Below are 57671 nucleotides of genomic sequence, written 5' to 3'. Positions count from 1 at the left end.
TGTCTTTGCGACTCTTCTTTTTAAGACCAATGCTAACTTTGTCGATTGCTTCGTTAAAGTCTTCCATTGTTACTTTTTTGCGACCGTTGCGGACTGCCATAAGAGCAGCTTCGTTTACAACGTTTGCAAGGTCTGCACCAGCAAAACCTACAGTTCCGTGTGCAACAGAAACAAAATCAACGTCTTTATCGATTTTTACATTTTTAGAGTGAATTCTCAAAATGTCTTCGCGACCTTTTACGTCCGGTTTTTCAACAGGAACCTGACGGTCAAAGCGGCCTGGACGCAAAAGCGCAGGATCAAGAATATCTGCACGGTTTGTGGCAGCAAGAATAATAAGTCCTTTTTCGTTGTCAAAACCGTCCATTTCTACCAACAACTGGTTCAAAGTCTGTTCACGCTCGTCGTTTCCACCGCCATAACCGTTCATGCGGCTTTTTCCGAGGGCATCGATTTCGTCAATAAAAATAATGCACGGAGCTTTTTCGCGGGCCTGACGGAACAAATCGCGCACACGGCTTGCTCCGACACCGACAAACATTTCTACAAAGTCCGAACCCGAAATACTAAAGAATGGAACTCCCGCTTCGCCGGCAACTGCACGCGCAAGAAGAGTTTTTCCTGTTCCTGGAGGACCAACGAGCAAAACGCCTTTTGGAATTTTACCGCCAATGTCGGTATATTTTTTCGGTTCTTTCAAAAAATCAACAACTTCGACAAGTTCGTCTTTTGCTTCGTCAACACCAGCAACATCAGAAAAGCGTGTTTTTACCTTTCCTTCTTCAACTGTCTTTGCACGGTTTCCGCCTGCGCCAAAAATCGAACCCATTCCACCCATTCCACTACCCATTTTGCGGAAAATAAAGAAATACATTAAAAGAAGAATTCCAATCGGGAATGCAAAATTCAACAAAAGCTGAACAAACCAGTTTGTCTGTTTTATGATAAACTTATATTCAACATGTTTTTCGTTTAAAAGAGAAACAAAATCCTGCATTAAAACGCCAGTTGTCCGGTAAACTTTTCGGTTTTCGCTCTGAACCCTGCGAATTCTGTTCCATGGAAGTTGAGGCGATTTTAAAACAGAATCGGAAGAATCGCTTTGAGCTGAAGTTGTATTCTCGACAACAGGAACTCCATATCCTGTAAATGAGTTTTCGCCCATTTCGACATAGACAATTGTTCCGTCTTCTACAAGATTACGGAATTCCGAAAAAGGAATCGTGTTGTCGGCTTTTGGAAGCAAAAACATATTGATGAATGCAAGCGCAAGAACTGTAACGGCAAGCATTGTAAAAAATGGAAAGCGAGAAGGCTTTTTTCCACCATTTTTGCCGCCATCTTCTGGTTCATCAATTGAAAGTTTAAAAAAACTATACGGATCAAAATCCTGAGGATTCTGCTTGTTTTCATTATTTTTGTCAGCCGGTTTTTTTTCGGAGTTTTTTTTCTGTTTGTTTTCGTCTTTTTTTTCTTTTGGCTCCGGCACAAATGACGGTTTGTCCTGTTCGTTTTTCTGATCGTCGCTCATTTATTCCTCAAAAATTTATAGTGTTGATAAAATCGTTGTATCGTAACGTCTTAAAATTTGCCAGACTTTCTAAAAAATTGCCAGAGGAAAATTTTAGATTGGCACACTATAAATATAATAAAATTTGCATCATTATACAAACAGAAAAACTACGCTTCGGCAACAAAATTTCCAGTTACCGCAGCAGTTGTTGAATAGATTGAACGCTTTCCAAAATATGGATTGGCATTATGAATTTCTGCAAGCTGTTTTTTTACGCTTTCGATGTGTTCTTTTAATAAATTCTGATTGCGTGCATTTTGAGCGAGAACTTTTTTCTGTAAATCTGCAAGTTCCGCCTGCATTTTTTTTACGCTGTTTTTATCTTCTGCGCCAAGTTCTGTTCCGTGCGAAACCGCGTTGTACATGCTTTGCATAGGTTCAATCACTTTCTGCAAATTTGAAATATTTGAAACAATCTGCTGTTCAAGTTCAGCATGAGCTACGAGCGCATCTCCGTCTTCTTCTTCAATCTTATTCTGCTGGCACTCAAGCACATGCAGATATTCTCTAAATTTATTGCGCTGCTGTTCAAGCAAAGTTCTAAAACGTTTTAAAACAGCAATTCTTTCATCAATCTGTGCCTGAGTTAATTCCATAAATTACCCCTCGATATTAAGACCGCCACCAAAACCAGTGTTTACAGCATTTGACTGACTGTTTGCCGCCTGAACCCAAGCAGCAGACAGTTGATTAAGCATATTAAGAACAAATTCAATCTTTTTTTTGTCTTTATTGATATTTGACGACATAAGTTCCCGGTTAAAATAAATGTAAAGCGACATAAGGTTTGAAGCAATTTCTCCGCCAGCCGACATATTAAGGCTTGCTTGAAGTTCGCTGATTATATCCTGAGCCTTCATTATATAATTTCCAAATTTTTCGATATTTTTTGCTTCGATTTTTGAATCTGAATCAAAACACTCCAACGCATTGGTTAAATTTTTTATAGCGCCCTCGTAAAGCAAAACAACAAGCTTTCCCTGACTTGCTGTTTTTATTCCTGTGTTTTGATATGCCGCATAAGCATTGTTGACGAATCCCATTTTTAGCCTCCCACATCTTATAGAAGAGAATCTTTAAAAATGCAGTTTTAGAGATATTCTTCATTATATTCTCGGCAACTGAATTTTTTTGTTTAGCAGGAAAGAAAGAAAAAAGTGTTTTAGAAGAATTTTTAAGATAAATCTTTGGCGATTTTTCTAAAATCAGGCATATAGCGTTCTATATAGGAATAAAAATTTTTGTCGTGATAAATATACAGAAAATGAGTCATTTCGTGAAAAACAACATAATCTATACATTCCTGAGGAAAATTAAAAAGTTCCCAGGACAAGGTAATTGTCTTGTTTTTTGTGTTGCAGTTGCCCCACATTGAGTGCATTGATCGCCCTTTTACAGTGAATTTTGGCAACGCATTTTTTTCAAAAAAAGAAGAAAGCCTGTCGGCGCTCTGCATAAAATTTTTAAGCGCAAATTTTTTCCACAAGGCGGAATACTTGAAATTGCTTCGTCCTCGGATTCTGTCGGAAGACAAAAAACCCGACTTTACCGCAACTCCGTCCGGATTTAATAAAGCGCTGTTTTGCTTTGATTTTTTTACTTTTTGAACGCTTTTTTTAATCCAGTCTTTTTTTTCTTCGATAAATTTTTGAATTTTTTGTTCGCTTTCCAAAAAAGATGCAGTGCAGACAACTTCGCCAAAACGGTTTACGTGAAGACGGATTGAACGCATATTTTTGCGAATTATTTTGACTTTAATGCCACTATTTTCCAAAAATTGCTCCAGCCGCACCAAAAACTCCGCAAGAAGCAAGGGTCATTACAACTGCCGCCAAGAAAACTCCGCTCAAAACTGCAAGGACTGTCTGGCGCGGCTTCATGTCGAGAAGGCTGGCAGCCAAAGTGCCTGTCCAGGCGCCTGTTCCTGGCAATGGAATTCCGACAAACAAAAAAAGCGCAAAAAACAAACCGCTGCCAGCCTTTTGTTCTAGTTTTTCGCCGCCTTTTTTACCTTTTACAAGAAAAAAATTACACATTTTTCCAATGTATTTTTTTGAGCTTCCCCATTCAAGAAATTTTCTGGCAAAAAAATAGATAAACGGAACAGGGAGCATATTTCCGAGCATTGAAAAAAGATTTATTAAAACAATATATTTTACAGAAAGAGATTCTTCGCCAAGACCTAAAAAAGAAGAAGTAAGGGCAACTCCAACAGGAATAGCGCCACGAAGTTCAATTAGAGGAATCATTGAAATAACAAAAACAATAAGAAAGATTTTTAACATTTTCCTAATATACAAGACAATGTTTTTTTATAAAAGTAGTAAATTTTGTATTTTTTTATCTCTATAGTTTTGCGTAACTAAAATTTTGTTTTTTTGTTATATTTTATAGTTTACAAATGCTGACGATGGACTTACGCCGGATGCGAAGGGCGCAGTTGGGGGCGAAGCCACCAATGAGGGTTACCGAACCTGGAGCAGCCGGAATGTCTAGAAAATTCAGCGCCAAGACAGGTAATGTTCGGCTGAAAATTTGAATGCCGTCCAAAAATAAAAAAGGAGCACACAAAAATTAAATGATTGAGGTTTTTAAACTTTCAAAGAATTTTGGAACTTTTAAGGCGGTCGATGAAATCAGTTTTTCGATTCCGACAGGGCAAATTGTTGGACTTTTGGGGCCAAATGGCGCTGGAAAATCGACGACGATGAGAATGATTACCGGTTTTTTGCAGCCGACTTCCGGTTTGATTAAGATTGATGGCAAAAATATTGAAGAAAACGCCGTCGAATGCAAGAAAAAAATCGGCTATATGCCGGAAAGCGCGCCTCTGTACGGCGAAATGATTGTTGACGATTATTTACGCTATGTTGCCCAGATTCAGGGACAGAATCCTGACGAAAAAGTTCCTGTTTTGTGCAGGGAATGCGGACTTAAAGAGGTTATGCACAAAAATATCTCTGATTTGAGCCGCGGTTACAGGCAGAGAGTCGGACTTGCGCATGCCTTGATGAATGATCCGGAAATTTTAATTTTAGACGAACCGACTTCCGGTCTTGACCCGAACCAAATTGGCGAAGTGCGCACCCTGATTAAAGAAATCGGAAAAACAAGGACGGTCATCATTTCGACACATATTCTCGGCGAAGTGGAAATGATTTGCGACAGGGTTATTATTATTTCTGGCGGAAAACTCGTCGCCGACAGTCCGACTGGTGAACTGAGGGAACGATACGGAACTAGCGCAAGTGCCTTTGTTGAAGTTTCTGGTTGCAATTTTGAAAAACTTTCTGAAACATTGAAAAAAATTGACGGTGTTGGCGCCATTACGGCAGAAAAAACGGAAAATGCAGGTCTTTGGCACAAAGAAAAAACTGTCGGAGTTCTTGTTCAGATTAAAGATAATGCGGAAATCAGGCCTCAGATTGCAGCGGCTGTTACCAAAGCTGGTTTTGAACTTTATGAACTTTCGCTCAGAAGAAACAGCCTTGAAGATATTTTCCATACTCTGACGGAAGATTCGCCTGCGGAAAACGCATTAACCGAAAAAAAATAAAGAGGATACAAAAATGACTGATATTTTAGAATCTAACAAGCCGCTCTCTACGGCAAGTTCAATGGCAAAGGCAAAAAATCCGGCTTTTGTAATTATGTGCCGCGAATTAAAATCTTATTTTTCCAGCCCGATTGCTTATATCGTTACTGGACTTTTTACGCTCGCTTCCGGTTTTTTGTTTTTTAATACATTTTTTCTTGCAAACCGCGCAGAATTAAGACAATTTTTTGGACTTTTGCCGGTACTTTTTTCTTTTTTTATTCCAGCTCTTTCTATGAGAAGTTTTGCCGAAGAAAAAAAATCAACTTCCCTCGAAACCTTACTCACTCTTCCAGTAACAGTTTTTGATGTTGTTGCAGGAAAATTTCTGGCTGTCTTTATTTCTGGACTTGTGCTTTTAATTCCTTCGCTTTTTTACGTTTTTACCTGCTTTATTTTTGGCTCTCCTGATGCAGGTCCGATTTTGGGCGGTTATCTCGGTTCAATTTTTTTAACAGCAGGTTTTAGCGCGATTGGAATTTTTGCTTCGAGCACAACGAAAAACCAGATTATTGCTTTTTTTGAGGCTTTTGCAATCTGCATAATTCTGACTCTGCTTTCAAATTTTGCGGTTTTTCTGCCAGCTTTTCTTGTACGAACGGTGACTTACCTTTCTTCGCTAAGCCATTTTGAATCTATTTGCCGCGGAATTATCGACAGTCGCGACATTGTTTATTTTGTTTCGCTTACGGTTATCTTTTTTGCGCTGACTGTCCGCTCTGTAAACAACGGTCAAAAATAAAAATTCTGTAAAACTGGAGTTTAAAACAACAATATGAAAAAATTTATTAAATGGTTAAAAAGTCCAAAAAGCGACATTTTTCTCTTTTTAACTGCAATTATTCTTTTAAATCTTGTATGCTCAAAGGCATTTTTCCGCCTTGACCTTACAGCCCCAAAATCTTATTCGCTTTCGCAGTCGAGCAGGCAGATTGTCAAAAATCTTGAACAACCGCTTTCGATAAAAGTATTTTTTACAAAAAATCTGCCGGCTCCTTACAACACAATCGATCAGTATATCCGCGATCTTCTGGTTGAATACAAAGGCGCTTCAAATTCAAATTTTTCCGCTGAATTTTTTGACATGAACAAAGAAGAAAACCAAAAAATCGCAAGAAATTATGGAATCTCTCAAGTTCAAATTCAAGAATTAAAGAACAACGAAGTCGGCTTTAAGCAGGTCTGGATGGCTTTGGCTGTAAGTTACGCCGACCGCACAGAAATAATCGACGGATTAAGTTCTGCAGACGGTCTTGAATACACACTCACTACCACAATGAGCCGTCTTATAAGCACAACTTCGGCTCTTGCAGGATTGCAGGGAAAAGCGAAACTTACTCTCTATCTGACTAAAAAACTCGAGCAGTTCAACATAAACGGTCTCAAAAATCTTGAAAAAAATGTTTCTGCCGCATATAAATCTGTAAATGCAAAAAACATGGACAGAATCGATTTTGAAACAATAGATCCTTCCGAGCAAGAAATTCCGGAACTTGTCGAAAAATACGGAATTCAAAGCCTGAACTGGCAGGACGACGACGGAGAAAAAACTGGAGTGCTCGGGCTTGTTCTTGAATACGGACAGGAATTTAGACTTTTGAACGTAAAAATGGCACGTTCGTTTTTTGGAAACGTAATTTCCGGTACAGACAGCATTGAAGAAGAATTGAGTGAGAACTTAAAAAGCCTTGTTTCTAAACCCAATATTATAGGCTATGTGACAGGACACCGCGAACTCGACTACAAAAACGCACAGTCGCAGGTAAACGCAACAGTTTTCAATTCAATTATTTCTGACCGCTACGAATTTAAGGATTTAAATTTAAAAGATGATGAAATTCCTTCTGGCATAAAAAGTGTCGTTATAAACGGTGCAAAAGAAAAATTTGAAAAAATTGAACTTTACAAACTCGACCAGTTTTTGCTTCGTGGTGGAAATTTAATTCTTTTTGACGACCAGTTTGAAGAAGTTTATCCGCAGGGACAAAACGCATATTACCAGCTTCCACAGTACAAACCTATAGACAACGGGCTTGAAACAATTCTCTCAAAATACGGAATTTCTGTCGGAAAAGATTACGTCATGGACGAAAACTGCTATGTAAACCAGGATCAGCGTTCAGGTTCAATGCCGCTCTACTTTGCTCCAGTGCTTCAAAAATCAAATCTCGCAAAAAACAGTCCGATTACAAAAAATCTTGGTTACGTGATTATGCTTCAGAACAGTTCTGTCAACGCAGAAGACGCTCAAAAAAATGCAGACGCAAAAGTTACGATTCTTGCTTCATCTTCTAAAAACAGCTGGCTCGTCAAGGACAACGTTACAGCAATTCCTCAGATGATTCGAAAACCGGCCGACAAAAGTGCAATGCAAAGCCAAAACCTTGCAGTCCTCGTAGAAGGGAAATTCAAGAGTGCTTTTGAAAAAAATCCAGCAGAAAATCAAAACGGTGAATTTAATTTTACCGACCATTACACAAAAAGCGTTCAAAACGGCAAAATTTTTGTGACAGGTTCTTCAAAAATCACAACGGGACAAGTTATGGACGAAAGCGGCAGACAACCAGTTGCAATGTTTGTGCGCAACGTCATCGATTATATGAACGGTGAAATTGATCTATGTTCAATGCGGACAAAAGGCTTAAGTCTAAACACTTTAAAAGTTAAAAAAGGCATTTCGGCAGACATTGCAAAATATTTTAACGAATTTGGACTTGTAATTTTGGTTGCGCTGTGCGGTCTTGCAGTTCTTGCAAAAATTACAGCTAAGAAAAAGGCAATCCGCGAAAAATACAATCCAGATGACAGCCGCGAAATTAAGACAGAGGAAACAAAATGAACTTAAAAAATGCAAAAATAAGAAAAATCGTTTTATTGACGGCAATCGCCCTTCTTGCAGCGATTTACGCTGTTCAACTTGTAACAGGCTCGCGTTCTCCTGTAAAAAACTTTATTTTGCGGGAAAAACCGGACACAATTATAATCGAAAACTCTTCGCAAACCGTAAAACTTTTTTATGAAGGCGGATTGTGGTACGCAGGTGAAGAAAAAAACAGCGGCGACGACCAAAAAATCGAAGTTTTGGTAAATGCCCTCAAAAACATAAAAACGCTCGGAACAGTAAGCCGCTCTTCGACCGATTCCGAACTCGACAGATATGGTTTTACAGACTCACAGACACTTACCGTCAAAGCAGAAAAGTCTGGAAAAACAATCCGAACCTTAAAAATCGGCAAAAATTCCGAAACAAATCTTTCTTCTTATATTAAACTCGACGAAAAACCGGAAACTTTGCTTGCAGACAGAAACCTGCGTTCTATTTTTGAAGTAAAAACCGAAGACCTTGAACAAAAAATTGAACAACCACAGTCTGAAGAACAAACGTCTGCAAATTAACGGCATTTAAAACGAAAAAACGCGGACTTCAAAAAGTCCGCGCCTTCGCTTAAAAGCAACAAAAACTAAAGCAAAATTTTTAGCTTTCGCGCCAGACATTCGTAGTGAATTTTATTCACTTTTCCAAAAAGTTCGCCGTCAGTGTGGCTAACGTTTGGTTCAGAGGTGAATACATCGACAGTCCGGGCATCTTTCATAAAAAATCCTTTTATTAAATCCTGCCTTGCCGCAAGCAAAAAAGGAAACGCAATAAAACACTTCCATTTTGGAATTCTTGCCGCAAGAGTAAACGAGAGTTTTCCATCATTTGCATTTGCTTTTGGAGCCATTGGAACTCCTCCGCCCTCGCACGGAAAATTCATTGCAGCAAGAAAAATTGCCCTGTCAAATTCTTGAAGCGCTCCGCCGTCAAAACTCACTTTAAAAGTCGAAGTCTTCATTGTAAAAAGTGTTTTTACCGTCATAACGGCATAACTGAGCGAATTCAAATGCAGTTTATTCATTACATTTTTGATTTTTGAGCGGTTAATTTCCGTTCCGACAAGAGCATTCAGTCCAAGTCCCGATGAAATTCCAAAAATCCGCCTTCTGCCACCAGACTCGACCATTCCAAGGTCAATTGTTTTTATTCCTGTCGAATTCAAAATCATATCGACGACTTTTTCTGTATTTTTTAAAGGCAACCCCAACCCTCGGCTAAAATCGTTGCCAGAACCAGTAGGAATTACCATAAACTTTATTCTCTCAAAACTGCGGATTCCATTCAAAACCTCATTAATCGTTCCGTCACCGCCAACGACAATCAAGCGAATATCATCATCTTCTTTTTCGCTAATCTGTTCCGCCAAAACCGCCGCATAACCTTTCGTTTCTGGCACAAATTTTTGATATTTTACACCGCGTTCATCTAAAATTTTCTGAACCCTGTTCCAAACTCCGACCGCCTGTCCTGAGCCACCGTGCTCGTTCACTATAAAATAAAACATTCTTCGATTTTAAAACACAATCTGGTTCAATTCAAGCAAAACAGCAAAACAAAAAACTGTGTAAAAAACTAATTTGCTCCCTCCGATTTAGTTTTTCCAAATTTTATTTCAGATTTTCAACCTGCTTTAACCAAAGCGCAACCGACGCATCACTCGGCATACGCCAGTCGCCCCTCGGCGACAGGCTCACAGTTCCAACTTTTACACCGTCAGGCATGCAAGACCTCTTAAACTGCTGGGCAAAAAATCTTTTATAAAAAATTTTAAGCGTATTTTTTATCGTTTCGTCGCTAAATGGCTCAAGATTTTTCTGTTTAACCGCAGTTTTCGCCAGAAAATAAATTTTTTCAGGCGAAAAACCGTTTCGCACGCAGTTGTACAGAAAAAAATCATGCAAAATATACGAACCGACAGCATTTTCTGTTTTTTGGGCAATTTTTCCATCTTTGTCGGGCGGCAAAAGTTCAGGACTTACAGGAGTATCGATAATATCATTTAAGATTTCTGCAAGTTTTTCGTTTTCCTTAAAAATAAAATCCGCATAATACTGAACAAGACAGCGCACCAAAGTCTTTGGAATCGAATTATTCACTCCGTAATTGCTCATTTGATCGCCATTGTAAGTGCACCAGCCGAGCGCAAGTTCAGAAAGGTCGCCAGTTCCAATCAAAATTGCGCCGTGCATGTTAGCCCAGTCAAAAAGAACCTGAGTTCTCTCGCGAGCCTGAGCATTTTCGTAAGTAACATCGTAAACATCAAGTGCATGCGACAAATCCTTCAAATGACCGCTGGACGCTTCTTTTATAGAAATTTCTTCAAGAGAAGCCCCGCAACTTTTTACAAGCATCTTTGCATTTTCGTAAGTGCGCCCAGTAGTTCCAAAACCCGGCATCGTAATTCCAACAATATTGCTTCGTTCTTTTTTTAGAATATCAAAAGCCCGGCAGGCAACGAGCAGAGCCAAAGTAGAATCAAGTCCGCCAGAAATTCCCACGACAACTTTTTCAACTCCAGTATGTCTTATCCTCTTTGCAAGCCCCCAGGCCTGCATCTGCGTGATTTCTGCACAACGCGCCCACATTTTCTCCTGAACCTGAGGCACAAAAGGATGTCCATCAATTTTCCGCTCAAGATTTTCATTTTTCAAAAAATCTGTGCTTTTTACAGTTATTTCCTGAAATTTTTCCAACAAAGACTGGTTTGACCTTTGAAAATTTTTAAAAAAACTGCTGTTTTGCGAAAAAGTTTCCATTCTTATGCGTTCGTGATTTATTTTTTCAATATCAATGTCGCTTATAATAAATTTATTTTTTTCGTCAAAAGGCTTTTTTTCTGCGAGGAGGCTTCCGTTTTCGACAATCAATGAATGTCCCGAAAAAACCAAATCCTGTGTCGATTCACCCATTCCTGCATTTGCATAAACATAGGCACAGATATTCTTTGCACTGTTTCCCAAAATCAAGTCTTTTCTGTAAGAAGCCTTTCCAATCACTTCGTTTCCAGCCGAAAGATTGACGATTACATTTGCTCCGTTAAGACAAAAAACTGTCGAAGGAGAAAGAGGAACCCAGGCATCTTCGCAGACTTCTGTCGCCAAAACCGCGCCTGTAAAACCTGAATCGTCATTTATTTTTAAGAGTCCGCCAACTGGCCAATCAAACATTTGCTCATTGCTGCCACAACTTGCTTCAAAAGGCGTAAACCAACGTTTTTCGTAAAATTCGCCGTAATTTGGAATAAAAGTTTTAGGATAAATCAAAATTTTTTCGGCATTGCTCAAAAGAGCCGCAACATTGTAAAGAGAACCAGAAAATGAGCGCAACGGCAAACCGACAAAAACCGCAATTCCCTGAGTATGAGACAAAATCCCGGTCAAAGCGTTTTTTGCACTTTCAAGCAGGAGATTCTGCTCAAAAAGGTCGGCGCAAGTGTAGCCCGTAATACAAAGTTCCGGAAAAACTGCAATCTGAACGCCTTTTTGCTTTAATTCGTCAATGCACTGACAAATATTCAGCACATTCTGCTCAACGTCTCCAACAACAACATCCGGCGAAACGGCCGCAACACGCAAAAACCCAAAATTCTTCATATAATTACTATATCAAAAAAAACATTATTTTTATGCAAGATTTGCACACATCTCAAAAAAAAATTATTATCTTTATTGAAGAAAATTTGCTTAAAAGGTTAAATTTCGGACAAAAAAATAAAACGAAATTCAATCTAAAAACTGAGGATAAAAATAAAATGGAAAATCAAAACAATATAAAAAATCAAGAAAAAACTGAAAAACCAGAACTTACAAAAGACATGCTCGTAAGCACGCTTGTAGCATTTTATCCTGAACTTACCGAACCTCTCATGCTCATGGGAATGCACTGCATAAGCTGTTTTGCTTCTCAAATGGAAACACTCGAAGAAGCGGCAATGGTTCATGGTTTAAGTGCAGACGAAGTTATCGAAGACTTAAAGGATTTTTTACATCAAGCAGAGGTTCAAAACGAAAATAAATAAAAACGCTCCGCACAATTTTTTTTCAAAAAAAATCCGAATTTAAGCGAATAATTTTTTAATTCACTCAAATTCGGAAAAAAATCATACGGGCGTTAACCCAAAAATGCACCGTCTAAGGCACAATTTATTTCATCAACTCGCGGTATTTTTTTGCAAGGCGCGCTGATTTTTTTGCAGCAAGTCCGCAGTAGTTTGCAGGATGTTCAAAGAAATTTGCAGGATTTTCTACGCCAAGTTTTTCAAGTTGGGCTGTAATATCTGCATATTCTTTTTCGTGAGTTTTAAGCACTTCAAAGAAAGTTTTTCCAGACTTTTCTGCCTCAAGCGTAATCTGACGGATAATTTCGTGCCCGTCGTTGTATCCAGCTTCGCCAAGAAGAATATATGCAGGTTCAGCAAGAACACCGCCCTTAACTTTTCCACCAGCACTTTCAAGATTTTTTGCCATGTTGTCGCGGTCAGCCTGCAATCCTTTTACGACAGAATTCATTCTGCTTACTGCCATTGTAAAACCAGCAACATAGTCAGTAATAAATCTCTGGCTTGCAGAATTTGAAAGATCACGCTGATGTTCAGAAATCTGATCCATATAGAAAGTAATTACGCGAGGACACATAGCCTTCCACAAAGATTTTACGTGTTCAGAGTTCCATGGATTGCGTTTCTGAGGCATTGTTGAAGAACCAACTTGAGTTGCAGCAAAATACTCAAAAACCTCGCCAATTTCTGAACGCTGAAGATTGCGGAGGTCGTCCGCCAAATTGGCAATAATACCAAAGGCAACATTCATCTCAAGCAAGAGGCGAAGAACGTGTTCTGCTTCTACAAGCTGGTTTGAATATTCAGAAGGTTTAAGTCCCAAAAATTCAGTATAAATGCGTTCAAGTTCTTCAGGATCTTTTACAATCATCGAAGGTCCATTGTAAGAACCAACAGGACCAGCAAGTTTTCCAACCAGGTCGTCAGAAAGTTCTTCAATTTTTAAGATTGATTTACCAAGACGGGCAACAAATTCTGCAACTTCCCAGCCAAAAGTAATAGGAACAGCGTGCTGACCGTGAGTGCGTCCAACCTGAGGAGTTGCACTTTCGCGTTCTGCAATGTCACAAAGATAATTTTCAAGTTTTTTAAGTTCAGGAAGCACAACATTTTTAGTAACATCGCGCATACGACAAGAAAGAGCCGTATCCAAAATATCAACAGAAGTTGCTCCGAGGTGAATAAGAGGTCCGATTTTAGAATCAACCTTCGTCTTCATCACGTTTACAAGAGCTCGGATATTGTGCTTGGTCTTTTCTTCTTCAGCATAAACTTCTTCCGGGTCAATCGCAGAAGCAACATCGTCAAGTTTTTTAGCAAGTTCGTCAGTAAGCTGACCGCGAACCTTCAAATGCGCCTTTACAAGAGCCGATTCGCATTTAGCGCAAGAACGAATAGAAGCCTGTTCAGAAATATACTGCGACAGTCCGTCAAAAACCGCCTTTTCCGAAAGAGAATAGCGGTGGTCGATACAAGAAAGATTTTCAAAAATGTTACGAGTTTCCATAAGACAAAATTATAATAAATTACGCTCAATTTCTCAATAAGAAGAAAAATTCGGGCGGTCCGGCACAAAGTGCCGTCGGGCTTTGCAGGGTTTCATTGCTCCGCAACGGCTTCGCCGCCCTTCCAATCCCTACCGCAACACACAAAAAACGCAATTTATTTACTTTTGCAAAATTTGTGTTATTATCTATCGTATGTCTAATTCTTTAATTCCTAATCGCAGCGAAATCCCGGCTTCTGACAAATGGGATCTTTCTACTTTGTATAAAACTAACGAGGAGTGGGAGGCTGATCTTGCCAAAACTGCTCCTCTCACACAAAAATTCGCCAGTTTTAAAGGCAAACTCAAAGATTCTTCACAATCGCTTTTGAATGCGCTCAAAGCCTACGAAGAGCTTTTTAAAACTCTCGAAACCGTTTACTGCTACGCAAGCCTTTGCCACACTTCCGACGAAAGCGACAGTTCTTTCCAGGATATGGAAGGCAGAGCGATGATGGCTTATGCAAAAGCCGGCGCAGATGCCTCATTTTTTTCTCCAGAACTAATGTCCATTCCCGACGAAAAACTCAACGAATGGATTAACCTTCCAGAATTTGCCGACTACAAAATTTTTGTTCAAAAAGAATTGCACGAAAAACCTTATGTTTTAAGCGAAAAAGAAGAGAGAATTCTTTCGCTTGCCACAGAAGCCTTACAAACTCCTGACAATGCGTTCAGTTTGCTCGAAAACGTTGACATGGATTTTGAAAGCGTAACTGTAAATGGCAAAGAAGAACCTTTAACACAATCAACTTTTTCTCTTTTAATCAGAAATCCAGACAGAAATGTCCGAAAAGACGCATACAAAAAATTCTATAAATCATTCGTAAAACATCAAAACGTCATTGCTTCACTTTACGCTGGAAACGTCAATTCTGACATTTTTTATGCACGCGCAAGAGGTTTTAATTCCAGCCTCGAAGCAAGCCTTTACTCAAACAAGGTTGAACCAGCTGTTTATAAAAATTTAATCGACACTGTTCACAAAAACCTGCCAGCGCTGCACGATTATTATTCGCTCCGAAAAAAAATGCTCGGTTTGAACGAACTTCGTCATTACGACGTTTATGTTCCGCTCGTAAAAGACGTCGAAACAAAAACTAGTTATGAACAATCCGTAGAAATTTGTCGCAACGCACTCGCTCCGCTCGGAAAAGAATATACCGACATTTTGTGCGACGGTCTTTTAAATGGCTGGGTTGACCGCTACGAAAACAAGGGAAAGCGTTCAGGCGCCTTTAGTTCTGGAGCTTACCGCGGCTATCCGTACATTCTGTTAAATTACAAGGACGATGCAATCCGCGACGTTTTTACAATGGCTCACGAAGGTGGACATTCAATGCATTCTTATTTTTCTAAGACAAACAATCCGTTTATGTGCTACGACTACACGATTTTTGAAGCGGAAGTTGCCTCAACTTTTAACGAAGAACTTGTCTTTGAATATCTTTTAAAGAATGCAAAAACAAGAGAAATGAAAGCCTACCTTCTGGCAATGCGCGCTGACGATATTCTTGCAACCCTGCATCGGCAGACAATGTTTGCAGAATTTGAACTCAAGGCCCATGAACTTGTCGAAAAAGGAACTCCTCTCAACGCCGAAATATTGCGAAAAATCTACCGCGAACTTTTACTTCAATATTTTGGTCCAGAAATGGTTTTTGAAGAAGAAAGCGACATGGAAGGTTTGAGGATTCCTCATTTTTACAATTCTTTCTATGTATATAAATATTCGACAGGAATTTCGGCCGCCCTCGCTCTTGCAAAAAGGGTTACGAATGGTGGCGAAAAAGAAAAAGAAGATTATTTTAAATTCTTAAAGTCTGGCGGAAGCCGTTATCCGCTTGAAAGCCTAAAAATTGCTGGAGTTGATATGTCTTCGACAAAGCCTGTGCAAGACGCATTGGACACTTTTGCACAGATTGTAGATGACTTAAAAAAACTCTAATTTTTCCCGGACTTTGGATTTTATTAAAGAACGGCAGTTTTTCTGCCGATAATCTAGCGGCATTGGTACAGCATTTTTTGCCGTGCCTGCCGGAACGTTTATTGAAAAACATTGATTCAATGGCGTTTTGACAGAAAATTTGCGAGGAACAGAAGTATGGAAAAAACAGAATTCTATTCATTCTACAGAAACATTCCAAAAGCAGAAATTCACATTCACATCGAAGCCGTAATAAGCAAAGAATCGATTAAAAAGCTCTATCTAAAAAAGAACGGAACTGAATTTTCTGACAGTTCGCTGGAAGAATTATTTTCATACTCGGATCTGAACGGATTTATTGCCGCATTTTTGCAGGTTCAGGATTTATTTACGGAAACAAGCGATTTTGACCTTGTTTTTGAAGATTTAAAAAATTATCTTTTGAGAAATGGAATAATCCACTGCGAAGCTTTTTTTGCCCCTTCAGCCTTTATAAAAAAAGGTTTTTCGTATAAAGAAATGACAGAAAATTTCGCCAAAAACATAAAAAAAATCAAAGACGAAACAGGAATTACAGTCTGGTTATCTGGAGATGTAAGCCGAACTTTTGGTCTTGAAAATGCCGAAAACAATTTTAAAATGTTCAGCGAAAATCCATTTGAAGGTTTTATAGGAATCGGACTTGGAGGCGCAGAATCAAAAGGTCCTTCAAGAGATTTCGGTCCTGTTTTTGAAAAAGCCCTTGCCACCGGCTACCATGCAGTTGCACACGCAGGAGAAGACCAGGGGCCGCAGTCAATCTGGGATGCGCTCGAAATCTGCCATGCTCAAAGAATTGGACACGGAATTTCTGCAATTCAGGACGAAAAACTTATGGATTTTTGCGCAGAAAAGCAAATTCCGTTTGAAGTTGCCCCTACAAGCAACGTTTTTACAAAAAAATTTGTAAAATCGCTTTCAGAACATCCATTTCGAGCTTTTTTTGACCGAGGAATGTTAGTAACCCTCAATACTGACGATCCGCTTTTCTTTGGAGTTGAACTTTTGGACGAATATTGGAATGCTTATAGCCAAATGAATTTTTCGCACGAAGAACTCAAACAAATCATTCTAAACAGTTTTAAGGCGTCGTTTTTGAGCCAAACAGAAAAAGAAAAAGCCTTTTCCGAAGTTGAAAAAGCCTGGAAAAACAAAAAATGACGTCAGTTGCAGATTTTATAAAACTTCCAAAAAAAGATTTTCATTCAAGCCTTGATTTAGGAATGCGCTATCCTTCTTTTGTTACCTGGGCAGGATTTTATGTTCCTGACTTCCCAGAAGACGGCTCGCCTGTAAAAATCGAAATGCGAAGACAGGTTCACGAATACACTTCTATGAGAATTGCAACAGAAGACGACATAAAAAAACTTCTGTTTCTTTCAATTTCTGAAAACCTTGCCGACAACATAATTCAAACAAACGCAGCAATCGACAGCAAGCTTTTTCAAAACTGCAAAAAAAACTGTGAATTCTTCCAGTTTTTAAAGACTAAAATTCAAAAATACAGTGACCGCACAAAATCAGAAGCTTTTTTTGCACTCGATGCCGATACAGTTGATTTTAAAGAAAAAAACTTACAGTTCGCAAAATCCTTTTTATTGAACGAAAATTCAAAAGAACTGTTCAAGGGAATTTATTTTTACGGAAAAAACATCCTCGATTTGACAGAAAATTCAAAAGAACTAAAAAAAATGATTCAAACTGCAAAAAAAAACGGTTTAAAAATTCGGGTGAATTTAAGTTCTGTCGATTCGGCAAATGATTTTTTTAAGGTTTTGGATTTTTTTGAACCACAGGTTCTCATCAACGCAGATTGTGCAACAAATTTTGGTGAAATTTTAACTTTTCTCAAAAAAAATTCAATTCAAACGGTTATAACGCCAGAAACTCAATTCAAAGACAAAAAAATAGATTTTTCCGAAAAGGCAAAAAGAATGCGTTCATTTTTAGAAGCAGGAATAGAAACTTTTCTCGGAACACAGAGCATTCTTCTTTTTAATAAATCAATCAGCCAACTTGCAAGCGAACTTTGCAACACTGGACTTTTTACAAAAGAAGAAATGCTCTCTATCCTAAAAATCGCTAAAGATAAACCATCAAAAGCATAATATCCGAATTTCGGATTCCGGAAATTCGGCTTGCCTGGCCGAGCGTCAGCGGACGAATTTTTTCCAGTTTTCCGCGACTTTCGGCGCTCAAAGCAGGAATTGCCCCGTAATCAAAATCTGCTGGAATCTTGCGGTTTTCCATTTTGTGCATTTTTGCAACGCGGGCATCCTGTTTTTCGATGTAATACTTGTATTTAAAATCTTCCTGGGCAACTTTCCAAATTTCTGGCGCATAACCTGGATTTTGAGCGTCTTTTTTCTTTAGCAAAAGCGCCACGGCTTCATCAATCAAAGCATATTTTGCGCGCATAGACTGAATCTGCTTTTCGGTTTTTAAGCCAACAGCAAAGGCTTTTTCGCTAAGTCTGCGGTCTGCTGTATCATGCCGCAGTTTTAGGCGGTACTCGGCGCGAGCGGTAAACATCCGGTAAGGTTCTTTTGTTCCAAGCGTAACCAAATCGTCAATCAAAACGCCGATATAAGCTTCATCTCGTCCCAAAATAAGAGGTTCCCATTCAGGAATCGAATCAAAATTTTCGTAACCGCTGTCGCTCTGCGCTTTCTGCAAGGCCGAATTTATCGCCTTTGTTTCTCTGGCAGAAATTTCTGCAAAAGCCGCAATTTCTTCGTCTGTCATGCCAGGCTTGTTTTGAAAAGCGCCTTTTTCCATACTTGCAGGAGTCTGCCCCATTTCTGAAGATGGAGAACAGAGAGGTCCGCAAAGTTTTTGGTGAGCTCTGGCATAAAGAGCAGCGTTAATTCCTGCAACAAGTCCCTGGCCAGCAGCTTCTTCGTAACCAGAAGTTCCGTTTATCTGACCAGCGTCAAAAAGTCCGGCAACACGTTTTGTTTCCAAGCTCGGATAAAGCTGAGTCGGCTCAACATAATCGTATTCAACGGCATATCCTGGACGGCTTACCGTGCAATTTTCAAAACCAGGAATTGTACGCAAAAAAGCATCCTGAACTTCTTCCGGCAAACTTGAACTCAAACCGTTAAGATAAATTTCATCAGTTTGCAAACTTTCAGGCTCTACAAAAAGCTGATGCCTATCGCGATCTTCAAAACGCATCACCTTGTCTTCGATTGAAGGACAGTACCGAGGTCCAATTCCGCTGATTTTTCCAGAATAAAGAGGAGAACGATTTATATTTTTTCGGATAATTTCGTGAGTTTTTTCATTTGTATAAACCAGATAACATGGAACCATTGGACGGTCAATTTTTTCATCATCAAAACTAAAAGGAATTACCTCTTTATCGCCTTCCTGCAGCTCAGCCTTTGAAAAATCAACTGTATGACGCAAAATTCTCGGAGGCGTTCCCGTTTTTAGACGTCCAGTTGTAAACCCAAGGCGGTTGAGAGAATGAGTAAGTCCAAAAGCACCACCTTCGCCAATTCTTCCACATGGAGCGTCGTATTCACCGATAAAAATACGTCCACCCAAAAATGTTCCAGTAGTAAGAACAACAGAGCGAACAGGAATAATTCTTCCGCGCTCTGTAACAATCGCAGTAACTTTTTGTCTTTTTCCAGAACGAGCCGCTTCCGTCAAACATTCGGATCGAAATTCTCCAGGAATAGAACCTTTTTCGGCGGCAGTGTCGCTGTCTGGAGGCAAAGGAGAAGAAGAAGCCGTTGTCAAAATATCAACAACAGTATCCATCAAAGTGGAAAGTTTTGGCGTTGTTTCGATAGTCTGCCGTGCCAAAGAAGCATAAAGAATTTTATCAGCCTGAGAACGAGGCGACTGAACTGCTGGACCGCGACTTTTATTCAACATACGAAACTGAATCATCGAGTTGTCTATAAGCCTGGCCATTTCGCCACCAAGAGCGTCGATTTCCCGGACAATGTTTCCTTTAGCAACACCACCGATCGAAGGATTACAGCTCAAGCGGGCAATCGAATCAATTGTCTGAGTTACAAGAAGAGTTTTAAGCCCCATCCGGGCACAGGCCAGACAGGCTTCTGTTCCAGCATGTCCGCCGCCAATTACAGCAACATCAAATGAATCATAAAAAGACATACGAAAAATTATAGTGAAATCAAAGTTCTGTATCAAATCCAAAATAAAATTCTAAAAAAAATATTTTTTTTGTAACCTTTTCTTTTTACGGTGTTTTTCTAAGTATAAAGCGACGAAAAACAATCTCTTTATGTTACAAAAAAACTTCCTACTTTGCTTCTTGCACCAGTCTTCCTCCGGGCTGGTGCATTTTTTTTGTTTTTTTTGCGTCTTTTTTATTCAAAATATCAGCAATTTTTACAAATTCTGACCACTGTATATTACAAACTGTTATTACGGTTATTTTTTTCGTAATATTTTTTCTATCTTTTTATAAAATATGCTCAAAATTTCTTTTTATCCAAAAACGATGTCTGTTTTATCCAAAAATATCGCGCAGTTTATAATATATAGTTATTCTACGTGAGGTGACGTTTATTAAAAAAAGTGAGGTGTTATTTATGAAAGTAACCAAATTTTTAATGGCGGCAGCTTTGGTTTCGGCTGCAGCAATGTTCGTATCTTGTTCCGATTTAAGCGAAAATTCAGAATCTGCTTCTGATTCAAGCCGTGCAGCTTCTTCGGGAACAACATATTCTGTAGGAACAGCTTCTGATTTGTACACAGCCGCAAACAAAGTTAATCCCGGCGACACAATCAAACTGACCGCAAACATCAACCTTACAAAACAGCTTCAACTTTTAAGAAGCGGTTCTTCTGGAAAAGTAATCACACTTGACGGAAACGGAAAAACACTCAACTGCTCTGCATTTACAGGCTGGGGCGTAAAAGTAAACGGCTCTTACTGGACAATCAGAAAACTGACAGTTACAAAAGCTTCAGACTGCGGAATGGTTTTCCAGCTCGGCGGAAACAACCGCGCTGAATACTGCAAATTTACCTATAACGGCGACTCAGGGCTTCAGGTTTACAACTCGGCTCACGACGTAACAATCACAAGATGTGAATCTTACTACAACTATGACAAACCGACAAAAGGCGAAAATGCCGATGGGTTTGCAGCAAAACTTTCGGGCGGAAAAAACATCAAATTCAACTATTGCGTTGCAAAATACAATTCTGACGACGGTTGGGATCTTTACAGCCAGGCATATCCGGTAACTCTCAACAATTGCGAAGCTTCTTACAACGGATATATCAATTCTTCGCTCCAGACAACACCTGACGGCGACGGAAACGGATTCAAACTCGGTTCAAAATACAAAAATGTAAGCCACAGAGTTCTTTCATGCAAATCAACATATAACCTCAAGTACGGAATTGATGCTAACGGAAACACCGCAAAGCAGACAATTACAAATTGCACTGTAAAGAACAACAAAGAAGGTCAAATTTCAAGCAGAACAAAATACTAATCTGAATTTCAAATGACTTTCTGTCCGCAAGTGTTTCTCCTCCTGCAGCATTTGCGGACTTTTTTTATTTGAGTTCATTTTTGCCAGCAATGTCAAAAGCAGACAATCCATCGCTGTTTTTTAAAAACGGATCTGCCCCATTTTTTAAAAGCAGTCTTGTGCTTTTTGAAGAATTTGCATAAATCGAAAACGTAAGCGCCGTGTCGCCGTTTGAATTCTGCAAATTGACATCTGCGCCTTTTTTTATAAGAAGTTTTGCAAGTGCAGAAAAATCCTGGGCAGAAGCAGTCATTAAAGGAGTCATGTCGCCTTTGTTAAAGTGATTTATATCTGGATTGAATTTTAGCAAAAACCTTACAAGCGAAAGATTTTTAGAAATGCATGCATATTCAAAAGAAGTTATTCCTTCGCTACTTTCCAAATTTAGATCTGCGCCATATTTTATAAGAAGTTTAGCCTGTTTTAAATTTCCGCAACGACAAGCCCACATTAAAGGCGTTATTCTGCCACTCGAAAAAGCGTCCGGTTTTTGACCGTCTTGTAAAAGCCCCCTTAAAATACCGTAATTTCCAGACTGCACAGCAAGCATAACAGCATTTTCGGTTTGAGAATGAGCAAGAAAGTTTTGCAAATCATTTTTTTTACAACCAAAAAACAACCACAGACAAGCGGCAAAAACCGCAATGCAAAAATATTTATTTTTTAACAACTTTTGCCGCTCCTATTTGATTTAATTTTTTTGGCAAACATACGTACAAATTTTTATCTCTTAATTCTGGAGTATTATAGAAAAGAGTTTTTGTTTCATATTCTGCTTTATATTTACCTTCTAAAGCAGGATCATTTATTACTATGTAATAATCCGTTTTATAATCAAAAATTTTATATAATTCTTCAGTCGAAACCAAAATACAGCCTTTTAATTCTCCATCAGCAAAACGAAATTTTACTTCGCCTCCACGAGAAGATTTACAAATTTCTATTGGCTCTAACGAAATAAGATCATTTCTTAAAGAAGCATAAACACCTTCATCAAAAAGATTTTGCCAATCATTAAAACCCTTAAAAGGTTCTGTTTTATACAAAGTCGGTCCTATAATAACATTATTAGGCACCAAACAACCAGCAGGAATAATATCGCACCCTATAAACAACCACAGACAAACGGCAAAAACCGCAATGCAAAAATATTTATTTTTTAACAACTTTTGCCGCTCCTATTTGATTTAATTTTTTTGAATTTTCGTAAAAATTTGTGCCATCTGCGCCGTTGTCTTGCATATAATAAAAATGGTCGTGCCAAGAAAACAATGTTTTTTTAATACGCCCTATTTTTATTCTGGTTCTTACTTTTTCTAAATTTTATAACAAATTGTTTTATTTGTCAATTTTTGTTTTGAAAGCGAAGCTTACGCCGGATGCGGCGGGCGGAGTTGGCGCAAAAAAACGGGTTGGTTTCTAAACTAACCTGTTTTTTTTGTGCCAATGAGGGTTACCGAACCCAAAGCAGCCGGTTTTTAGGTAATTTGCTGCGCAAAGTCTGGCTTATTTCCGTTTTTAAATGGAATGTCGTCCTGTTTTTTTTTGCTTAAAATTGCGCAATAATTGAAAAATCCGCGTGTTTTTTGTAAGATGTGGGAATGGATTTATTAAAGAAACTTGATGAACTGGATAAACGTTTTGCAGAAATTAACGAAATGGTTCAAGATCCAGACCTTGTTAAAGACCAGAAAAAATACAAGGATGTTATGCGTGAACATGGGCATTTGACTGACGTGCTCGAAGTTGGAAACGAATACAGAAAATGTCTGTCTGGCATTGAAGATGCTAAAATGATGATTACGGCCGAAGATGATCCTGATATGAAGGAAATGGCTCGTGAAGAAATGAAAGAACTTGAAGAAAAAGTTCCGCTTCTTGAAGAACAAATTAAACTCAAACTGATTCCGCCTGATCCTCTCGACGAAAAAAATATTATTTTGGAAATCCGCTCCGCTGCTGGTGGCGACGAAGCTTCGCTTTTTGTGCGCGATATGTGGGAAATGTACTGCCATCTTTGCGAAAGAAAGGGTTGGAAATACGAAAATCTTGAAGCGCAGGAAACTGAAGTCGGCGGTTTTAACAAAATCGTAACTCAAATTCAGGGAAAATTTGTTTTTGGAACACTGCGCTGGGAATCTGGAGTTCACCGTGTTCAGCGTGTTCCGCAGACTGAATCTCAAGGGCGATTGCAGACTTCGACCGTTACGGTTGCGGTTTTGCCAGAAGCCGAAGAAGCTGACGTAAAAATCAATCCAGGTGATGTTCGTGTTGACGTTATGCGTGCTGGCGGTCCTGGAGGTCAGTGTGTAAATACTACGGACTCTGCTGTTCGGCTTACCCATATTCCGACTGGAATTGTTGTAATTCAACAGGATCAAAAATCGCAAATTAAAAACAAAGAAAAAGCGTGGGAAGTTTTGCGCGCGCGTCTTTTTGATTTTCAGCAGTCAAAACTCGATGCAGAACGCTCTGCTGCCCGCAAAAGCATGGTTGGAAACGGAGACCGCTCTGAAAAAATCAGAACGTACAATTATCCTCAGGATCGCGTAACTGACCACAGAATCAACTTGACTTTGCACAACCTGCCTTCATTTATGATGGGAAACATGGACGAAATGCTCGATGCTCTGAACGTTTACGCAAAAGAAGAACAGTTCAAAGAACTTGACGCATAAAATGGAATACAACCTTGAATATTCTTGAGGCAAAAAAATACGGAAAGGAGCAGCTCAAAAACTCTCCTTCTCCCGACCTGGATGTTTCTGTGCTTTTGCAGTTTGTTACAGGGTTTGACAGAACGCAACTCCTTTTAAAACGGGATTGCAATCTGTCAAAAGAACAGGAAACAAACTTTTTAGATGCAATTAAGCGGCGAAAAACAGGTCTTCCGGTTGCCTATATTACCGGACACAAGGAATTTTACGGTTACGATTTTTATGTCACTCCGGCAGTTTTGATTCCAAAACCAGACACTGAGATTCTCATTGACCTGGCATTAAATTCTCTCGCGCTTTTTTATTCAAAAAACGAAAATAAAGACGGAAGCATAAAAAAAATTCCCGAAATCTGCGACATGTGCAGCGGAAGCGGCTGCGTTGGAATCTCTGTACTCAAGGCGCTTTTAGAAAATGACGGAATTCCAGTAAACTGCCTGCCAAAAATGACATTTGTCGATATTTCAGCAGACGCTTTGGAAATTACCAAAAAAAACGCAGAAAGGCTTTTGGGTGAAGGCGAAAAATTAAACAATCCAGAAAACCTGACTTCCGCTCTTTCAAAAATCCGGTTCATTCAGTCCAATTTGTTTGAAAACGTACCTTTTTCTTTTGATTACATTTTGACAAATCCGCCTTATGTTCCTCATTCTGAGAGTCTTGAGCTTTTAAAAGACGGCAGAAGCGAACCTTTGCTTGCTTTGGACGGCGATGTTGACTCTGACGGAGAATATTCGGGAACAGAAGACGGTCTTTTTTTGATAAAAAGGCTTGTTCCACAGTGTTTTGAGCATCTTGTCTGTAGCGGAACTCTGATAATGGAAACTGGAGAATACAATGCCGAACAAACCGCAAAACTTTTTGAAAAGACGGGTTTTAAAAACGTTCACATTGAAAAAGACCTGAACGACAGGCTCAGAGATATAACTGGAACAAAACCTCATAGCCTTGCTTTTTTTGGCATTGCGTAAAGAGCTTCAATTTCTGATTCGCTCAAAGTCCTGTATTCTCCGGGTTTTAAACTTTCGTCAAGAACAAGTCCTGCCATTTTTATCCGTCTTAAAAAAACAACTTCGTTTCCAAGCGCACGGAAAATTCTTTTTACTTCGTGAAATTTTCCTTCTGTCAGAGTGATTTTGCATTCATTTTCGTTTAACCAGTCGATTTTTGCTCCACCGCTTTTTTGTTCACCTGCTTTTTTTTCTGGCGGAAGTACAAGCCCAAGCTCTGCTTTTTTAACGTATTTTTTTTGCTCAGAAGGGGAAACTGAATTTTTAAGTCCAACAAGATAAGTTTTTTCAATTTTGTTTTGAGGTCGCGTCAAAAAATCAGAAAGTTTGCCGTCGTTTGTAAAAAGCAAAAGCCCTTCCGTGTCTGCGTCAAGCCTGCCAACAGAATGAAGTTTTGCGCCATTTTCGTCAGCCAAAATCTCTTTTGGAAAAGTTTCATAAACAGTCTGCCGCCTGTCGCTTACCCTAGAACAAACAAAACCAGACTTCTTGTTCATGAGAAAATAAAATTTTATCTTAGGAATATGTTTTTTACGCATAACAGGGTTTTGAATTGCAAGGAAGCAATTTTATGCCAACGATTTTACGCAAAAAAGTTCTATGCCTTCGCCAGTAAATTTTTGTTTTACAGCTTTTACGACGGCTTTAACCATGGATAAATCTTTGTCGTCAATATACGAAATCAAAAGAAAATTTGTTTCTGGCCAAGTTGAATTTCCAAGTTTATAACTATTTTTTCCGCGCCCAGTCACAAGAGGCACGATTGTATATTGTATATCAGGAACTTTTTCTTCCAGCAAAACCGTTATTTCTTCCTGAACCGACTGATTGGCAATAATCTCACAACGAACCATTATAAACTCCTAAAAAAGAACAATGCGCCAAGGATGGCGCAATAATGTAAAGAGAGAAAAATCTGTTTGCCTTTTGGAGAACAGATTTTTCTCGTTAAAACAAAATTGCAAGGAAGCAATTTTGTTTTTATTTTTCGCCCGTCAAAATCACTTCGATCCGGCTTTTTTCGCGTTTTTTTTCTTTCATTATAAGTGAATACAAAACGGGAATAAAGAAAAGAGTTACAAAAGTTGATGATGTAAGCCCTCCTACAACTGCAACTGCTATAGGTTGAACCATGGCCGCACTTCCTTCTGTCGCAAAGCACATAGGAATCATTCCGAGAATTGTAGTTAAGGTTGTCATCAATACTGGACGCAGACGGCTTACTCCGGCTTCAAGACACGCGTCTTTCATTTTTCGTCCACGGTCTATAAGCAAGTTCGTGTAGTCAACCAAAATAATTCCATTGTTTACTACGATTCCGACAAGCATGATAATTCCGACCGCGCTTGTCATACTGAACGCCTGCCCCGCAAATTTAAATATGAATACAACTCCAATTATCAGGAACGGAATTGTCGTCAAGTTGATTATCGGCGCTTTAAAACTTTCGTAAGTTCCTGCCATTACACCAAATACAAGAAGAATCGCCATTATTCCTATCAAAAGATATGTCCTTCCCTGATCTTTTGTATCTTTCCATGCTCCTTCGTAAACCACAGAAACACCTTCTGGAATAATAAAACTTTCTGCAATTCCATCTTTTATTTCCTGAACAATTTCTGTCGAATTTCGGTCTGTTTTTTTGTCTGCCGTCACAGTAACTCGCCGAGTCTGATTTTCGCGGCGGATTGTAACAGGACCAAGACCTTTTTTTACTTCCGCAAAATTTGCAACACTTACCATGCCGTTTGTGCCTTTTACGTAAATCTGCTCAAGGTTTGCGGTAGATTTTCTGTCGTTTGGCTCGTAAAGAAGAATCATATCGTACTCTTTGCCGTTTTCGCGGTAAGTTGTCGCTGTAACACCGTTTATTGCGTAATTGATTTCTTTTGCAACCGTCGTCACATCAACTCCAAATGAATAAGCGCGCTGCCTATCAATTACAATCTGAATTTCAGGAAGTCCACGGTCTGTATCGATTGAAACTTCTCCGATATCATCAATTTTTTCCATTACACCTCGAATTTGAGAGGCAATGTCCATAGCCTTGTTCAAATCATCGGAACGCACACGGATTTTGAATTCGGAACCTGTCATCTGCCGTCCAAATCCCTGACTAAAAGTAAATCTTGCGCCTGGATACGAATTAAAATATTTTCTGAGTTTAGTCTGCACTGTATCAGAAGTATCAATTTGTTTGCTCGAATCTTCTGGCAAATTGATTTGAATAGAACCTTTGTTTGTGCTTGAAGTCCGGCCTGTTCCAATAGAAGTGATTACAGTCGTATAGCCCTGAATTTCTTTTTCGACAATTTTTTCAAAATCTTTTAAGACAGCTGTAGTTTCAGAGAGCGGTGTTCCGTTTGCAAGAGTCAAATTCAGTGTCACACTCGAGTCCGTTCCGTTATTCATCATGTTGACTTTTAAGGTTGGAATCAAAAGAAACGACATTAAAAGCGCGCAAATGCAGACAAAAACAGTCAAAGCTCTGTGCTCAAGAGCAGCTTTTAAGCCTTTTCTGTATGCATTTGTAACCAATGTCATTGGAATTTCTAAAATTTCGTAGAATTTGGCGAGCGGTTTAAATCGAATCGGTTTTTCCGCCCTGTTTGTAAGAGGCAAAAATACACCTGCAAGAACTGGAACTAAAAATACTGCAACAAAAAGAGAAGAAACAAGTGCAATTACAACGGTAAAAATAATTCCCTTGAACATCTGTCCCATCATTCCAAGTTCTTTTATAAAGAAGATAAATGGCAAAAATACGCAGATTGTCGTAAGGTTTCCAGAAGTTACGCTCATGAGCATTTCCTGTGAACCTAAGACAGCGGCAATTTTCGGTTTTGCGCCACGGCTTCTGTAAACATAGATATTTTCAATCATTACGATTGATGCATCTACAATCATTCCAACACCCAAAATCAAACCGGTCAAAGTCATCATATTGAGGGTGATTCCGGCAAAATTCATTGCTAAAAGAGTGATTATAATTGAAAGAGGAATTGAAATTGCGATTATTAAGGTTGATTTTCCCGATTTTAAGAACAAAAAGAGAATCAAAACTGCGAGTATAAGCCCTGAATATGCCGAATCCAAAAGCGTTGCAATCGTATCGTTAATTGATTCTGAGTCGTCAGAAATTACATCGAGTATTACATCGCTTGGCATAATATCCTGAATTTCTGCAATTTTTTCGCGAGTCGCCTTTGCAACGGTAACAGTGTTTTTTCCAGACTGTTTTGTAACAGAAACGTAAATACCCGGAAGTCCGTTAATGTAAACTTCGCTCGACTTGTCTTTGTAACCCATGTAAACATTTGCAAGGTCGCTCAGGCGCACAACATAATTATTTTTTGTCGTGATTATCGTGTCCGCAACTTCTTCTACGCTGGAAAATTCTCCTGTAGTTCTGATTGTGTAATCTGTTTCGCCTTCGTTGATTTTCCCACCACCAAGCTCAAGATTCTGTTTAGAAAGTGCAGACGAAAGATTTGCCATTGTAAGACCGTAAGCCGAAAGCCTGTTCTGAGAAACATCAACTCTCAGGATTTTTTCACGTCCGCCAGAAACGCTCGCCTCTGCAACTCCGTCAACCTGCTCAAGAAGATCTACAATCTGGTCTTCGGCGATTATTTTTAAGTCGTCGTTTGAACGGTTTCCACGAACTGCAATTCTCATAATCGGCATAGAATCCGCATTCATTTTAAAAATCGAAGGAGAACTTGCATCGTCCGGAAGACTTCGCGTTACGCGGCTAATTTTGTCGCGAATATCGTTCGTAACGCTTTCCAAGTCCGTCCCATAATTAAATTCAAGGCTGATTGAAGAAGAACCTTCAGAAGATGTGGAAGTGAGAGATTTTAATCCGCTCAAGGAAACTAACTGCCCTTCCAAAACTTTCGTAACCGTTTTTTCTACAGATTCTGGACCTGCATTTTTATAAGTCGTACGAACATTTATGTAAGGAGAATCAACATCCGGCATCAAACTTACAGCAACATTTTTAAGAGTAAAAATTCCGATTGTTCCAAGCAGTGCAAAAACGATTAACGTTAAAACAGGATGCTCAAGAGTTTTTTTTGAAATAGACATAAGTTCCTCACTTTTTTCGCATAGTCATCAGTTCTTTTTTGTCGGGCTAGAAATATCCAGTATTTTTGAACCGTCACCCAAACTCGTCATCCCCTGTACAACAACTTTATCGCCTGCTTTTACACCGCTTAAAATCTGAACATATCCGTCAACGGTTTTTCCTTTTTCTACTTTTACTTTAGAAACGGTTTCGCTGTCACCAGAAGAATTTACAATATACGCAAAAAAATCATCTCCGTTCTGAACAAGCGCATCCGACGGCATTACGACAGCACCCGAATAATCTTCCGTATAAAGCTTAACTTTTGCAAACATTCCGGCATTTATGCGTTCGTCGTGGCGGTCAAAAGTCAAAATAACTTCTTTTGTACGGGTTGTTGCGTCAACAACAGGCGAAACTCTATTCACTGTTGCCACAAAAATCACACCAGGATATGCTTCTACAGAAACTTCAGCCTTCAGCCCTTTTTTTAAAACCGCAACATAACGCTCTGGCACATTTGTCGTAACCTGAAGGTTATTGATATCGCCGATTATCGCAATCGCCGTGCTCGTAGTAACTTTTTTGCCGTTTTTAAGCGGAGTCGAAATCACACTTCCGGAAATCGGCGCGTAAACTGGACTTGAACGGTAATTTGTTCCAGGTTCACTCGGATCAACATAGGCGATTATGTCGTTTTTCTTTACGCTGGAACCAAGCATGACAGAAGTCGAAATTACTTTTCCGCCCATATCCGGATAAACCGAAACCGAATTTTGACTTTCAACTTCTCCATTCGTGTTTACATAACCGTGAAGAGTTGTAATTTTTGCCGTCATTGTCCGAACAGAAACAACGGCACTGTTTCCGCCGCGTCCGCCTCTTCCGCCAAAACCAGCCGTTTTTCCAGAAGATTTTCCGATTGTTTTTGCATAAACTGCCGTCAAAACAACTGCAATAAGTGCAACAGCGGCAACAATAAACGATTTTCGTATTTTCATTTTGTCAAGCTCCCAAAATCAGCACCGATTGTGCTTTCTAATTTCATTATAGTTTTTGCAAGGGTCAAAATCTCGCTGTTAAGAGAAACCTTTGCCTGTAAAAGCGTATTGTTTGAATTCTGCAAGAAAAGCAAATCTTTTGTTCCGCGATTGTACGCTTCTCTCGTCATAGAATAATTTTTTTCGGCAAGCCCAACATTCGCCTGCTTGTATTTTATTGCTTCCTGGCTCTGCTTTATTGAACGCAGGCTTGAATTTATAGTCCGAATAAAAGTTTTTCTTTCGTTATCAATCTGAAGCTCAAGATCAGAAACCTTATCCTTTGCACTGTCAATTGCATTGTTTTTTTGCGACCACGGCAAAACTCCGTCCAAAGGAATTGAGGCGCTCAAACTAACAGAAGCCGTTTTTTTAGGATCAGAAGCCTCGTCTTTTCCAACATACCAGGAAGAATCTTTCCAGGACAAATTTGCATTCAAAGACGGCGCAAAAGCCGAAAAACGCTTGTCCATTACAGATACCTTTGCGCTTTCAAGCTGAGATTCGAGGGTTTGAAGAGTTGCCGAAGTCACATTTTTTTCTTCAACCTTAATTTCGCCCAAATAAAGATAATCGTCCAGAGAACCTGTAAATTCAATTTCGTCAGCAATCGCAAGTCCCAAAACCTGCTTAAAATTATCAAGGTCGTTGATATAAGTCGTGTAAGCATTTTCAACCGTTGGAATCTTCGACTTATAGTTTACTTCCGCGCTCAAAGCGTCAACTTCGCTCAACCTGCCGGCATTGTATTTTTGAAGATTGCTTTCGTACTGCTGCCTTGCAATTCTTAAATTTTCTTCCTGAAGTTCAATGTTTTCCTTTTCGTACAAAAGTCCGTAATAAGACTGGCGGACAGAAAGCTCAATCTGCCTGACAGCCTCGTCAAAACTGATTTTACTCTGTTCAAAAGCAAGCTGAGCGCTCTTCATCGAAGTAAAAAGATTTGCCGAAAGCGAAACGGAAACGCTCGCATTAACGCCAAAACTCGCATTGTAGTCAGAAGACTGGTCGCCTCCCGTCAAAAAATCAACCGGAACAGTCGAACTTGCGCCAACAGCCACACTCGGACTCAAAGAATTCCAGCTGTCTTTTTTTGCACGTAAAGCCGCATCGAGAGTAATTTTCTGCCTTTTTATCGAAACATTGTTTTCTTTTGCAATTTTAACCGCGTCTTCCACCGAAAGAGCGTATTTTTTTTCATTTTCCGCCGCATAAACATTTGCCACAAGCAACATTCCGGCAAAAATAACTGTCTTAAAAACCGTCTTTTTCATCAAAAGCCATTCCTGTTTTATATTTTTTTTGGGGTGGGGCCATTTTTGCTTTCGCAAAAACCGGGCTTTCCGTACTTCCGCGCCACTGCGCTCCATTCCTGCGTTGCACTCCGGAACGCCTCCGGCGGTACTTCAATCCCTTGTCTATTTGTTTTTCGCCAGCAAAATCTCGCAGCGTGCTTGCACGTACAAATCCCTTGTACGTTTTTTACCTATAAATTCTTTTTATTCTTCCATTATAAACTTTTATTTCTAGTTTTTTCATTAGAAAATGAAAAATCAAAAATAAGAAAACACTTATTTTTATTAAATTTTTCAGTTAAAAAAATATTTTTTAACAATTTGTAATAACTTTATAATGACTGCAAATTGTGATATTATCTAAACAAATTTGCCTGTATTCAGATACATAAAAAATCTGATGGGAGATGTTTTATGGCATTCGACATCATTACGAACAGCACGGAATTTGACAAAGAAATTCTGTTAAATCAGTTTTTTGCCACATTTGGAGAAAATTATACTCAGCAGGAAAAAGACTTGTTTACACAAGCCTGGAACTTTCTCTGCGAAAAAACATCTGCCTTAACGCGTTCCTGCGGAAAACCATATCATCTGCATCCAATGCGCGTTGCTTCAATTCTGGCAGAATCAAAAATGGACGGAGAATGTATTGTCTGCGGTCTTTTGCATTCAATTTTTGAAATTCCAGACATAACCACAAACGAAGTCGAAGAGAAATTCGGAACAGTTATCGAAAGAATTGTTTATGATACTTCAAGAATCACTGGCATGAAAATCAATGCAAACTCAATCCAGCAAGCGGACAATATCAGAAAAATGCTCTTTGCAATGATTGATGACGTTCGCGTAATCCTCGTAAAACTTGCCGACCGTCTTGACCGAATGCGCCACCTAAAATCTATCGAAGAAAAAAAACAGCGTCTTGTTGCAGCTGAAGTAATCGACATTTGGGCTCCGCTTGCAGATCGTCTTGGTATGCAAACTATTAAGAACGAACTTGAAGATTTAAGCCTAAAATATTCAAACCCAGACGTTTTTCAGCAAATTAAGGCGATTGTAAATCAAAAACAGGGAGAAAGAGCCTCTTACCTCGATAAGGCAGTTCAAGCCATCTACAAGGCTTCGGAAAAAGCTGGAATAAAAGTGACAGTTTCGAGCCGGGCAAAGCATTTTTATTCAATCTACAAAAAAATGCAAAAGCGCAACGTTCCTGCAGCCCAGCTCTACGACCTTCTTGCGTTGCGTGTAATCTGCCAGACAAATGCAGAATGTTACACTTTGATTGGAATTGTCCACGGACTGTGGAAACCAATGGAAGGCCGTTTTAAAGATTACATTGCCATGCCAAAGGCAAACGGCTATCAGTCGCTCCACACAACCGTCATGTGCGAAGGTCGACCTCTCGAAATCCAAATCCGAACCCAAGAAATGCACGAACAGGCAGAGCACGGTGTTGCGAGCCACTGGCTTTACAAAAAAGGAACAAATCACGACAAAGTTGATGTAAGCAATCTCGGAATTTTCAATCAATTGCAGACACTCAAAAACGAAAAACTCTCGGACGAAAGTTTTTTTGCTGAATTAAAAGGAGAACTTCTTTCTGACGAAATTTTCGTATTCACTCCAAAAGGCGACGTCATTCATCTTCCTGCTGGAAGCAACGCAATTGACTTTGCATACCGCGTGCATTCAAAAGTTGGCGAAAAAATCGTAGGAGCAAAGGCAGATGGAAAAATCATTCCTCTCACACAGCCACTCAAGAACACACAGATTATCGAAATTATTACAAATCCGCAGGCTCATCCGACAGAAAGCCAGTTAAAATCTGTGCACACGTCAAAAGCCCGCTCCAGAATCCATAGCTGGCTTGTTGCAAACGATCCTACTTTTGTGGACAAGGCAGCAGAAGCTCAGAGGGCAGCAGATTTAGCTGCAAACAATGGAAGAGCACGCTCAATCCAGGAAGAAAAAAAGCGAAAACGTTCCGTAAATCTGGAACTTGCAGAAAAAAAGGTTGATGAGCGTTACACTGGCGAAGTAAAAGTCGAAGGAATGAAAAATGTATTCTATAAACTTGCAGGCTGCTGCCGACCAAAACCGGGAGATGTAATTGTAGGATACTCAAGCACCCGCAACGGAATCATGGTTCACAGGGCAGACTGTCTTACCTTCCAGCGAATCGAAAATATCGAGCATAGAATGGTCGATGTTTCGTGGGCCGTAAGGGAACTGCCTCAAAAAAAAGTATAAATCTGCAAAAAAATACCCTGCCTCGAGTTTTTAACAATGCTTTGGCAGGGTTTTGTTTTTTACAAAATTTTAGCGTCCTGTATAACGAACCTGACCTTCAACAAAATCCGGATTTTTTGTGCGGATTATTGTTCCAGCAAAAATTTCTGCTTTTGTATAAATTGCACAGTCGTGATCTGGATTTACCCAGTCGAGGATTGTGCCGTTTTTTGGATTTACAAAAATGTAGTCATTTCCGCAAAGTTTTTCTGACAGAATATCCGGGCTTACAAGTTCCAGATCAGTCCCTTTGTCCGTTTTGTTGAGCGATTCGTAAAGATAAAGCCTGTATCCGTCAATTTTTTTAACAGAGTGAACAACTTTTTCCGGATGCTCTTCAAGATCCTTTTCTACAGCGGAGCGCATACGCGGATCCATTTCTTCAAGTTCTTTCTGGCGTGCTTTTTCTAGTTCTTCGCCATTTTTAAAGACTTTTTCCAGGTCGCTTCCGGTGATTTCTTCAATAACAGAACCAGCCATATCGTAAGGACTGTCGCTTGCTCCAACTGTAGTTTCGTCAGCATGGGCACGGCTGTAATAAAAACCAGTTGTACTTTCGCGGTGAGGAACTTCTTTTAAACTTGAAATAAAAGGAGCCGCTTCTTCGGCAGAAATTTTTCCTTCGAGGGCATCGAGTGCTTTTCGGTAAGCACGTGTAACCATCGAAACGTAATAAATCGACTTCATTCGTCCTTCAACCTTGATTGCATCGACTCCAGCCTTTTTCATATCAGCAAGATGTTCAATCATGCACAAGTCTTTTGAAGAAAGAATTGCCGTAAAGTCGTCGCCTTCAAAAACAGGAAAATATTCTCCTGGACGTTTATGTTCCTGAAGAACAAGGTTTCCGCTCTGAGCAAGAGCTTTTGCCTGAGCCTGAGTTAATTTTGACTGACTTCCATCTGCGCAAGAAAGGGAAGGAACAGTTTCGAGAAGATTTACAGTTTTTCCGTCAGAAAGGTGGAATTCAGGATTTTTAATGCCAACATCAAAATCCCAGCGACAGGACTGAGAACAAAAACCAGACTGTGCACTACGACCTGTAAGGTAGGCGCTCATAAGACAACGTCCAGAATACGCAATACACATTGCGCCATGAGCAAAACATTCAAGCTCAACATCAGGATTTGCGTCTTTAATTTCACGAATTTCATTCAAACTTGTTTCGCGTCCGAGAACAACTCTTTTAAAGCCGATTTTATTGTACATTTTTACGGCTTCTTTATTCATGCAGCTGGCTTGAGTTGAAAGGTGAAGATGAGCATTTGGAAAATTCTTTTGCAAAATGTCGACCATTCCCAAATCCTGCACTATAAATGCATCAATCGGATACTGCTTAAAATAGTCAAGATTGTCCAAAAAAGCCTTTATGTCCTGATTGTGAAAAGCAATATTCAATGCACAAAAGAGTCTTTTTCCAGGAAAGCGTTTTTTTAATTCAATTACGCGTTTATATTCGTCTTCGTAAAAATTGTCGGCTTTTACGCGCAATGAAAATTTTTTAAGTCCAATGTAAGCTGTGTCTGCTCCGTAATTATACGCATAAGACAATTTTTCGATATTTCCAGCAGGGCAAACCAATTCCATCGTTATAAACCTTCCTTAATTTTTTGTACTGTAAAAAGCCGTCCGATTTTTTCAACGGCAAGATGCGATTCTTCAAAATATTCATCCGCAAGCTGAAACATTGCCGGCATATTTTTCCAGACATCCAAAGTGCATTTTCCGCCAGCTTCAAGAAGAATTCTTTCCATTCGTTCAGCATCATCAAGCAAAAACTCATTTTCTCCCATTTGAATATAAACAGGAGGAAAAGAACGAAGCTGCTCTTTTGTAGCGCGAAGCGGAGAAACAAAAGGAATGTTCCGGTTATTTTGAAAAGTATACATTTCTGCGGCACGGAACATTGATTCTGCGGTATAAAGCTCATCGCAAACTTTTTTTTCTGTAAATTTTTTAGAATCAGCCCCAAGATCAAGCCAAGGACTAAAAAGCACGATTTTTGCAATCGAAGAACGGAGTTTTTCAGAAAGGCTCAAAACAAGACCAAGCGCAATCGAAGCACCAGAACCGTCAGCCATTATAATTATTTCTGATTTTGAAGCATCGGGATTTTTTGAATTATCGTATTCAAGTGAATTTGCAACAAGCTCTTCAGTGTAAATAGTCCTAAAAACATTTTGAACATCTTCGAGAGAAGCAGGATAAGCGTGGGTCGGAGCAAGCCGAAATTCTGGAACAACGGCACGAGCGCTTGCAGCAGCGGCAAGAGAAGCAGCAAAATTACGGTAAGCCTGTTTTGAACCACCGACAAAGCATCCACCGTGAATATAAAGAATTATCCGTTTTGTAATGTAAATTTCCGGCAAAAAAAGGTCGCAATTAACTCCAGCATAAGAACGTTCTGAACATTCGACGTTGTTAGGCAAGATCGAATTTGTAAAAACTGAATCAAATTTTGTCCTAAACGATTTTACATCGGATTTTAACGAGAAAAATAAGTTTTTCAGTTTTTTTAATGCGGCTTTGCGATTTCCGGAAAGATTCATAATAGAATAGCACAATAGCATAATATTAAAAATTTTGCTACAGTTACGACTATGCCAATAAAAATTCAAAGCAACTTGCCAGCACGCACAGTGCTAGAAAACGAAAATATCTTTGTAATGACGGAAAATCGAGCCGCCACACAGGATATTCGTCCTCTAAAAATAGCAATTGTCAATTTAATGCCAACAAAAGAAACAACAGAAACACAACTGCTGAGGCTTTTGGGAAACACCCCTCTTCAAATAGACATTTCGCTTGTCAGAATGGAAAATCATGCTGCAACTCATGTAAGTTTGGAGCATCTTGAAAAATTCTATATTCCATCGAGCGACATTTTAAAAAACAAATACGACGGTCTTATAATTACTGGCGCTCCTGTCGAACAGATGCCGTTCGAAGATGTCGATTACTGGAATGAACTTTGCGACATCATGGATTATGCAAAAAAGAACGTTTTTAGCACACTTTACATCTGCTGGGGAGCACAGGCAGGACTTTATCACAATTACGGCATAAAAAAAGTTCAACTCGAAAAAAAAGCATTTGGCATAATTCCAAACCACAAAGTTACAGAAAATGACCCTCTTCTGCGCGGATTTGACGATATCTTTCCAGTTCCGACAAGTCGCCATACAACAGTCAGCAGAAATTCAATCTTAAAAGTAAAAGATTTGACCGTTTTGGCAGAAAATCAAGAAAACGAAATTACTCTGTGCAAAAGTTCAGACAACCGCTCGATTTTTATGATGGGACATCTTGAATACGACACTGAAACCCTTTCAAAAGAATACTGGCGCGATAGAAAAAAAGGGCTTCCAATAGAAATTCCCTTAAACTATTTTCCAGAAAACAATCCTGAACAAAAACCATACAACATTTGGAGAAGCACGGCTCATTTGTTTTTCAGCAACTGGCTAAACTATTACGTTTACCAAGACACGCCATACGACCTCGAAAAAATTTAGCATTCTCGACACTTTGTCGTAAAAAAACAACAACAAAGCAATCTGACCGCTATTTTTCTACATGCATCCAGGTTAATTCGTGTTTATTGTAATGAAGGTGAACAACACGGCTATTCGGAATATCGGCAAACTTTTTTACGAGTTCCCAGTCGATTTCGCCCTGCATTTTTATCGTGCAAATCATATTTTTTGTGCGGCCACTCTCCAGCCAAAGATTTATCCATTCTAAAAGGCGCTCTGGATAGCAGATTACATCGCTAAAAACCCAATCAAGTTTTTGACAGTCAAGTTCTGCGCAAACTTCTTCTGGTTTTAAGGTAAACGCATCATGTGCCAAAAATTTTACGTGAGAATCTTCCATAAGGGAAGGAACAAGTTCGGTCCGATCAACAGCAAAAACGTCCGCTCCAAGAGCGCGCAAAACCCAAGTCCAGCCGCCAGGACAGGCACCAGCTTCAAAACATTTTGAGTTTTTTCCAGGAAGTTCAACTCCAAAAAAATGATGGGCCAGTGTCAGGCTTTCCTGAATTTTAAGATATGCACGGCTTGGAGGATTTTCGTGGTCTTCTACAAAATTTATAAGTCCGGCAGGAATTGAACTCGAAGTTATAGCTCCCGCAAAAATCGTTTTTTCGTCAATTAAAGTGTAAAGTCCCATCGGCGATTTTGGGATTTCGAGAGAAAAATGTTTTTCGCCAGTTTCTTCATTAACCTTAAAAAAATTCTTGTCCTTTAAATTGATGTAAGGCAGTTTTTCCTGAATTAAAGTTCCGCGTCTAAAAAATTGATACTGATAAGGCGCCCAATTCCGCTGAATTTCTTTTAGAGCACGTGCTGCTTCTCCAATTGATTCAAAACGAAGCAAAAACGGCTCTGTCAGGGTAACGCTCGCCCAATACGGCAAATCTCCGTTTTTTGCAGATTTAGTTTCTGGCCTGGAATTGACGCAAAAATCAGGACAATAAAGCAAATCGCCAAACCACTGGCATTTTTGGCTGGCAAAAGCTGAACCTGAAATTGTTGCGGCAGAAAGAATTTTTCCATACTTAAAACGTCTGGAAAGTTCAGAAGTAAGGAGATTTTTACATTCAGGAAAAGCAAGAAAAGCAGTTCCTTCTAATTTTGTTATACAAACTGGCATGTGTCACCTTGAAGCATTACTCCATCGAGTTTTTCAACCATTTCTTCTTTTTGGCGCTGCAAAATATAAGATTGCAACGCTTCAGAATCCAAAGAATGAAGAAAAAGAAATCCCGCTTCCGAAGAGCCGTCGTCCTTTTTATTAAACCACTGAGGATGGCACATTAAAACCAAGGCATCTTTACCAGCGCGAGAAAGACGAAAATGAATTTCGTAATCATTTTCCATATTGATTGAAACAGGCGCGTCATAATGAACTTTACAGCCACTCAAACTGATGTCTTCGAGAGCACCTGCAACAGGAGAAATCTCCGTACATTCGGCACGCCCAAAATCATTAAAGCGAATGTCTTTTCGAAAATTTAAATCCATGTTCGTAAGATTATGAACAATAAAAAAATTAAGGTCAAGGAATGTTTTTTATAAACCAAAAATGTTCTTTTTACGAAAAAACTTACGCCGGGTTGTAGCAGCGCAAAGCGTTAAAAAAGCGGATTATGAAAATAATTCGCTTTTTTAATGGAGCGAAAGCGAAACTGCGAAAGACTGGGTTGACAGTTCAATGCCGTCCAAATTTTTTATTCTTTTACGCACAAAATTTTTCGGGTTTCGTCGATTCCAGGACCAACAATGCGCACAAAATAAAGTCCGCGCGCTACTGGTTTTGAGGCGTTGTTTGTTCCGTTCCAGCGGTAATAATGAGTTCCAGAGTTTACGCGTCCGTGATTAAGGCGTTTTACAATGTTTCCGTCGACAGTCATGACAAAAACGTTGAGATTTCCTTCGTCCGGCACATTTACTTCCAGAACAGCCTGCTCCCGCGCATTTACGTTTATTACGTTGTTGAGTATTGTAACTCCACCGCGCTGTTGCTTTACGCTTTTTATCTTGAACGACCACAAATCGACAAAAGAAAAATCGCCGGCATTTATTTTTTCAAGTGGCATTTTTAGTGCATAAAGAGGAACAGGATGAGAAGGATTTGCCGAACCGCCTATAAAATCGTCTGCATCGTTGTCGAGCAAAATGTCGTTTCCGTCCGTGTCTGTAATTTTGAACAAAAACTGAACCTCATCTCCACTTTTAAAACCGTAATCTTCGTTTTTGAGAGTGTAATTCCACAAAATTCCGTTGCCACCGTCCGCACTTTCTGGAAAAATTTCGCTCATAACAGAAGGATTCGGATGAGTTGCAACTGCCTTTAGCGAAGTTGGAAGCCAAACCCTCCAGTCGGTTCCGAGCAAAAGATTTACTTTATCGCTTATCATCTCTGACGAAAGGGCTGATTTTTTTGAAGGCACGAGTAAAAATTTTCTGTCAGATTCCATTTCGCCGTTTATTTTTATTTGGAGAGTAAGGTCTCTCTGTTCGAGAAGCACGCCGTTGTTTCCTTGTTCCACCGAAAAATCGTGAACTGCGTAGTCGCTGGAAACGGGAGCTGAGTTTTGGCCATAAATGCCTTTTTCGTTCCAGCCGTCATCGTCTTTTGGATTTGCATAGGCATAAAGAACGTCCAGTGCGTTTACTGCAAAGTCGCTCAGAGCGTGTCCTGAATTTTCGATCATGTAGTTTCCTAAAAAGTCGCGGATTTTTGTGTCTGCGACAGTAAGTCCAACTCCATCTTCAACTTTTTGCGAATTATAGCCAACATTTCTGAGCCAAAGGTTTTCTACGTCTGAAAGATTTATTGCTTTTTCGAGGAAGAACAAAAGCGCTGTGTATTCGTCCGAAGAAGAAACATATTCTGCTTTTGTAATTGCGTTTTCTTCGGCCAAAGTTCCTGCGGAAGAACCTTTTTTTACCAAAATAAAACTTTCTGCAATCTGCGACAAGGCTTCGTTCAAGTCCGCTTCGCTCAAATTTTTGAAAGATTTGTTTTCGCTTCCAAAAACCAGCTGCTTTGAAAAAATCGCATAAATTTTATTTTCGCCAATCGGGGCAAGAGTCATGATAATCGAAGGCGGAGTTACATTGAGAGATGTGAATTTTGTTTTTTGCGTGTATGAACTTGAAAGAAGGTTTCCAGCAAGATCCGTTATGTAACTGTCTTGAGGAGAGTAATAAACTTCGAAAGTTGTCCGGAGAGCGAGGGTTTTATCGCTCAATGGAAGGCGAATGTAAAGTCCGTCGGTCTGAGTTTTTGTATACTGTTCTTTAAAAATATTTCCGTAAACGACAGGAGAAATGTCGGTTCCACTTTCAAACGAAAATTCTCCTGTTTCGAGTTCTGTTTCAGAATCGTCAGATTTTTTTATTTTGTAAGAGAAATTTGAATTTGCATTTTTAAGAGAGCAGAGTCTTATTCCTCCAAAAGTTTTTGAATTTGAAAAACTGTCGTCTGGACGCGCGCCGCCACGATTGTCCGGCAATTTTCCGTCTTCGTTCCAGCCTTTTCTTGTCCGCCACCACGAATTCCATTTTTGAGCTTGAGTTTTGTCATTATCGAAAAAATGCAGTTCAATAAATTTTAATGTCGTGTCTGAAAGCGTACTTGAAGTTCCCAAAATTTCGTACGAATCAGATTCTTCTCCAAAAGCCCAGCTATTCCATGAAGCTTCGGACTTTATTACAGGAGCAACAACGGGACAAAGAATATCCCATTCGCCGTAAAGCGAGTCAGTTTTAGAAACGTCTTTTTCTCCATCTGACGAATAGTTATTTACCGTCAAAACCTGCAACTTGTGGTTTGTTTCCGTACCATTTGAATCAATTATGTTGCCAGAAAGATCACTTATTGCGGAATTTTCGAGAGAATACACAATTCCAGTTGGTGTTTCTGCTTTTTGAATGCAACCCGGCCAATAAAGATATTCGCCGTTAAAAGAAGGATTCAGGCTGTCGCTAAAACTCACAGTTCCGTTTGTCCAGCCAGCTATGCTCAGACGAATGCGATGTGTCTGAATGCTGTCTTCTTCTCCGGCTTTTGTGCTAAAAAGTCGATAAAGGGCATGAGGCGAATCTGAGTCATCTTTTGAAAAAGCGAGCAATTTTCCGTTTTCAATTGAAGCAAAACCATTGACGATAAGTCCGTTGCCATTTTCGTCTTGAGTTCCACTTCCTGTAGTTTTGCCAAATTTTTTTGTTGCGCGGATATTAGAATCTCCGTCTTCGCTCTGTAAAATTGTGCCGTCGTCAAAAGCAATGTTCACTGCTTCCGAGTATCTAAATTCAATAAAATTGTGCGAATCGTAAGACTTTTGTTCAGAGGCTTTTCCATTCGTGTGCAGTTCCTGTCCAGTGTAAACCGCAATCAAAACAGGGCTTGCCCGGTCTTCCGTCTGAGTATACCGCTCTGGCAAAGAACCATTTTTATTTCCGTCTCCGTAATTTTCGCACATAGTGTGTCCGTCAGCAGAAGTAAAAATTCCTTCCAAAAAGCTCAAATCCGTCGTTAAATTTTTATGAACGCCTTTTCTGTCTGTCGAATCAACCAGAGATTTTAAAGCCGAATTGCAGGGCAAGGTTCCAGTCGCATCCGTATTCCAGGAATTTTGACCTTTTAAATAAAAACTGCTCACATCGCCGTCCGCAGCCGTCAATTTTTTTGTACAGTCCGAATCAGAATAAACACCTTCAAAATTTTCTGAATTGTTAGAATATTTGAGCCCAACAATATTTTCTGCAATTTCGCCGTTTGAGTTTTCAAGAGGCAAGTCAAATTCAACAAAAATCACATCATCGTAAACCGAATACGCTTTTTTTATTTTTGGCACGGAAAACTGAACATTTGAATTCTGCAAACCGTCTTCGCAATTTTGAGAATCCTCTCCTGCGGCAAGCCATCCGCCTTCGACCGTTGTTTTTGTTATTTTTGAATTGAATGCAACAGCGTAAGGAATTCCCCATTGATTTTTTGTGACAGAGGCACTTGAATTAAACTGCGGATTTGATGCAGAATTGTCTGGAATTTTTAATTCAAGACCTTCTATATCTAGTCCATTTGCGTAAAAATTTTTTGAAACTTCAAAAATTGCGCCATTTACAGAAAGTTCCGCCCCATTTCCGCTTTCTTTATATTTTAAAATTGATGAATCTGTATCGTCCCAAAAATATGCAAACCGCGAATTTTCTTCCGCCGAAAAACGAGAGTCATTTTTAGAATAATTCTTTCCCCAGGCGACAAAATTGCCAGTTTTGAGAGTTTTTCTGCTTGCAACACTTAATTTGCCGGAATAAAAGAAAACGTCTTTAGCTTCGAGTTCTGATTTTAATTCAAAAGAATTTTCCAACGAGCCGTCCGAAAAATCTAAAATCAAAGCTGTTTCATTTAATTCAATTCTACCGTTTTCGCTCTGCCAGATTCCAGAAATTCCAGAATTTTCCGAAAGAATTTTAACTCCGCCAGAACAGTTAAAAACCTGCTTACCAGAAGAAATATAATCAGCACAAAAAAGTTCCGCAGAATCCGCAACCACAGAAAGCGAACCGGCAATATCAAAACCAGAAAATGAAACTCTAGAAACATTTGTGCCATCAGCTCCAGCGTTAATTTCAAGCCACGTCCGAGCCGTAACTTTTCCAGAATATTTTTGTTCTCCATACGAAATAACTTTTTGAACAGGCTCTGCACTCGAAAAAATTGCCTCTTCTAAAACACTGATTGTTCCGAGCGGTTTTAGGTAGCCGACATTTCCCTCCGCTTCGAGAGTTTTTGTTATTTCAAGTTTAAAAAATCCGTCTATGGAACTTTCGCAAAATGCGTTGGCGTCTATTTTTAAGTTTTTATTTTGAGAACTCAAACCGCCTTTTACATAAACTGCTTTTTTAGAATTACTCTGTTTTTTGTCCGTCAAAACGGCATCGGAAGCTACAAAAACTGATTTTTCATAAAACTGACCGCAATCAATTCCTTCAAAAGTTTTTGTTTCCGTCGTCGTCACGTCTCCATTCAATTTTACAGGACATTTCGCGTTCAAAGTTTTACACTCTGCGCCGCCAGCGAGACTAAAACCGTCAGAATCGCCGTTTATCACGACATTTCCGGCTTTAAGCAAAGCGACAGTTCCGTTAAAAACATTCTGACCCAAAAAACTTAAATCTCCGCAGTTTTTTATATTCACTGCGCCAGAAAAAATATTCTCCGCTTCAAAAGTCAAATCTCCGCTCGTTTCAACAAAGACCTCTTTTAAAACCCTGATTTTCTGTGAATTTTTACCGCTACCTGTAATTTTTAGATTTTCGTATTCAAAATAATCAGTGCCGTTTCCATCCCAAACAAAATCCGAAAAATTTCCATAATATTCAACCGTGCTGTCAGAACCGTTGACCATTTTTGCCGAAATTGTCTGACCTTCGCCCATTAACTTCAAAGTTCCGTTATTTGTAAAATTTTCTGCGCAACTTACATTAGATTTTTTCAAATCAAATGCCGCGTCTTTATTTACAGTAAGACTTTTTAATTTAATGTCTTTAATGTCGTCTTCGAGCGTCAAAATATAAGGTGCACTAGGATTTGAATTTCCCTTTGCAACGACAATTTCGCTTTTTTCGTCATCGAACGAAGGACATACATAGGCAGGAAAATTTCCATCTTCGTCGTAAGCCCAGTTTGTAGAAGTTGACCACTTTGAATCAGTTTTTCCAAGCCAAAAATATTTGTACGAAAACCAGTTTTCCGAAGTCGGACTGTGCGGATTAGAATCCTTGACAGTTTCGTCGGAAGGAATCAATCCAAGAAGTTTTTCTTTCGATGAGCCGACAGAAACTACAGAAACCGACTTATCTATTATTGAATAATTAAATTTTTTTGAATCTGGATTTTCCGAAAAAACCGCATACCACTTCTTTTCAATAGAAGAATCCAAGACAGAAAGAGTAACAGTATTTACAGTGCTAAAACCTTTCAACTCCATAGAAGAAAATGATTGATACGAACCATTTTTAAATTTTACAGTTGATGCAAGAATTTCCGCCTTAACAAAGAACTTTTTACTAAAAGTATTGTTTCCGAAAAACTCAATAATTCCACAATTTTCAAGCTTTACGTCTCCAGAAAAAACATTGTCTCCGTAAATTTCTGCATTTCCGCTTACAGAAAGTTCACCATTCAATCCACCGTAAAAAAATACTTTTTCGCTATTTTTTGTATTAACGCTGATGATTCCAGAAGTATTAAAAAGATTGACCTTAACTGGAGAACTTTCGCTTCCAAAATAAATGCTGCCGGAATCAGAATAAAGAGCTGTCCACCATCCGATTTTTACGCTGTCTTCGCTGCCATTAAAATGAATATCGTTTTTTGCAGAAATACTTGAATTTAAAACCGCATTTCCGTTAAAAACAATATCGTTTGCCGCAGAAACACTTGAGTTTAAAACCGCATTTCCGTTAAAAACCAAATTGTACACATCTGTTACGGAACCGCCAATTTCAATATCGCAAGCCGTTACTGTAGTTCCACCAAAATAAACAGTACCGTTTCCAGACGCTTTTCCTTTTATGCCGCCTTTAAACGAGACTTTTTTTTCTGACAAAAAAACAATATCGTCCGCAGACAAAACCACAGTTTTGTCAAAAGTTAAAGTTCCGCTTGTATAAAAATCGCGATAAGCGGTAACAGAACCGCTTACTGACAAATTTTTTATTTTTTCGTTATTCGGAGCACTTACTTTAGAACCAACAATCCCTTTAAAAACGCAGTTGCCAGTTATCGAAACGTCTTTTTTTGAATCCTTACTGTGGCTTACAAGATTTCTTTCAAAAGTAACAGTCGAACACTCAATCTTAACATCTGCATTTACAAGCACACTTCCGCCATAAGTTTGAGTTTCTGTAGTTTTTATACTGGAACAACCGCCCAAAAAACTTGTTTTTTTGTTTCCTTCAATAGTTATGCTTTTAGCCGAGATATTTCCACGCAAAAGAAAAGAATCTCCGCCGTCCGCAATACCACTTCCAGAAATCAGAAATTCACCACCACACTCGATATTAGACGGATTTGTTCCTTCGTATATTTTTTCGAAGTGAATATTTCCGCCAGAAGTTAAATTCGCAGCCGTTGCCTTGCCGTTTCCAGAAACTTCGACTTTTCCAGAAACACTAACATTTCCGCTCCAAGAAAAATCTCCGCCAACAGATAAATCTCCGCCTTTAATTTCAATTTCCGTAGCGTTTAAATCAGAATTAAAAACAAGACCTGTTTCTGCCACAATTTTTCCAGCACTTACAGAATCAGTAATCGTAACGTTTGTGTCAAATTTTGCAGAATCCCCAGCTTTTGGACAAACACTTGCCGCGCTTTCGTTTCCGTTTTCGTCAATAATATTCCAGTTTCCGACATCGCCCCAATTTCCGCTCGAAAAACCTTTCCACTTATAATCCGTTGCCACACAAAAAAAAGTTGCAGCAAACAAAAGCACAATACCACTCAAAAAATTTTTAATTCCACCAAAAACGCAATTTTTTCCGTCAACAAACCGTAAATAAAAATCTTTCTTAAAAAAAACATTATTCATTTTTCAAACCCAGTTCAAAAAAGCAATTTTCCAAAATCCGCAAACCACAAAATTTCAGAAAAACCAAAAATTTAAACTATTCCTTTTAGAAAATCGGCATAAAAAACAAACCAGTTTAGAAAATCACTTTCTTCAAAAAATAACCCTGCTTTTCTTGCGCTCAATACTCAAAAAAAACAGGGTTCTAATACTTCAAAATTACGGCAATTAAAAAACAATAACCGAATCTTCTTCGTGAACAGGATATTTGTTTGTTTGCCCTGTTTCATCATCAAAAAAATCTTCAACAAATTCAATTTTTAAGACATTTTCCGCAAGACTTTCATCAAGCGAGATTTCCAAATCAGCAGTCGAAAGCGGGGTATTCCATTTTATCTTCGCAAACTGCTCATAAAGTTCATTCGCTTCGACAAAAGCTTCCCGGCCAGCCTTGATATGAATATATGCCACAGGGTCTTGAGAATCTCCCATCAGTCTGACGAGATAAACAGCTTTATAAATTTTTTTACAGATATATCCTGCATCAAACATAACTAAATTATATCACGAAATAATTTTTTTTCATTAAAATGCAAACTTTGGGCGTTACCTGCATTCGCAGGCCGCTCTGTCCAGGGTTCCGGCTTTCCGCCTCCATTGCTTACGCAACGCGCAAAGCGCGCCCTTCCCGCCGCTAACGCAAGCAGCTCTCGCACGAGCAGTAGCGTTTATACCTTGTGCTAACGCACAATCGTGCCCACTCGCCTCTTTTAAGCGCTATTTTGTGCCCGTTTTATTAGTTGCCTTTTCCTACGAGACACATGAGCCAGCAAGCTGGCTCGCACGAGCAGTAGCGTTTACACCTTGTGCTGTCGCACAATCGTGCCCACTCGCCTCTTTTAAGCGCTATTTTGCGCTCGTTTTATTAGTTGCCTTTTCCTACGAGACACATGAGCCAGCAAGCTGGCTCGCACGAGCAGTAGCGTTTACACCTTGTGCTGTCGCACAATCGTGCCCACTCGCCTCTTTTAAGCGCTATTTTGCGCTCGTTTTATTAGTTGCCTTTTCCTACGAGACACATCCACTCGGCTTGGGCACAGAGGGTTTCGCCTACGTAGGCTTTTCCTTCCTGTACTACCATGTTTTTGGTACATCGCTTGTTTACTACTTCCATTCTTACGGTATCGCCCGGGCGCACCTGATGTTTAAATTTTACGTTGTTTACTGTTGCAAGAAAGAACAAGCTTCCTTCGTCAAATTTTTTCTGAAGGCTCAATGCTGCTCCTCCGCCCTGTGCCATTGTTTCTACAAGAATTACTCCAGGAACTACAGGATATTCAGGAAAGTGTCCTTTAAAGAAAAAATCTTCTTCTGTAAATTTGCGTGTACATACACAGCCGTTTTCGTCATAACTTTCGATTGTATCCACAAACAAAAAAGGTTTTCTGTGCGGTAAAAGTGATTCAATATCTGTAAATGCCATTGTTTTCTCCCATTAAAAAAAGAGCCTGCATTTTGCAGGCATTTTGCTCGCGTGAGCGATTGTAGCGGCGGCTCTGCCGTTGGTAAGCAGCTCGCTGCGTCCAATGGAGCGTCAGCGGAACCGCGAAAAGCGCGACGGCGCAAGCCGGCACGCCCTCTTTTGTAAAAAACAACCCCAAAATTTTCGCAATAAGCGTTTTTAGAGTTTTTTAATTATTTTACTCTCTTGAAAACCAAAATTCCGTTGTGTCCGCCAAAACCGAAGTTTCCGCTCATTGCAACAGGAACGTCGATTGCAAGCCCTTTGTTTGGTGTGTAGTCAAGGTCGCATCCGCCTTCTACGTCTGGATTGTCAAGGTTGATTGTTGGTGGAATAAAGTTGTCTTCGATTGCTTTTACGCAGACAAAAGCTTCGAGAGAACCAGCGTTTCCAAGACAGTGTCCTGTCATTGATTTTGTCGAAGAAATGTGCAATTTGTATGCAGCGTCGCCAAATGCGTTTTTGAGCATTTTTGTTTCGCCAGAATCGTTCAAGTGTGTTGAAGTTCCGTGAGCGTTGTAGTAAACAACATCTTCTGGTTTAACATGAGCATCTTCGAGAGCGAGAGTCATTGCGCGCGCGCCTTCGATTCCGTTCGGATTTGGAGCTGTAAGATGGTAACCGTCTGTTGTTGCTCCGTATCCTGCAACTTCTGCATAAATTTTAGCACCACGTGCTTTTGCATGTTCATATTCTTCCAAAATAAGGATTGTAGAACCTTCACCCATGATAAATCCATCGCGGTCTTTGTCGAACGGACGGCTTGCTTTTGAAGGATTGTCTGCCCATTTTGAAGAAAGTGCCTGCAAAACGCCAAAACTCAAGTTTGTAAATCCGTTGATTGCAGACTCTGCACCGCCAGCAAGAGCAACATCAACGCGTCCAGCACGAATCTGGTCAAGAGCATAGCCAATTGCATCTGTTCCAGAAGCACAGGCTGTACAAACAGTGTGAGCTGGTCCGTGAATATTGTTTACGATACAAACGTTTCCTGCAGCTTCATTTGGAATAAGTTCAGGAATTGTCATTGGTGGAGTGCGTGTAAAGTTTGAGCTAAAATATGATTTGAACCCAGCTTCTGTAACTTCAAAACCACCGATTCCAACACCAAGATAAACACCAGCTTTGTCGAGCACCGCTTCGTTTCCAGTAAGTTTTGCATCTTCAAGAGCCATTTTACTTGCGGCAACAGCAAACTGTGTAAAGCGTGCCATCTTGCGAGCTTCTTTTGCATCCATATAATCGCTAGCTTTAAAATCTTTTACTTCAGCGTCGTATTTTACTTTAAAAGGAGTTGCATCGTATCCGGCGATTGGAGCAACACCGCTTTTTCCTGCCTTGAGGGCAGCCCAAGTTTCGTCTGCAGAATTTCCGACTGGACTTACACAACCAAGTCCTGTAACAACAACTTTTCTCATCTTTTTCTCCTATAGAAAAATCCAGTTTGCCACGCAAAACTGTTTAAAATAATAAACCAGCAAAAAATTCAAGCTGATTCTAACTTTCTTTTTATTTACTATGACAAAATAGCAGTTTTTGTCATTTTAAGCAAGTGTTTTTTTTTTCATTGCAGAACTATCAGCTAAGTAAACAATTCAAAATAAAAGCTATATAATAAAAAAAATGAACGCTAAATTATTTTTTAAAACAATCGCATTAGCCACAGTTCTTGCAGGCTGTGCTTCAAGCAACGTCGAATACTCACCTTTCTCCCTGTCTTACGCAACACCAGACGAACTCGAAAAAAGACAAAGTCCTGTCCCTCTCATTCCAGGCGACAGTTCTGGAAATATCGATTTTAAACTCCAGTATCCGTCAGGAACTAAAGACGACGGCATGATAACTTCATATCTTGACAAAAATTCAAATTTCAAAAACAAGTATTTTTCAAAATACACGGACACAAACAATACTGAATGGATAAGAATTTCCCTCAACGCCTCCGATCAGGGCAAATCTCAAAATGGCTCTTCTGTCCGCGTAGAACTCGCACAAATATCAAGATGGGCACTTCAAGGCACCCATTCTTTCACCTACACTTTTTTCGGAAACTGCTCCAACGTCTCAGAAGCAAAATTTACGGTCGGCCAGTTTTTAGCAAGCAAACTCCCAAACACAAACGGAAAGCCAACAGACCGTCCTCTCTGCCGAATCGAAGTAGAACAAGGAAAAATTGTTGCAAAGATCCGAAATTATTACGAAGCAGATAAAGTTGACAAAATAAACGGCGATCCGATAAAAATTGAGCTTGGAAAGTGGATTCCTTCACAAGAAACTACAATCAAAATCCAAACAGAAGACAAAAAACTCACAATCTTCCGCGACGGAGAAAAAAAGGGAAGCGTCAGTTTTACAGCAAAAGTCTGCTCCGACGAACGAAATTATTTTAAAGCGGGAATATACTATCAGAACAAAGATTCCCCGCAAATTTTTACAGAAATATTCCTGAAAAACTTAATAATAGAATAAAAAAAACGCGCCATAAAGGCGCGAAAGCAAGAAATATACGGCAAAAACGAGTTTTTTTGTCAGCGTAAAATTTTACGCACCCATTCCACCGTCAACACCAATAACTTGTGCTGTCACATAAGAACTCAAGTCGCTCGCAAGGTAAAGAGCGGTATTTGCAACATCTTCCGGAGTTCCAGGACGTTTGAGAGGAATTTTTTCAATCATTGCCTGTTTCAATTCCTCTTTAAGAACATTGGTCATATCTGTTTCGATAAAACCAGGAGCAATGCAGTTTACGCGAACACCGCGACCACCAACTTCTGCAGCCAACGATTTAGAATAAGCAATAAGACCGCCTTTAGAAGCAGCGTAGTTAACCTGACCGCCATTTCCGTGAACACCGACAATCGAAGACATATTGATAATTGAACCAGAACGTTTTCTGATCATATCGTTAGAAACAATCTGACAGATTAAAAAAGCAGCAGTAAGGTTGATTCTCAAAACATCGTCCCAATCAGTTTTTTTCATTCTGAACGAAAGACCATCGCGCGTAATTCCAGCATTGTTTACAAGAACATCAAAACCACCAGCTTCTGCAAGAGCAGATTTCACAACTTCTGTCACCTGTTCAGCATTGCCTACATCAGCATAAATTTCGTGAAAAGCCACACCGTTTTCTTTTGCAAGAGCTTCGATTTCTGCTTTTCCAGCACTTTCTTTAGAACAAAGTCCCCAAACTTCACAACCGTTTTTAATAAAAGATTCAACAATTCCACGGCCAATTCCACGGCTGGAACCAGTCACAAGAGCCTTTTTATTCTGAAGCAACATACTTCCTCCCAAATTCATTAAAGCGATGCCAAAACTTCAGCAGTGTTTACAGCAACAGCAGGCAAAGCTGCACCAAATTCAGTCTGTCCCCAAAGACCAGACAAAACTTTTCCAGGACCAACTTCAAGAACAGCCCACTCACTTCCATCTTCCTTAATCAAATCAGCAAGAACTTTTTCTTCGTCAGTCCAGCGAACTGGATTTGTAAGATGATCAACTGCACTTGCCTTTGCAGGCGCGCCTTCTGTAACTTTTTTTCCTGTCACATTAGAAAAGAGCGTAATTTTTGGGTCTGTAAAAGTAAAAGGTTCAAGCGCCACCTTAAAATTATCAGCAGCTCTCTGCATAAGCGGCGAGTGGAAAGGACCAGCAACAGCAAGGCGTACAACACGACGTGCCCCGCAAGCCTTCGCCGCTTCTTCTACCTTAGCAAGACCGTCGGCAGTTCCTGCAACTACAGTCTGTTTTACAGAATTCAAGTTTGCAGCATAAGCACCATCGATTCCAGCTGCGATTTCTTCAACCTTTTCTGGCGGCAAACCAAGAACAGCGCTCATTCCAGGCGCATTTCCAGCATTTTCCTCAGCAATCTGTTCGCAAACAGTCTGCATAATCGAACCGCGTTGGCATACGATTTTGATAACATCTTCGAAAGATAAAATTCCAGCAGCATAAAGGGCTGGAAATTCTCCGAGCGAAAATCCCATTGCAGCAGAAGGTTCAATTCCCTTTGTTTTAAGAGCGGCCATTATCGCAATACTTGCAGTAGTAATTGCAAGCTGGCTGTTATCCGAGCGGTTGAGTTCTTCCTGAGGAGTATCCCATAAAAGTTTTGCAACATCTTTTCCAGAAATTTTAGAAGCTTCGTCAACAACCTTTTGTGCTTCCGGATATGCTTCACAAATATCCTTAATCATTCCTTGTGCCTGAGCACCCTGTCCAGGAAACAAAAATGCATATTTCTTTGCCATAGTTTTCTCCTTGATAAAAAATTGAGTTTGACAAAAATCAACAAAATGTCATTTTGCACAGTTTATAAAATTCTTCAGGAATATGCAAGGGCGTTACGGCTTCGCCGTCGCTACGACCGCCCCTTCGCATTCGCTCCGTCCCTTCGGGACAGCTGACGCTGGGGCTATCATCGCTAACGCAATTTTTGCATTATTTTGTATTTTTTAGGACATCGACAGTATGGCTAGAAGCACCAAGCAATTCAATCCTCTCTGCATTTGCCAGTTGATATTTTACAAAAAGCTCAAATGTTTCTTCGTCCATTGCATTTAATTCCCGGCGCATATAATCAGAAGGACCGTCTGCCGCAATAATTTTTATGCGTTCAAGACCAGATTTTTTATTCAATTTATTTATATCATCAAGTCGCAGATAACTGTAAAGCTCTTTTTCGCTGCTTACAGTTTTAAAATCCTCTGTCACGCTTCCGTTTTTCAAACATTCTTTTATTTTGTTTTTCTTAAAACAGTACTCGATAATGCTGTAATCGTTCATAACATAGGCAACAAGAATAAACCCGTCTTTTTTTGTTACCCGCTTAGCCTGTTCAAAAACCTTAATTCTTTCTTCTTCCGTGTGCAAATGATACATCGGTCCAAAAATCAAAGTTATGTCAAAAAAATCCGCATCCAAAAAATTCAAATCCAGGGCATTTCCTGGCCAGATATGAACTCCAGCCTGATGCTTTGCCTCAATTACCTTGCGATTTCGTTCAACAAGTTCAACCGCCGTAACAGAATGGCCTTCCTGAGCCAAAGCCACAGAATAGCGTCCGGTTCCCGCTCCAACATCAAGAATTTTCAGATTTTTTCGTTCGCCTATACACTCAGAAATATATTTTTTAGTAACTGTATATTCTACAATTCCATGCCGCGTTGTAAGACGATGTTCTTCGTTAAATTTATTGTAATAAGTTTCAAGTAAAGTCATAAATCAAACCGCAACTGAAAAGCCAGGAACGTCATCCGCACTAATCGGCTTACTGAACAAATATCCCTGAATAAAATCGCACTGCATAGAACAGAGTTTGTCGTACTGCCATTTGTGCTCAACGCCTTCAACAGTCAGTTTCATTCCCAAACCATGCACAAGTTGCACAATATTCTGAATAAAATCTTCTTTTCCGTCCACCAGATAATTGTCAACGAGAGATTTGTCAATTTTTACCTTGTCAGCCGGTACAAAAGTCAAATAACTGAGAGAAGAATAACCCGTTCCAAAATCATCGAGTGCAAGTCCAACACCAATTTTTGCAAGCTCGTCAAAAAGTTGAGTTACACGTCCTTTTTTGCCCATAAAAAGACTTTCTGTAATTTCAATTTCGATTAAATCTGACGGAATCCTGTATTTTTCCATAAGCTTTTTCAAATACGGAACATAACTGTCATCAATAAGTTGTCCATTTGAATAGTTTATTGCAACTTTTCTAAGTTTCATTCCTTCAGAACGCCAAGCATCCATCTGACACAAAACTTTTTCAGTAACAATTCTTCCAATTTGAGCAATAAAACCGCTGCTTTCTGCCACAGGAATAAAAACATCTGGTCCAACAGAATAATCCCTCAAGCGGACAAGAGCTTCAAAAGCACAGACATCTCCTGTTTTTGTGGAAATTTCTGGCTGATAGCGAATTTCAAAACCACCACGTTCACATTCGTCTTTTAGAATATCAATAATCGAATTGCGCCTCAAAACAGATTCTTTCATTTCTGACAAAAAGCCAAGACAGGTTCCAACTCCAATTTTTTTTGCCTCGTACATTGCAATATCCGCATTTGTAAGAAGTTCATCGTACGAAACATCAATGGACGAGTCTGCAAACCCCGAAGTTACGGTTATTGAAAGTTTTGTTCCTTTAAAATACATCGGTTCATTGAGTAATTGACGCAAAAGTTCAATTTCGCGCCCATTTTTTTCAATATGACCGCACTTATAGACAAGCAAAAATTCATCTCCGCCGTAGCGCGCCGCAAAATATTCACCGTTTACAGTAAGTTTTGCAAGCCGGCGTCCGTATTCTTTTAGGACAAAGTCGCCACAAGCATGTGTGTAAGTGTCGTTGTAATTTTTAAAATCATCAACATCCATCAAAAAAAGCGTAAACGGCAAACCAGTATGTATAAGTTTTTTTATTTCTGCTTCTCCGTGGCTTCTGTTTGGAAGTTCTGTTAAACCGTCATTGTTTGCAACAAAAGTCAATTTTGTTTTCGAATCAATCAGCTCCCTGTTAATCTGGCGCATTTTTTTGTTCATCACCATAACGATTTCATTGATTTTTTTTGATTTGTAATAGTTTGTAATAAAAACGACGAGCATCAAAATCAAAGAAAGTATTATAAAAAATACAGAAATGAATAAATTTTTATGTTTTTTTAAAATATTTTCCGCTTTGTTAAAAAAAATCGTTTCGGAAGGCAAGGTTGAAGGATTTATATTGAATTCTTTCAGAAGCTTGTAATCAAAAACACATTTTCCTGCCGAAAACTCATCGTATTCAAAATCAAAAACATGTTTTTTGCCTTCGAGAATTTCATAAACAATTTCTACTGCATGACAGGCGGCTTCATAATGATCATAGACTTTTCCGCCTAAAAAACCATTTCCAATACCTACGACATTTGTTCTATAAACAGGAATTCTCCGTGAATATGAACTGATAAAATCAATAAGTTGATAAATAGAAAAAGAATTTCTATGCGCATACGACTGCAAAGAAGAAAGACACAAAACAACCGAATCTGCTTGAATTGCAGACAACCGAACTGCAATCTGTTCAGGAGAATTTCGAGAAATCGTAATAAACTCATAGGTTAAATTCGGATATTTTTTTATCGCATCCAAAAACTGCATTCTGTCACCACGTCCTGTCAAAGAATCATCAAGAATACAGTAAATTTTTTTAACCTTTGGATTTTGCTCAATGATTATTTCGAGAGTTTCATCAACAAAAATTTTTTCTCCGAATCCTGTAAACCAGGAATTTTTTTGAGCATTTTTTGCATGAGAAATATCGTTTACCCCAAAAAACACAACTGGAACATCTTTAAAAAGCTCATCATGGAACTGCTCAATAAAAGTCAAGGCAGCGTCATCACTTACAATAACCGCTTTGTAATTTGTCGGACGCATAGAAATTTTATGCTTTACTGTCTTATAAAAAAGCTCATAATTTTCAACAGTGTTATAATTAAGCATATCCATGTACATTACTTCGTACATAATGCCTTTTTTTTGCATAGAATATTCAATGCCTTCAAGCTGATTCTTTGTAATCAAATAGCGAGGATCATAAGAACTTATATAAAGAACATCGTAAGATTTGTTTTCGTCCAACTCAAATGGCTCAAACCTATTAATTTCGCCTCTGAGAAAAATAAAAATTAAAAGGGCTATTCCAGTCAGCGCACAAATAACAGCCAAACCAGTCAAAACAGAAGTAAGAATTATCGATTTTCTTCTATTCATAACGCCACTCCCTTTAGAAAAACATATTCCATACTAGTCTATCATAAAAAAAACTTAACTAAAAATCCTGATTGATAATTTATCGTTATCGTACAAGAAAAGTCTTTTACCAAGGACAGTCGGTGTCGCACTAACTGCTTTATCATTGTTTTATCAACAAGGAAATAAGATAAAAACAGCCGAAAATAGCGTCTGTTTTTATCTTCAAAAGTTTGCATTGCAATTTTACTGGAGGAACATTTATGGCTATGTTTTTTTTATTTTTAGGATTTATCGCTTTATGGGCAATTACAGAAATTATCGAAACTTTTTTAAACGAAAAACGCCGGCATGAGAGCCGGCGCTGTCAAAAAAAAAACACTCCGCTGGATAGACTAAAGGCAAGCGAAAAGAGAAAAACTATTCGGTAAGCAGGTTGTTGCTTTCAACGTAATTTTTACACTTGCGTTCCCAGTCGATTCCACCAATGCGTGTAAAACCGTTGAGCCACTGCTGCCAGTTTTCCCTAATAAGGACGCGTTTTCCTGTAACAAAGTCCATAACGCCCTGTTCGTAATATTTTTTTACCTCAGCAGACGGAGCTGGCAAACCTTCTGAACCAAGAGCTGGAGTCCAGTCCTGATTCTGCATATCTTTCAAAACTGCGTATGCACTCATTTTTTTGCCGTTGCGACTTATCCAGGTCGGGTAGCGACTTTCAAGTTCAACTTCGCTGTTATAAAAAATCAAATTTCTAAGCTGAAGATAACGTGCAAATGATTTTTGAGTATACGCTTTTGAAGGGTCAGCCAAACCTTCGGTTGTAATTTTTCCGTTTTCGTCACGTCTGTAATTTACACCTTCTTCGCCAAATCCCAAACGATAATAACCTTCATCGCTACTCATCCATTCAAGCAGTCTTGCAATTACTTCAATTTTACCTTTTTCTCTGGCATTTTTGCTGATCGCATAGATGCGGTGTCCCTGATCAGTGTAAATTCCAACCGATTTAACTCCAGACGGACCTGTCGGAGGTTCAATTACAATCCATTCTCCATTAGGAAATCTTTCGTCAAACGGCGCATAGTTATTTTCAAGGGCAAAGGCGGCATTTTGTTCACGCATAATTCCAAAACGTCCTGATTTCCAGGCATTTCTAAAATCATCTTTTTTATAAACGACCCAATTCGGATCAATTACTTTTTCGCTGACCATCTGGCGCACAAAATTTACCGCATCAAAATAACTGTCTTTGTAAATATTAAGTCCAGCAGTATCTTTGTTAAAATCAAAAGTTCCTTCTACTCCAAAAGCACCAAAAATCGGGTCAAATTTTGACCCCAAGCCTTCTGAATTCTTTTTGATTTCGAGATAAGCGCCGTAACCATAAGTGTCGTTTTTTCCGTTGCCGTCAGGATCATTGTAAGTAAAAGCCTTCATTACGTTCATGTAATCGTCGAGAGTTACAGGAATTTCAAGCCCAAGTTTATCAAGCCAGTCTTTTCTAATCAAAATTCCTTCGTTTTTTACAACTGAACCTGGCTGGCTCAAAGCATAGTGCTTTCCCTTGTAACCATAAGACTTGCGCTCTTTTACATCATACATCTGAGAAGTACGAGTCGGCATAAGTTCGTACATGTCATCAACGTAAGAAAGACATTCTTTTTTCATCAATGTTGGCAAAACAGTTCCGCTCACAACAAAAATATCCGGCAGACGTCCAGCCTCTGCGGCAGCTGTAATTTTTTTGTTCGCTTCTGCAGAACTTGCAGGCACAGCAGAAATTTTCAACTCGATATTCAATTTTCTGCGGATAATGTTAAAAACGTCCCAATCTGCTGGCGGTTCTCCAGCTTCAGAAAAAGTTGCACCGTACCATAATTCTACAGGAACAATATTTTTTCCTTTAGAACCGCATGAAGTAAGAATCACTGCAAGAAAAAGTGCTGCGCAAACAGCTGAAATTTTACATTTCATTTAAAATTCCTCCAAACACATTTATTCTAAAACTTAATTATATTCAATTCAAATAAATATACAGCAACCTTAAAATATACCATATGGCAATTTTTATTTCGAGATTTTAGAGATATTCTTTTGTTATTCTTTCTTAAAAAATCGCTTCTCTACACCTATATTTTTCTCTTGTCCAATCAGCAAACTTAATTCATAATTATTTTTTATGAACATTCTTGTAAGCGCCTGCCTCTTAGGTTTTGATGTAAAATACGACGGCGGAAACAACGGCTCAATTTTGCCAGAAGAAACTTTTGAGCGCCTAAAAAAAATCGCAAACATAATTCCAGTCTGTGCAGAATGCATGGGCGGACTTTCCTGTCCACGCTCTCCCTGCGAAATTTCTGGAGAAAACGTAATCGACTCGCAAGGCAACGACAGAACTCTTCAATTTAAAAAAGGTGCGCAACAGGTTTTAAAAGCAGCAAAAATGTTCGGCTGCTCTTTTGCGCTTTTAAAAGAAAGAAGTCCTTCGTGCGGCTCTGGAAAAATCTATGACGGCTCGTTCAGCCACAAAATCATCGACGGAAACGGAATAACGACAGCTCTTTTACTAAAAAACGGAATAAAAGTTTTTGGAGAAAACCAAATAGAAGAACTATTTGAATCTCTCCGTCTTGCAAAAGCACCGCTTCAACTGAGTTTTGCTTTTTAAAATTATTTAAGTCGTCAAGCTAAAACTGTCAAACAAACATATTTTCAAGGCACGATTTTTTGAGATTTTTCAGTTTTT

At 39.2% G+C, this 57671-nt stretch carries 44 protein-coding genes (1 of these 44 running past the window's edge); 15 read left to right on the top strand and 29 right to left on the bottom strand.

Annotated elements, in window-relative coordinates; translation table 11 throughout:
- From ftsH to ACT6XC_RS04005, 5 genes are all read right to left on the bottom strand, one after another.
- Positions 1-1531: the 5' portion of an ATP-dependent zinc metalloprotease FtsH gene (gene ftsH, locus ACT6XC_RS04025; protein WP_443740880.1), read on the bottom strand. It extends 647 nt beyond the left edge of the window; only the first 1531 of its 2178 coding nucleotides appear in the window; its start codon is at positions 1529-1531; its stop codon lies beyond the left edge, outside the window.
- Positions 1532-1680: 149 nt separating this feature from the next.
- On the bottom strand, positions 1681-2169 hold the full coding sequence (flgN, locus tag ACT6XC_RS04020) for a flagellar export chaperone FlgN (RefSeq protein ID WP_443737761.1): 489 nt from the start codon (positions 2167-2169) through the stop codon (positions 1681-1683).
- A gap of 3 nt (positions 2170-2172) precedes the next feature.
- On the bottom strand, positions 2173-2616 hold the full coding sequence (fliS, locus tag ACT6XC_RS04015) for a flagellar export chaperone FliS (RefSeq protein ID WP_443740879.1): 444 nt from the start codon (positions 2614-2616) through the stop codon (positions 2173-2175).
- 131 nt (positions 2617-2747) lie between these two features.
- Positions 2748-3347, bottom strand: a complete 600-nt coding sequence (locus tag ACT6XC_RS04010; RefSeq protein ID WP_443740878.1) for a M48 family metallopeptidase — start codon at positions 3345-3347, stop codon at positions 2748-2750.
- Entirely contained in the window at positions 3337-3858 is a 522-nt protein-coding gene (locus tag ACT6XC_RS04005) for a COG2426 family protein (RefSeq protein ID WP_443737764.1), read from the bottom strand. The genes ACT6XC_RS04010 and ACT6XC_RS04005 overlap by 11 nt, the downstream gene beginning before the upstream one ends.
- Positions 3859-4151: 293 nt before the next feature.
- On the opposite strand from ACT6XC_RS04005, the gene ACT6XC_RS04000 reads away from it, so the two are divergent.
- From ACT6XC_RS04000 to ACT6XC_RS03985, 4 genes are read left to right on the top strand one after another with little or no spacing between them, the layout of a single operon-like run.
- The gene (locus ACT6XC_RS04000) at positions 4152-5129 is read left to right on the top strand and encodes an ABC transporter ATP-binding protein (RefSeq protein ID WP_443740877.1); all 978 of its coding nucleotides are present in this window, start codon (positions 4152-4154) and stop codon (positions 5127-5129) included.
- Positions 5130-5142: 13 nt separating this feature from the next.
- The gene (locus ACT6XC_RS03995) at positions 5143-5910 is read left to right on the top strand and encodes an ABC transporter permease subunit (RefSeq protein ID WP_443740876.1); all 768 of its coding nucleotides are present in this window, start codon (positions 5143-5145) and stop codon (positions 5908-5910) included.
- A gap of 33 nt (positions 5911-5943) precedes the next feature.
- Positions 5944-8007, top strand: a complete 2064-nt coding sequence (locus ACT6XC_RS03990) for a GldG family protein (RefSeq protein ID WP_443740875.1) — start codon at positions 5944-5946, stop codon at positions 8005-8007.
- Positions 8004-8564, top strand: a complete 561-nt coding sequence (locus tag ACT6XC_RS03985) for a DUF4340 domain-containing protein (protein WP_443740874.1) — start codon at positions 8004-8006, stop codon at positions 8562-8564. The genes ACT6XC_RS03990 and ACT6XC_RS03985 overlap by 4 nt, the downstream gene beginning before the upstream one ends.
- Before the next feature lie 65 nt (positions 8565-8629).
- Here ACT6XC_RS03985 and ACT6XC_RS03980 read toward each other — a convergent pair whose 3' ends face one another.
- Both ACT6XC_RS03980 and ACT6XC_RS03975 read right to left on the bottom strand, forming a co-directional pair.
- A complete protein-coding gene (locus ACT6XC_RS03980; RefSeq protein WP_443737769.1) occupies positions 8630-9550 on the bottom strand; it encodes a diacylglycerol/lipid kinase family protein in 921 nt (306 codons plus the stop codon).
- Between the two features lie 103 nt (positions 9551-9653).
- On the bottom strand, positions 9654-11639 hold the full coding sequence (locus ACT6XC_RS03975; RefSeq protein ID WP_443740873.1) for an NAD(+) synthase: 1986 nt from the start codon (positions 11637-11639) through the stop codon (positions 9654-9656).
- Between the two features lie 158 nt (positions 11640-11797).
- Between ACT6XC_RS03975 and ACT6XC_RS03970 the strand changes: the two genes are divergently transcribed.
- On the top strand, positions 11798-12064 hold the full coding sequence (locus ACT6XC_RS03970; RefSeq protein ID WP_443737771.1) for a DUF1858 domain-containing protein: 267 nt from the start codon (positions 11798-11800) through the stop codon (positions 12062-12064).
- Positions 12065-12188: 124 nt separating this feature from the next.
- Here ACT6XC_RS03970 and ACT6XC_RS03965 read toward each other — a convergent pair whose 3' ends face one another.
- On the bottom strand, positions 12189-13610 hold the full coding sequence (locus tag ACT6XC_RS03965) for a lyase family protein (RefSeq protein ID WP_443740872.1): 1422 nt from the start codon (positions 13608-13610) through the stop codon (positions 12189-12191).
- A gap of 193 nt (positions 13611-13803) precedes the next feature.
- Between ACT6XC_RS03965 and pepF the strand changes: the two genes are divergently transcribed.
- The 3 genes from pepF to ACT6XC_RS03950 all read left to right on the top strand — a co-directional run bounded on the left by pepF (position 13804) and on the right by ACT6XC_RS03950 (position 17723).
- Complete coding sequence (gene pepF / locus ACT6XC_RS03960) at positions 13804-15597, top strand: oligoendopeptidase F (RefSeq protein WP_443740871.1); 1794 nt, start codon at positions 13804-13806, stop codon at positions 15595-15597.
- 156 nt (positions 15598-15753) lie between these two features.
- The gene (gene add, locus ACT6XC_RS03955; RefSeq protein ID WP_443740870.1) at positions 15754-16776 is read left to right on the top strand and encodes an adenosine deaminase; all 1023 of its coding nucleotides are present in this window, start codon (positions 15754-15756) and stop codon (positions 16774-16776) included.
- Positions 16773-17723, top strand: coding sequence for a hypothetical protein (locus ACT6XC_RS03950; protein ID WP_443740869.1), 951 nt, complete (start codon positions 16773-16775; stop codon positions 17721-17723). Before add ends, ACT6XC_RS03950 begins: the two co-directional genes overlap by 4 nt.
- Here ACT6XC_RS03950 and ACT6XC_RS03945 read toward each other — a convergent pair.
- Positions 17698-19752, bottom strand: coding sequence for a tRNA uridine-5-carboxymethylaminomethyl modification enzyme MnmG/GidA (locus ACT6XC_RS03945; protein ID WP_443737776.1), 2055 nt, complete (start codon positions 19750-19752; stop codon positions 17698-17700). The two genes, ACT6XC_RS03950 and ACT6XC_RS03945, sit on opposite strands and share 26 nt — an antisense overlap.
- A 440-nt stretch (positions 19753-20192) precedes the next feature.
- Here ACT6XC_RS03945 and ACT6XC_RS03940 point away from each other — a divergent pair, with 440 nt between their 5' ends.
- Positions 20193-21107 (top strand): right-handed parallel beta-helix repeat-containing protein, encoded by a 915-nt coding sequence (locus ACT6XC_RS03940; protein ID WP_443740868.1) that lies wholly within the window; start codon positions 20193-20195, stop codon positions 21105-21107.
- Between the two features lie 64 nt (positions 21108-21171).
- On the opposite strand, the gene ACT6XC_RS03935 is transcribed toward ACT6XC_RS03940, so the two are convergent.
- Together ACT6XC_RS03935 and ACT6XC_RS03930 are read right to left on the bottom strand one after the other, a co-directional pair.
- A complete protein-coding gene (locus ACT6XC_RS03935) occupies positions 21172-21765 on the bottom strand; it encodes an ankyrin repeat domain-containing protein (protein ID WP_443740899.1) in 594 nt (197 codons plus the stop codon).
- Positions 21766-21802: 37 nt separating this feature from the next.
- Positions 21803-22312 (bottom strand): hypothetical protein, encoded by a 510-nt coding sequence (locus ACT6XC_RS03930; protein WP_443740867.1) that lies wholly within the window; start codon positions 22310-22312, stop codon positions 21803-21805.
- A gap of 435 nt (positions 22313-22747) precedes the next feature.
- Between ACT6XC_RS03930 and prfA the strand changes: the two genes are divergently transcribed.
- Together prfA and prmC are read left to right on the top strand one after the other, a co-directional pair.
- Positions 22748-23824 carry a peptide chain release factor 1 gene (prfA, locus tag ACT6XC_RS03925; protein WP_443737781.1) on the top strand — a complete coding sequence of 359 codons (1077 nt, stop codon included), beginning with the start codon at positions 22748-22750 and terminating at the stop codon, positions 23822-23824.
- 14 nt (positions 23825-23838) lie between these two features.
- The gene (gene prmC / locus ACT6XC_RS03920; protein ID WP_443740866.1) at positions 23839-24834 is read left to right on the top strand and encodes a peptide chain release factor N(5)-glutamine methyltransferase; all 996 of its coding nucleotides are present in this window, start codon (positions 23839-23841) and stop codon (positions 24832-24834) included.
- On the opposite strand, the gene ACT6XC_RS03915 is transcribed toward prmC, so the two are convergent.
- From ACT6XC_RS03915 to ACT6XC_RS03895, 5 genes are all read right to left on the bottom strand, one after another.
- Complete coding sequence (locus ACT6XC_RS03915; RefSeq protein WP_443740865.1) at positions 24804-25370, bottom strand: pseudouridine synthase; 567 nt, start codon at positions 25368-25370, stop codon at positions 24804-24806. The two genes, prmC and ACT6XC_RS03915, sit on opposite strands and share 31 nt — an antisense overlap.
- Positions 25371-25442: 72 nt before the next feature.
- Positions 25443-25727, bottom strand: a complete 285-nt coding sequence (locus tag ACT6XC_RS03910) for a PG0541 family transporter-associated protein (protein WP_443740864.1) — start codon at positions 25725-25727, stop codon at positions 25443-25445.
- A 127-nt stretch (positions 25728-25854) separates the two neighbouring features.
- The gene (locus ACT6XC_RS03905; RefSeq protein ID WP_443740863.1) at positions 25855-28965 is read right to left on the bottom strand and encodes an efflux RND transporter permease subunit; all 3111 of its coding nucleotides are present in this window, start codon (positions 28963-28965) and stop codon (positions 25855-25857) included.
- Positions 28966-28992: 27 nt separating this feature from the next.
- Positions 28993-29946 carry an efflux RND transporter periplasmic adaptor subunit gene (locus ACT6XC_RS03900; protein WP_443737786.1) on the bottom strand — a complete coding sequence of 318 codons (954 nt, stop codon included), beginning with the start codon at positions 29944-29946 and terminating at the stop codon, positions 28993-28995.
- Positions 29943-31259 carry a TolC family protein gene (locus tag ACT6XC_RS03895; RefSeq protein WP_443740862.1) on the bottom strand — a complete coding sequence of 439 codons (1317 nt, stop codon included), beginning with the start codon at positions 31257-31259 and terminating at the stop codon, positions 29943-29945. Before ACT6XC_RS03895 ends, ACT6XC_RS03900 begins: the two co-directional genes overlap by 4 nt.
- A gap of 435 nt (positions 31260-31694) precedes the next feature.
- Here ACT6XC_RS03895 and ACT6XC_RS03890 point away from each other — a divergent pair, with 435 nt between their 5' ends.
- Positions 31695-33533 (top strand): RelA/SpoT family protein, encoded by a 1839-nt coding sequence (locus ACT6XC_RS03890; protein ID WP_443737788.1) that lies wholly within the window; start codon positions 31695-31697, stop codon positions 33531-33533.
- A gap of 69 nt (positions 33534-33602) precedes the next feature.
- Here ACT6XC_RS03890 and ACT6XC_RS03885 read toward each other — a convergent pair whose 3' ends face one another.
- Complete coding sequence (locus ACT6XC_RS03885) at positions 33603-35159, bottom strand: peptidase U32 family protein (protein ID WP_443740861.1); 1557 nt, start codon at positions 35157-35159, stop codon at positions 33603-33605.
- Between the two features lie 2 nt (positions 35160-35161).
- On the bottom strand, positions 35162-36121 hold the full coding sequence (locus ACT6XC_RS03880) for an alpha/beta hydrolase fold domain-containing protein (RefSeq protein WP_443740860.1): 960 nt from the start codon (positions 36119-36121) through the stop codon (positions 35162-35164).
- Positions 36122-36172: 51 nt separating this feature from the next.
- Here ACT6XC_RS03880 and metA point away from each other — a divergent pair, with 51 nt between their 5' ends.
- Positions 36173-37087, top strand: coding sequence for a homoserine O-acetyltransferase MetA (gene metA, locus ACT6XC_RS03875; RefSeq protein ID WP_443737791.1), 915 nt, complete (start codon positions 36173-36175; stop codon positions 37085-37087).
- Between the two features lie 49 nt (positions 37088-37136).
- Here the strand turns inward: metA and ACT6XC_RS03870 are convergent, their stop codons facing one another.
- The 6 genes from ACT6XC_RS03870 to fabF all read right to left on the bottom strand — a co-directional run bounded on the left by ACT6XC_RS03870 (position 37137) and on the right by fabF (position 48600).
- Positions 37137-38228 carry an SAM-dependent methyltransferase gene (locus tag ACT6XC_RS03870; protein ID WP_443737792.1) on the bottom strand — a complete coding sequence of 364 codons (1092 nt, stop codon included), beginning with the start codon at positions 38226-38228 and terminating at the stop codon, positions 37137-37139.
- Positions 38213-38599 (bottom strand): hypothetical protein, encoded by a 387-nt coding sequence (locus ACT6XC_RS03865; RefSeq protein WP_443737793.1) that lies wholly within the window; start codon positions 38597-38599, stop codon positions 38213-38215. The genes ACT6XC_RS03870 and ACT6XC_RS03865 overlap by 16 nt, the downstream gene beginning before the upstream one ends.
- A gap of 206 nt (positions 38600-38805) precedes the next feature.
- Positions 38806-45681, bottom strand: a complete 6876-nt coding sequence (locus ACT6XC_RS03860; RefSeq protein ID WP_443740859.1) for a hypothetical protein — start codon at positions 45679-45681, stop codon at positions 38806-38808.
- A gap of 207 nt (positions 45682-45888) precedes the next feature.
- The gene (locus ACT6XC_RS03855; RefSeq protein WP_443737795.1) at positions 45889-46212 is read right to left on the bottom strand and encodes a hypothetical protein; all 324 of its coding nucleotides are present in this window, start codon (positions 46210-46212) and stop codon (positions 45889-45891) included.
- Positions 46213-46714: 502 nt separating this feature from the next.
- Positions 46715-47143 carry a 3-hydroxyacyl-ACP dehydratase FabZ gene (fabZ, locus tag ACT6XC_RS03850; RefSeq protein WP_078930743.1) on the bottom strand — a complete coding sequence of 143 codons (429 nt, stop codon included), beginning with the start codon at positions 47141-47143 and terminating at the stop codon, positions 46715-46717.
- Positions 47144-47355: 212 nt separating this feature from the next.
- On the bottom strand, positions 47356-48600 hold the full coding sequence (gene fabF, locus ACT6XC_RS03845; RefSeq protein ID WP_443740858.1) for a beta-ketoacyl-ACP synthase II: 1245 nt from the start codon (positions 48598-48600) through the stop codon (positions 47356-47358).
- 205 nt (positions 48601-48805) lie between these two features.
- Here fabF and ACT6XC_RS03840 point away from each other — a divergent pair, with 205 nt between their 5' ends.
- The gene (locus tag ACT6XC_RS03840) at positions 48806-49651 is read left to right on the top strand and encodes a polysaccharide lyase family 7 protein (protein WP_443740857.1); all 846 of its coding nucleotides are present in this window, start codon (positions 48806-48808) and stop codon (positions 49649-49651) included.
- Between the two features lie 72 nt (positions 49652-49723).
- Here the strand turns inward: ACT6XC_RS03840 and fabG are convergent, their stop codons facing one another.
- From fabG to ACT6XC_RS03815, 5 genes are all read right to left on the bottom strand, one after another.
- Positions 49724-50467 carry a 3-oxoacyl-[acyl-carrier-protein] reductase gene (gene fabG / locus ACT6XC_RS03835; RefSeq protein WP_443740856.1) on the bottom strand — a complete coding sequence of 248 codons (744 nt, stop codon included), beginning with the start codon at positions 50465-50467 and terminating at the stop codon, positions 49724-49726.
- A gap of 17 nt (positions 50468-50484) precedes the next feature.
- Entirely contained in the window at positions 50485-51438 is a 954-nt protein-coding gene (locus tag ACT6XC_RS03830) for an ACP S-malonyltransferase (RefSeq protein ID WP_443740855.1), read from the bottom strand.
- 190 nt (positions 51439-51628) lie between these two features.
- Positions 51629-52408 carry a methyltransferase domain-containing protein gene (locus ACT6XC_RS03825; protein WP_443740854.1) on the bottom strand — a complete coding sequence of 260 codons (780 nt, stop codon included), beginning with the start codon at positions 52406-52408 and terminating at the stop codon, positions 51629-51631.
- A gap of 3 nt (positions 52409-52411) precedes the next feature.
- Positions 52412-54943 carry an ABC transporter substrate binding protein gene (locus tag ACT6XC_RS03820; RefSeq protein ID WP_443740853.1) on the bottom strand — a complete coding sequence of 844 codons (2532 nt, stop codon included), beginning with the start codon at positions 54941-54943 and terminating at the stop codon, positions 52412-52414.
- 399 nt (positions 54944-55342) lie between these two features.
- The gene (locus ACT6XC_RS03815) at positions 55343-56899 is read right to left on the bottom strand and encodes an extracellular solute-binding protein (RefSeq protein ID WP_443740852.1); all 1557 of its coding nucleotides are present in this window, start codon (positions 56897-56899) and stop codon (positions 55343-55345) included.
- A gap of 205 nt (positions 56900-57104) precedes the next feature.
- Between ACT6XC_RS03815 and ACT6XC_RS03810 the strand changes: the two genes are divergently transcribed.
- The gene (locus ACT6XC_RS03810; RefSeq protein ID WP_443740851.1) at positions 57105-57593 is read left to right on the top strand and encodes a DUF523 domain-containing protein; all 489 of its coding nucleotides are present in this window, start codon (positions 57105-57107) and stop codon (positions 57591-57593) included.
- Positions 57594-57671: the final 78 nt, after the last annotated feature.

Source organism: Treponema berlinense (genome assembly GCF_052273165.1).
Classification (GTDB): Bacteria; Spirochaetota; Spirochaetia; order Treponematales; family Treponemataceae; genus Treponema_D; species Treponema_D berlinense_A.
Note: the sequence above shows the minus strand (reverse complement) of the source record. Positions and strands in the feature narration are given on the sequence as shown.

What these genes read in the sequence shown, in the direction of transcription:
- ACT6XC_RS03965 (WP_443740872.1), bottom strand. Translation starts at nt 13,610, where the DNA reads ATGGAAACTCGTAACATTTTTGAAAATCTTTCTTGTATCGACCACCGC.
- metA (WP_443737791.1), top strand. Translation starts at nt 36,173, where the DNA reads ATGCCAATAAAAATTCAAAGCAACTTGCCAGCACGCACAGTGCTAGAA.
- ACT6XC_RS03945 (WP_443737776.1), bottom strand. Translation starts at nt 19,752, where the DNA reads ATGTCTTTTTATGATTCATTTGATGTTGCTGTAATTGGCGGCGGACAT.
- ACT6XC_RS03990 (WP_443740875.1), top strand. Translation starts at nt 5,944, where the DNA reads ATGAAAAAATTTATTAAATGGTTAAAAAGTCCAAAAAGCGACATTTTT.
- ACT6XC_RS03820 (WP_443740853.1), bottom strand. Translation starts at nt 54,943, where the DNA reads ATGAATAGAAGAAAATCGATAATTCTTACTTCTGTTTTGACTGGTTTG.
- ACT6XC_RS04000 (WP_443740877.1), top strand. Translation starts at nt 4,152, where the DNA reads ATGATTGAGGTTTTTAAACTTTCAAAGAATTTTGGAACTTTTAAGGCG.
- flgN (WP_443737761.1), bottom strand. Translation starts at nt 2,169, where the DNA reads ATGGAATTAACTCAGGCACAGATTGATGAAAGAATTGCTGTTTTAAAA.
- ACT6XC_RS03970 (WP_443737771.1), top strand. Translation starts at nt 11,798, where the DNA reads ATGGAAAATCAAAACAATATAAAAAATCAAGAAAAAACTGAAAAACCA.
- ACT6XC_RS03985 (WP_443740874.1), top strand. Translation starts at nt 8,004, where the DNA reads ATGAACTTAAAAAATGCAAAAATAAGAAAAATCGTTTTATTGACGGCA.
- ACT6XC_RS04005 (WP_443737764.1), bottom strand. Translation starts at nt 3,858, where the DNA reads ATGTTAAAAATCTTTCTTATTGTTTTTGTTATTTCAATGATTCCTCTA.
- ACT6XC_RS03830 (WP_443740855.1), bottom strand. Translation starts at nt 51,438, where the DNA reads ATGGCAAAGAAATATGCATTTTTGTTTCCTGGACAGGGTGCTCAGGCA.
- fabF (WP_443740858.1), bottom strand. Translation starts at nt 48,600, where the DNA reads ATGAGAAAAGTTGTTGTTACAGGACTTGGTTGTGTAAGTCCAGTCGGA.
- ACT6XC_RS03975 (WP_443740873.1), bottom strand. Translation starts at nt 11,639, where the DNA reads ATGAAGAATTTTGGGTTTTTGCGTGTTGCGGCCGTTTCGCCGGATGTT.
- prfA (WP_443737781.1), top strand. Translation starts at nt 22,748, where the DNA reads ATGGATTTATTAAAGAAACTTGATGAACTGGATAAACGTTTTGCAGAA.
- ACT6XC_RS03895 (WP_443740862.1), bottom strand. Translation starts at nt 31,259, where the DNA reads ATGAAAAAGACGGTTTTTAAGACAGTTATTTTTGCCGGAATGTTGCTT.
- add (WP_443740870.1), top strand. Translation starts at nt 15,754, where the DNA reads ATGGAAAAAACAGAATTCTATTCATTCTACAGAAACATTCCAAAAGCA.
- ACT6XC_RS03995 (WP_443740876.1), top strand. Translation starts at nt 5,143, where the DNA reads ATGACTGATATTTTAGAATCTAACAAGCCGCTCTCTACGGCAAGTTCA.
- ACT6XC_RS03905 (WP_443740863.1), bottom strand. Translation starts at nt 28,965, where the DNA reads ATGTCTATTTCAAAAAAAACTCTTGAGCATCCTGTTTTAACGTTAATC.
- fliS (WP_443740879.1), bottom strand. Translation starts at nt 2,616, where the DNA reads ATGGGATTCGTCAACAATGCTTATGCGGCATATCAAAACACAGGAATA.
- ACT6XC_RS03865 (WP_443737793.1), bottom strand. Translation starts at nt 38,599, where the DNA reads ATGGATTTAAATTTTCGAAAAGACATTCGCTTTAATGATTTTGGGCGT.
- fabZ (WP_078930743.1), bottom strand. Translation starts at nt 47,143, where the DNA reads ATGGCATTTACAGATATTGAATCACTTTTACCGCACAGAAAACCTTTT.
- ACT6XC_RS03880 (WP_443740860.1), bottom strand. Translation starts at nt 36,121, where the DNA reads ATGAATCTTTCCGGAAATCGCAAAGCCGCATTAAAAAAACTGAAAAAC.
- ACT6XC_RS03940 (WP_443740868.1), top strand. Translation starts at nt 20,193, where the DNA reads ATGAAAGTAACCAAATTTTTAATGGCGGCAGCTTTGGTTTCGGCTGCA.
- ACT6XC_RS03980 (WP_443737769.1), bottom strand. Translation starts at nt 9,550, where the DNA reads ATGTTTTATTTTATAGTGAACGAGCACGGTGGCTCAGGACAGGCGGTC.
- ACT6XC_RS03950 (WP_443740869.1), top strand. Translation starts at nt 16,773, where the DNA reads ATGACGTCAGTTGCAGATTTTATAAAACTTCCAAAAAAAGATTTTCAT.
- ACT6XC_RS03885 (WP_443740861.1), bottom strand. Translation starts at nt 35,159, where the DNA reads ATGGAATTGGTTTGCCCTGCTGGAAATATCGAAAAATTGTCTTATGCG.
- ACT6XC_RS03815 (WP_443740852.1), bottom strand. Translation starts at nt 56,899, where the DNA reads ATGAAATGTAAAATTTCAGCTGTTTGCGCAGCACTTTTTCTTGCAGTG.
- ACT6XC_RS03855 (WP_443737795.1), bottom strand. Translation starts at nt 46,212, where the DNA reads ATGTTTGATGCAGGATATATCTGTAAAAAAATTTATAAAGCTGTTTAT.
- ACT6XC_RS03900 (WP_443737786.1), bottom strand. Translation starts at nt 29,946, where the DNA reads ATGAAAATACGAAAATCGTTTATTGTTGCCGCTGTTGCACTTATTGCA.
- ACT6XC_RS03825 (WP_443740854.1), bottom strand. Translation starts at nt 52,408, where the DNA reads ATGACTTTACTTGAAACTTATTACAATAAATTTAACGAAGAACATCGT.
- ACT6XC_RS03910 (WP_443740864.1), bottom strand. Translation starts at nt 25,727, where the DNA reads ATGGTTCGTTGTGAGATTATTGCCAATCAGTCGGTTCAGGAAGAAATA.
- ACT6XC_RS03810 (WP_443740851.1), top strand. Translation starts at nt 57,105, where the DNA reads ATGAACATTCTTGTAAGCGCCTGCCTCTTAGGTTTTGATGTAAAATAC.
- pepF (WP_443740871.1), top strand. Translation starts at nt 13,804, where the DNA reads ATGTCTAATTCTTTAATTCCTAATCGCAGCGAAATCCCGGCTTCTGAC.
- ACT6XC_RS03860 (WP_443740859.1), bottom strand. Translation starts at nt 45,681, where the DNA reads ATGAATAATGTTTTTTTTAAGAAAGATTTTTATTTACGGTTTGTTGAC.
- fabG (WP_443740856.1), bottom strand. Translation starts at nt 50,467, where the DNA reads ATGTTGCTTCAGAATAAAAAGGCTCTTGTGACTGGTTCCAGCCGTGGA.
- ACT6XC_RS03840 (WP_443740857.1), top strand. Translation starts at nt 48,806, where the DNA reads ATGAACGCTAAATTATTTTTTAAAACAATCGCATTAGCCACAGTTCTT.
- ACT6XC_RS03890 (WP_443737788.1), top strand. Translation starts at nt 31,695, where the DNA reads ATGGCATTCGACATCATTACGAACAGCACGGAATTTGACAAAGAAATT.
- ACT6XC_RS03870 (WP_443737792.1), bottom strand. Translation starts at nt 38,228, where the DNA reads ATGCCAGTTTGTATAACAAAATTAGAAGGAACTGCTTTTCTTGCTTTT.
- ACT6XC_RS03915 (WP_443740865.1), bottom strand. Translation starts at nt 25,370, where the DNA reads ATGAACAAGAAGTCTGGTTTTGTTTGTTCTAGGGTAAGCGACAGGCGG.